We start from the raw sequence: 57,671 nt of genomic DNA on the forward strand, positions 1-57,671 counted from the left end.
ACTGCACATATATTTGGTGATTACACGGATGGTGATTTCAAAATCCCAGTAATTCAAGTGAATACTTATAAAAATTAGGAGGTACAATAATGAAAATTTCAGTTTATTTAGATGATGATAGAAATATTGTCGGAGTCAATAACACGAGCAATTATGCAGCAGAAAATCAAGCAAAGGAAAAAGGCTGGACACTAATTAAGAATAGTGATCCAGCCTTTTCAATCGATGAAATGTTTAAGTGGACAGTCAGACAATCTGATAATAAATTAGTTCACATTTCAACAGGCATGACACCAGATGAAGAAACTAAAAAGTCACTAACCAATTTAACTAAAGAACAATTAAATGACAGTTTAACCAAAGATCAACTTCAAATGGCCTTGACAACTTTAACCAAAAAATATATCGAAGATAAAGCTAATTCAAACTTGGTTACCACTGAATTAACTAGGCAGATAGCAGATCTAACCATCAAGTTAGATAAAGTAATGGGAATTGATCCAACTCCAACTACACCGTCAGAAGTTAAGTCTGTAGCAACAGTAGACGGAGCAGTAATTTCAGCACAATAAAAATAAAAAAAGGAAGTATTTAATTATGGCAGAAGTAGATCGTTCAAAGGATATTGAAGTTATTTATGATAAGGCAGGAAATAAAGTTGGCGAAAGTGAAATCGGTGTAGCTAGTGTTGCTGTTACAGGACTAGCAGCAGGTACAGTAGTTGCTGATGGCGATTATAAAATCACTTTTAAGGATTCAGTTACAGGTCTCGAATCAGAAAAAGTTGATGTAAAAGGCTGGACAGTTCTAACACCAGCACCTGAAGCACCAACAGATGTAACATCCACAGCTACAACTAATGGAGCAACCATTACAGCTAAGTAGCCAATAAAAGCATGCTCCCTTACTGGTAGTGGTGGAGGTTGGAATAATTTTAAGGAGTAATTAAAAATGACGGAATTACTAAAGATGGAATTCGGATGGGGAACACTCAAGGCTGCTGACATCGTGGATTATGTTCCTATGATTATATCTAAAGATGATTATAAATACATCACTGGACAAGAATATCAAGAAAACAAAGAAGGCTAGCCGTTTGGCTAGTCTTTTTTTAGGGAGATGAATATATGCCACCACACGTAATAATGGGATATTCACTAACTGAATGGTTGGCACTTTTTTCACTATTTTCAATTTTTATTGGAGTTTTAACCTGGTTTGTAAATATTACAATTATTAAACCATTAAGATACGACATCAAAGATTTATCTAGTGAATTTAAATCATTTAAGGAAGAAACAAAGAGTGATAATCATACGCTTTCCGAAATGGTTACAGACCATGAGAAAAGACTAATAAGAGTGGAAGATAAGGTAGGTAGATGAATAAATGAAAAATAAATTAACTTTGGATACACATTCAAAGACATGGTGGGTATCACTAATTTCTTTGATTCTAGTATTTGGTCAACAGGTAGGACATTTGCTAGGTTGGGAAATAACTTCAGATCAAATTAATCAGATTATGGCAATCGTTAATACAGTACTACTAATTGCAGGATCACTCGGGCTAGTATATGACACGTCAGGCAGGGTTGACGGAGGCGAAGTAGATGATAAGAATAGCTAAAATTAGCCTCGATGTTCGTAAAGATGCTGTGATCAATAATGAACCAATTATCTTGAGACAAGGTGAAAATGATGTGACTATTGAAGCAACTATCTTAAATGGAGGAGATGAAACCTTACAGATTAATTTTGCTACCTTTGTAGCCAAAAAGCCCGATGGGACAATTGTTTCTAATGACCCAGCAAATGTTAATGGTAGCGTGATCAGTTATTCTGTAAGTAAGCATTTAACAGAATCTGTCGGTAAAATTCAAGATGCTTATTTTGTGATCAATAATGAAGTGACCACAAATGGATTTGATATCTCAATCATTCCAAGCACGCAGCTTGATGATACTTCAGTCAGCTACATTCCGGGCATCGAAAATATCAATAAGTTCTTAACTGATACCGAAAATGACTGGCTCGGTAGAATCCAGCAAATGAAGTCCCAAATTGCTGGTCTTGATATTCCAGCGGAATTCAAATTACTCATGAATAAATCTTTGGATGAAGCTAAAGCACAGTATCAACCAACCATAGATGCTGCCGAAGCAAACGTTGAGAACATTGTTGCTGATTTAGCTGCCAAAAAGTTGGATTTGGAAACTAATAGTGATGAATTGAATGCTACAATTGTGGCTATCAAGGCACAAATTGCTTCCGTTAATTCATTTTTAGATGGTGTTCAAAAACAAATTATTGAGGCCAATGCTAGTTTCACAGCTGGGCAGCAAGCTCAAGTTTCTCAATCAATTTCGGATGGCCAGAAAAAATTGACCGATTCAATTGCTTCTATGCAAACCAAATTTGAGTCCGATAGTAAAGATTTGAAGTCTCAAAGTGACCAAGTAATTGCCGATCTAAAGAGTAGTTCGGATACGGCCATCAAAGACATGCAAGAAAATCAGAGCACAGCTATGGCTAAAGTTAATCAGGATATTAGCAACGCAAATATCAGTATCAAGCAATTGCAGGAAAGTGCAGTATCGAAAGCAAGCCCGCTAAGCTCTGTCGATAAGCCTCAATTAACCAAAGATGCCAATTGGGATGATTATGCAAATTCTGGAGTATATCTAGTTCAGGGTGCAAGCGGTGGTAATAATATACCTATTGGGGCGGGAACTACATGGGGATACTTGATGGTTCTAAATGGTTCACCATCTGGAGGAGCAGTTCAAATATATTACGATTGTGTTGATACGCCAGTTGCATTATATATGCGTGGAACTCGTGGGACTCCTTTAGTTTGGAGTTCGTGGATTAAACTAACAACACTAGATTCTTTGAACGGTAAAACAATTACAGGAAAAGATTCGGCTGGTAAAGATATTTCAATAAAAATTACAGGAATTAGCTAAAACTGGTTCCTTTTTTAGTACAAAAAAATTAGGAGATGAAATATATATGTATGCACCAACACCAGCACCGCACATCGGGTTTATGGAATGGTGGGTTGCTGCTGAAAAGTTGACTGAGAATCCTTGGTTCACAACATTCATTATTATTATTTTAGTTGATCTAGCTACTGGATTTTTAAAAGGATTCTTTAAGAGCTCTAATGAGCGAGTAAACTCAACTACGGGGAGACAAGGGCTTATTAAACATACTGTTATAGCCGGTATAGCAGTTATTTTTTATCCTTTAGTAGATTGTTGGGGATTAGCCAACTATGCAAACCTGTTCTTAATGTTTTTTATCGGTCAATATGGTATTTCAATTGTAGAAAATTTAGGAATTATGGGTATTCCACTTCCAAATTGGATTACAGATAATTTGGAGAAACTAAGAAATAGGAGTGATAAAAATTGAAAAATAAATTAACTTTAGATACACATTCAGCAGTTTGGTGGGTTTCCACATTGTCACTTGTAGGAGTATTGGTACAACAAGTTGGGCATCTATTTGGCTGGGAGATTACAGGAGAAGAATTAAATCAAGCTATGGGAATTGTCAATACGGTGTTAACTATAGCGGGTTCACTCGGACTAGTATATGACACGTCGAAAGATAAAACTAACGATCTTAATACCGTTCAATCTGATTTGACCGAAGTTAAAACACCAACATATTCAAAATCTACTAATCTAAGGAGAAACTAATATGACTAAATATTTTGCAGATGTGTCTAGCTTTCAACCTGATAATTTAGGCTTCTTTCAGGGGTTAGTTAATGCTGGCGTATCTGGTATTATGATCAAGACTACCCAAGGTAGTCCTGATGGAGATAACTATTTAAATCCTAAATCTACCAATCAAGCACGGAATGCTTTAGCAGCTGGAATGAATGTTGGTTTCTATCATTATTTTCTAGCTTCAAGTGTTGCCGATTCGATCAATGAAGCTAAATTCTTTGAACAATCGGTTGTTAATTTAGGCTTTGGAAAAGATACACCACTTTGTGTTGATGTTGAGGATTCCACATTAAATACTTCAAACGTAGCGAGCTATGTTGATACTTTCATTAATTACCTTGAAACACAAGGCTATACAAATGTATTTCAATATAGCATGGCTAGTTGGTTCAATCAAGGCATCTTAAATGCTAATAAGCACCCGACTTGGGTAGCAAGTTATGGATCAAGTGATTGTGGAGCAAGAGGTAACATTGTAGCTTGGCAGTACACTTCGAATTGGGGCGGTGGCTCTCAAGACATGAGTTACGACTGGGGAATCTTTGATAAACAACCAGCTAAAATTGAAGCAACCACGCAACCTACAGTTGAACCTAAACACCCAAAAGTAGAAAACGTTATCAAATTGACTGAACAAACTCATCCAGTAGATAGATTAGGAATTGAACGACCTGAAATTTACGAAGCTGGCTCAACTTGGAAGAGTTCAAATATTGTTATGATTAATGATGAACCAAATTACCAAATTGCTACCGATATTTTTGTTCCCGTTTCAAAGACGACTTTTAAGGATTTTATCATCGTTAAATATATGGGCGATTCACCGGCACCTGTCTTTGATTCAAAAGGAAACAGGGTACAGAATGCGTCTGTCAGCACTGGTAAATCCTTTAAAACCGCTGGATTCAAAGTTATCAATGATATTCCAATGGCTAAGATTGCAACTAATGAATTTATTCCACTCGAGTACACATCGGGATCAAAATTTGAATAGTAAAGACTAGACAAATTAAATAATATGCGTTAATTTAAAGGTGTTCATTGACGTGGACAATACTGTAAATTACCTTGGTTTTGGATTAACTTTGATAGTGTTAGAAGAGCCCATCATCTATTAATTTAGGTGGTGGGCTTTTTTGTGCTATTTAAAAAACTTAATTTTAAAGATATAGCTGTGATATAATTTGAGCTGTTGAAAGACTATCAATTCTAAATGTTTTCACCATATAATAGGTAGGAAAACATAACAAAAGATAAGGCTTTGCGCACATTTTGCGCATATGTCAAATAGGGTCTGATATATAGGCTTTTTAAAATCCTGTACTCTCCTTATTGGAATTAAATAATTATTTGAAGTACATATTGTACGGATGAGTGTGTAAAAGATGGGATGCCTTTAAAAAGGGTGTCTCTTTTTTTATTAATTGAATTCAAAATGATATTAATTCTTGAACTTTTTAGTAAACCATCATAGAATGTAATCACTTACATAGGAGGGCTGAAATATGAAAATGAAAAAAGAAATCGTCCTTTTTCTCTCTTTAAGTCTCTTTATGCTATTTGGTATTAAGTCACAATCTGTACAAGCAGCCGAAACCGATACATATCAAACTAGTGAGAGTGACTATAAAACAGTAATCAACACTAGAGATAGCATGGTTAAGCTTTATGCCAAAGGTAGTGATGGAGTCTTTAGAGTAATTAGCAATAGGGTTTTAGGGTCATCATCTTCATGGGCAACAGATAAACAAATTTACAATGGTGTAAAAGATGATGGAACTCACACAACTTTCTATAGAGTTGCTACAAACGAATGGATGGCAAATAATTCCGATGGAACAGCCTTCGGATTTGAAGTAAGACTTCAAAAGTTGCCAGGACAAGTAGATAATTATCCACCATCAGATGCTAAAGTGATCACTGTAAAGAATGGTGTTAATGCACCTATCTATGATTCTTATGGACATAAAACGGATAAGACTTTACCTGCTAACAGTTCATGGTTAACAGACAGATATTATTCTTATGGTTCAGGTATACCATTGAGTTTTGTAGCTTATAGAATTGGTAATAATCAATGGTTAAATCTTGATGATATTAATGTAACAGCAAGTTATTAGATGTGTTCAAAAAGTCGTATTCCTTAAATACAAGGGAATACGGCTTTTTAAATGTTACTTATAATTACCGTTGAAAAAGTAATCATTGAACTTATAATTCAAACGGTTATGCCAATAGACCGGGGATTGCATCATCAATTCATCGCTTTGTGAAACAAAGCCTGGGTACGGAACTTTGTGTTTTAAGGTCTCGTATTCATAGAGAAAATCAGGATCCTGGACACGATTCATATTGGATTGGTGGTTAGCAATCAACATAAACATTACTAATGCGTAGGAAGAACAATGCCAATCATGATAATTTGAAAAATTTTATGAGCCAAAGTGGTTAAATCGACAATTGCGATAACCTTGTTGACATAAATAATTCCTAGAATATACAAAAAACAAATGAACTAAAGTATTCACGAATGAATATTGGTGACAAGATGAATAGAAAGGGAGTAAACAAAGCTAAAGCCATAATCAAAGAAATTTTAGTGCGGCCAGTTAAGTACTATAAACACCAGATAAAAGTTGTAATGATACTGGCATAAAAATAGCTGCAAAAATAGAACTATGCATGATTAAAATTTCTAAAAGGTTACCTAGATGGCGACCATCAGAACTATCTCCAAAGGAAGAATCCAATCCGTAGAAAAGATGTGTTAATAGATATTGTCCCGGTTTGCCCCACCAAAAGAAATCGTCACCAGCTGGAATAATTAGGGATACGTAATGAAGAAATATAAGTATAAAATTGAAAAAATGATTTTGTTATTTAGCTGAAATTTGAAAGGTTTATTCATAAATAAACGCTCACCCCAATTTAAAACTCATAGTTTACGTATATATTATGATGTAGATGGTGTATTTTCAATGAATTATAAATAAATTTGTTTAAATAAATATATAAAAAGACATCAATATTTGCTTATTGATGTCTTTTTTCGGATTAAAATGGGTATAATTTTTAATTATTCAAAATTAATTATTCGACATTTCACAGTTAATTTAACATGGCTACGCCAATTGTCAGGTAGGTAGCAAATAATATCCAGATCAGATAAGGAACTAATAAGTTACTGGCAAGCCGATTGATCCGTCTGAAAAATACGATACACAGGAAAACGACGATATCTAATATTAAGATTATTATTAATCCCCAAATGTAATGTTCATTGAAGAAGACAATTGACCAAATGAAATTAAGAAACAATTGTAGCCAAAAAAGAATTGATGAGGCTGTTTTCACGCGATTAGGAGCCCGATTTGAGAAAATAATTAGATAACCTGCGATTGCAATCAAAAAGTAAAGTATCGGCCAAACAATACCGAAAATGTAGTCTGGTGGCGACAGTGGTGGTAAATTCAATATATTATATTTAAGTTTTATGTTACCAGCAAAAGCCGAAGATAAGCTTCCTAGTAATTCCACGATGACTATAAAGATTATTAAGGAGAATATTCCTTTTTTGATTCCTAGCCTCTGCATGATCTGCCTCCTTTAAGTTTTTATTAATTGTATTAAATTGAGGAGAAAGTCTACAAGGAAAAACTAGATTGAAATTTGCAAGTAAAAAGATACTAGAAATACAAAAATTTTTCATAATCGGTGAAGTAATAAATAATTGACTCTAAATTAAGTAAGCGCTACCATAAATACGAATTGGATAGTAAATGAGTGATTGGGGATCACGATGAAATATGTAGGAACTACGTAAACCTACTTAGTCCGTTTAGTTTAACGAGGGCTGAGTAGGTTTTTTTGCGTAAAAATTTAAAAATATTGATGGAATTGTATTATGCGTATTACTTGAAGAAATAACGTTTAAAAGATTATTGTTACCGTGAAAATATCACTATAAACCCGGGAGTGAAGATCATGGAATATGAACAGATGGATAAGCAAATTATTCAGGGTGTTGGTGGCAAGAAGAATATTAAATCTGTTATTCATTGTGCCACACGATTGAGATTTGTTTTGTACGACGAATCAAAGGCAGATGATAAAAAGATCGAAAATATTCCAGGAATATTACAACTGGTAAAACGTGCTGGACAGTATCAGATTGTTATTGGAGGCCGAGTTGAAGACGTTTATAACAAATTAATTGATATGTTAGATTTTGACAATGTGTCTAATAGTTCGTGTGATTCTCAGAAAACGTTGAAGAAACAAAACCTAGTGGATAGGGTAATCGAAACGGTTACAGGAATACTTTCGCCAGCTATTCCTTTATTGGCGGGAGCAGGGATGGGAAAGGTTCTGCTTTTAGTTCTGAATATGATGGGTGTATTATCATCCAAAGGCCAAACCTATATTATGCTGAATCTGATATTTGACACTGGGTATTATTTCATGCCAGCCTTTATTGGATTCTCCGCCGCTAAGGCTTTTAAAACTAATCAAATTTTAGGAGCCTTTATCGGATTGGTAACAGTTAATCCCGATTGGGTGGCGATGGCAGCTGCTGGTAAACCAGTACAGTTCTTAGGTTTACCAGTTGATCTTGTATCATATTCCTCAACTTTTATTCCTGCTATTTTGTCAGTATGGGCGATGTCCTATATTGAAAAAGTAGTTAAGAAATTCACGCCTGATGTCGTTAAGGTGTTTGCGGAGCCAATGTTAGTAATTCTATTTACAGCACCATTAACATTCTTAATTATTGGACCAGTAGCTAATTTGATTTCTAAAGGCATAGCTAATGGCAGTATGTTTTTGTACAACAATGTGGGTATGATTGCTATTCCGTTGTTAGCTGGACTCTATCCTTGGCTAGTTTCGATGGGAGTTCACAAAGCCCTAAGTCCGATTAGTATTCAATTGTTAGTTTCCCAAGGTTATGATCCGATTATTCGAGTAGCAGCTCTGTGTTCGAACATGTCTCAAGCGGCTGCAAATTTGGCAGTGGGATTGAAGACTAAGAATAAAAAGTTAAGAAGTTTGGCCTTGTCATCCAGCGCTACCGCTTATTTGGGTGGTATCACTGAGCCGGCAATGTTTGGTGTTAATTTAAAATTAAAGAAACCAATGTATGGAGCCATGATTGGTGGCGCCGTTGCCGGAATATTTGCCGGATTTATGAAAATGAAGGCATTTGTTTATGTCACACCCGGTCTGTTAAGTTTACCTATGTGGGTTTTAAAGACTGAAAATTTCATATTGCCTGCCATTATGACAATTGTGGTTTCCAGTTTAGTAACTTTTGTGGCTACTTGGCTGATTGGGTTTGAGGATCCGGTAGATGACCCGGATCTTAAATTTGAAAAAAATAACGCTAATAAAAAAACTAATGCGAAACAAACACTCAAGAGTCCGGTTGAAGGTAAAGTAATTGCCTTGAGTGAAGTTAATGATAAAACTTTTTCCAGTGGCATTATGGGCAAAGGAATTGCAGTTATCCCTAGTTCTGGAAAAGTGATTGCACCAACTGATGGTAAAGTAGCAGCTTCGTTTGCAACTGGACATGCCATCGGGATTCACCTAGATAATAATGCTGATTTGTTGATTCATGTGGGAATTGACACAGTAGAATTAAAAGGAAAGTATTTCCAAACATTAGTCCAAAAAGGTGAACGATTTTCTGCTGGTCAAGAATTATTAAAATTCGATGTTGAAGGTATTAAGAAATCAGGTTATGATCCCACAGTTATGGTTATTGTACTCAACAGTAATGATTTCTTAGAGGTATCGCCGATTCCAAAAGCAGAGAATGAAGTCACTATAAATAATAATTTATTGATGTTAGCGTAGTAGGAGGCTCTTATGAAAAGTTATCAGATTGATCCTAATTTTCTATGGGGAGTTGCTACATCTGCCAACCAAGTGGAAGGTGGCTGGAATGAAGACGGTAAAGGAATGTCAATTGCTGATTGTTTAAGATATCGTCCTCAATTAGATGTCACTAATTATAAAGCTGCTAATTCAATTAGTAGTAAGCAAGTTAAAGAGGCTATGTCTGATCTTTCAACGAAGAATTGGGCTAAACGTCACGGAGTAGATTTTTATCATAATTATCATGAAGATATTAAGCAATTGGCCGCTATGGGTATTTCAGCGTTCAGATTTTCAATCAGTTGGGCGAGAATTTTTCCCAATGGCGATGACCAAGAACCTAACCAAGCTGGGCTAGATTATTATCTGGATCTAGTTAAAGAAATGAATAAGTACAATATTGAACCAATTATGACGTTGTCTCATTACGAAATTCCTTTGAATTTAGTTTTGAATTACGATGCCTGGTACGATCGTCGGGTGATTGATTTCTTTGATAAATTTGCCAAGACGGTCATTGATTATTTACATGATTATGTGAAATATTGGATTCCTATTAATGAAATTGACAGCATCATTCGTCATCCATTTTCATCAGCGGGATTAATTGAAGATCGGTTTCCTAATAAGAATTTCAAAAATGTTATTTATCAAGCGATGCACAATCAATTTGTGGCTTCAGCCAGAATCATTAAGTATTGCCACGAGACGTATCCTGATTTAAAGATTGGTTGCATGATCACTAGTACAATGGTTTATCCATATAATAGTGATCCAAGAAATGTTTTAAGAGCCACTGAAATCATGAGAAACGTTTATGCTTTCAGTGATATTCAAATTAGAGGTAAATATCCTAAGTATCTTCTGAAGAAATTAAAGGAAGAAGATATTAAAATTGAAGAAGAAGCGGACGATACAGATCTTATTAAAGAGAATACAGCTGATTTTATTGCATTCAGTTACTACTCATCGGTCTGCACAGCCTATGACACAACCGGTTTACAAGTAACTAAGGCTAATCGAATTAATGGGGTCTATAATAAGTACCTACCCGAAAGTGAATGGGGTTGGCAAATTGATCCAATTGGTTTGAGGCTCTCGTTGATCAAGCTTTATGACAGGTATCAGAAACCATTATTTATCGTTGAAAATGGTCTAGGTGCTTCCGATGTTTTGACAAGCGACAAAAAAATTCACGACGACTATCGTATTTGCTACTTGCGGGACCATATTCAACAAATGTTGATTTCTTTGGTTGAAGATGGAATTGACCTAATTGGTTACTGTGTTTGGGGCACTACCGATATGATCTCAGCATCATCCAATCAGATTTCTAAGCGTTACGGTTTAATTTACGTGGATCTAGACGATGAAGGTAATGGAACTTACAAGCGTTATAGAAAAGATAGCTATTATTGGTATAAGAAATTATTGTCCTTTGGAAATAAGATTCCAATGTCATTTTTTGATGAACCGTTAACGCATGTGAATGAGTCAGCTGTTAGTTAAATAAACTGATAAAAAGGTGGTGTTGATCATGAAAACAGTAGAAGAGACTTGGCTTGAAGAAGGTAATCGGGCAATGCAAGGTTGGAACTTTGAGCATTTGGATGGTCGATGGCAAAATGAATCACTGCCTTGGGATTATTCCAAAATTGTCCAGAAATACTTGCAACCGACCGACATTTGGTTAGACATGGATACTGGTGGCGGTGAACTGATGACCAGTTTTCAACATGATGCTCAAAGGACATATGTAACTGAAGGTTGGGATTCGAATATTGAATTTCTCAAGCAAAAGGTTGTTCCCAGTGGTGTGACACTTTATGAAGATCCTGCTGAGAATCTTAATTTGGTCCCAGATGAAAGGTTTGATATTGTGACTAATTGTCATGGTGCCATGCCAGTACCAGAGATCAGTCGTATTTTGAAAAAGTCAGGGATGTTTATAACTGAACAAATTGGAGCCACCAATAATTTTTCTTTATCTCGTTTCTTTAGGGATGATTATCAGCCGGCTTATCCTGACAATACCTTGGTTAATAATGCGATCGCCTGTCAAAAGGCAGGTTTAAAAGTATTGAAATCAGATGTTAGTTTTTCTAAAATGTCGTTTTTTGATGTTGGGGCCGTCGTTTACTATGCGACAGTTGTTCCATGGGAGTTTCCTAATTTTGATGTAAAGGATAACTTGTCGAAACTCTATGAATTACAAAATATCATTGAGCAAACTGGACAGATTGACACTTATGAAGATCGGTTTCTGATTGTTGCGAAGAAACAATAATATAAAGAAGAGGAATGAATTTTTGATAAGAAAATTCATTCCTCTATTTTTTTTGTTTCTTTAGTTCATCAATTTCATGATGTAATTCATGATTTTCCTTTTCTATCTTGTCTAATTTAACTAAAATTTGATCCAGTTTATCATCACTTTTTTCGGAAGTCTCCTGAGTAAAGTAATTAGTGATTGTACTAGTGAGGGTTCCAATGAAGCCAATACCGATAATCATCAAGGAGACGGCCGAAATTCTACCGACGAGTGTAGTAGGAGCGACGTCACCATAACCGACTGTAGAAGCAGTTACAATGGCCCACCAAAATGAATTACTTAAGGAAACATTTTCAGCTAAAGAATAGGAAATAGCTGCTGTGACTAAGACGATTCCACAGATGATAATCAGGTAAATAAAACCATTGATCCGTAAGAATTTTTTTGCGTTCTTTTGCATCTTACCGGCCGTTCCGATAAAGCGAATCAATGTAAACACTTTAGCAAAACGAAGTACATTGACTACACGGAAGACTCGAAAGGCGTTGAATATAGTATTGAAAGGCAGAATTGCTAAGAGGTCGAGAATATTATGTCGAAAGAAATCTCCTTTGTCTTTAGCTAAATAGAGACGTCCAAAGTAATCGAAACAGAAGATCAAAAGTGTTGCGATGTCGATTTCAATATAGGGTGAGCGTGAGATATTAAAATGAGGGATATAGCTCAATACTAAAATAACAAGTGAAAATAGTCCTGCTAGAACAATGACAAAATAATATCCATTTGAATGTAAAAATTTATGAAACTTTTTCATGATCTCGGTTCATCTCCGTTTAGTCTTACTAATTTGTAATATAGCACTAACGGTTGTGTTAGGTGTATTTACAGGGAAAATAAATTTTTGGATAATGAAAATTATCAATTCAAGGAGATTATATATGCGACAATTCACACCCAGTATTACACACAAGGCGCTGAATCGAGATACATTCAAGTTTTTACTAATGGGGTTAATGGTTTTAGACCATATTAGTTATTTTATTTCACCCTACTTAGCAGATATTTTTCATATTATCACTAGAGTAGTGGCGGTTGGTTTTGCATATTTAGTGGTTGAGGGACTACATTATACGCATAGCCGCAGAGATTATCTGTTTCGCTTAGGTATTTGGGGTATTCTGATGGTCTTAGGAAACTACCTTATGAATCTATTTGTTTTACGAAAAGATTATGCAATGTCCATTACGGGAGACAACATTTTTCTAACACTCTTAGTCGGTGCAATTATTGTTTGTCTTTGGGATAACCATCAGGAACAAAAAAGGAAGCGACTATTGAGAGTCGTTTCTGTTATTTTGGTTGTGATAGGGATTATTCCTATTTTGGAAGGTAGCTTTATTATTTTCCCATTTATGCTGATAACGCAAATAACACATCAGAATATTAAACAAAGAAATTTAAGTTATTTAGCTTTGATGTTGGTTATGGCAGTTATTGAATTACCAATGGCACTGTCGATAGGAACGTCTGATCCATTGATGTTGTTTGACAGTGTTGCCATGAATGCTAGCGATACCTTCTTTATTCTGATTGTGCCACTATTAAGTTTTTACAGTGGAAAATTAGGTAAGTACGATAAACAACTAAAATATGTATTTTATTTGTTCTATCCATTGCATCTGTGGTTTATACACTTATTAGCTAGTCTGTTGTGTCGTTAATCGTTCCATTTAAAATCCTTATTATCTAAAAAGAGTGATCGTCCGAACTGATTTCCACCACAGAAAACAGTAACTGCGAGACCTTCTGAATACTTAGAAGGAGTTACGGCTTTAAAATCATCCAAATATGAGAGTGCCAATTGTTGAACTGATTCAATGATTTGGGCTCTTTTTTTATGTGAAAGAGTTTTGAATTCATCAGTAACATAGACTTCGATTTGATCATTTTTTAAGTAATTAATACGTTTAATGAAAGTTGACCAATAGATTTTTAGATTTCCAGATTTTTTAATAGTGGATTTGGAATCAGCTTTGAATTTGTGAATCGCCAATTTGGTTTTATCAGTTAGACATTTATTGAGTTTTTCATTAAATTTTTTTGATTTTATTGAAAAATTTTTCTGCGCGAAGTTCGTCATAGTGGTCAGTACCATTTGAAGCTGCCATTACTGGTGTAGCTAGATTTGTGAACGTTGAGATTGATAGAGCTATTAAAATGAGTAATAATCGTTTTTTCATATAATCTCCCGAAATATTTTGCTAAATTATAACCGATTCGTATACATCATGCTATTCAAAGATAATAATACTTGAATATTAAATTGATTTTAATTATTTTTAACTTAAAAGGATGCAATTTATAAATTGAATCATAATTTAATGTTAGTTTCGTTAGTGATACAATTATTAGAAATATTTTTATTTGAAGGGGAAAAATCTAATGAAAAAGTATGTTAATCGTTCATATTTTTGTTTAGCCATTATATTTAGTTTGTTAGCGGGGTTAGAAATACCATTCAATACAATCACTTATTCTTATATTTTCTACTTGATTAGCAAAAAATCGGTGAGTCTGATCATACCATCAGTGGCCTTGATTATTTTTGGTTATGCTGTTTTTGCAATCTTGGGATATACCAAGAGCGTAGTTGTGAATAAAAATATTTATTTGATAAATCGTAAACTGAAGAAAAATTTCCTGACAAGTAAGATGGCTAATGTCACAGAGGAACAGGAAGATTTTGAATCGGGGAACTTATCTTTCTTTTTAAATGATTTAAAGCTGTTAGAAGATAATTATTGGCGACAGATTTTTGCCTTACTGGGTTCAATTGCGATGACCATAGGAACCCTGGTATATGCACTCTACAGTAATGTTTATATCACCATTATCTTTTTATTATTTATGATCATACCGACCTTGGCTCCAAAATTGTTTACTAAGTCGATTCAAACAAGAACTGATACTTGGTCCCAAAATAATCAGATTTTGTCGGCGACAGTTAAAGATTTGCTACATGGAGCTTTACTATTACGCCGTTATAATGCAACTAGTGGTTTTTCAAAACGAATGAATCGTTCTATTTCTGAAATGGAATCTTCTAATGCCAGTTTGAAAAATCAGATTGCTTTATCTAATAATGTTATTGGGATGCTTTTCTCCACCTTTTCATATTTGCCTATTGGCTTGGGAATTTACTTTACTATTACTGGGAAAATAACCTTAGCTCAATTCGTGGCAATTCAATATTCATCATCGTGGATTCTAAATGGATTTAACCAGATTATCACTAGTTGGAATACTATCAGTAGTACAAAGAATATCCGTACAAAAATTGAACAGTTGAAGTTGGCTAAAGTTATTACACCAACTGATAAAACAATCGCAATGAATGAATTGTCAGTAAACGACGTCAGCTTTAATTATGATCAAAAACAAATTTTTCATGATGTATCATTTTCAGTAACCCATGATGAAAAAATTTTGATAGGTGGTAAATCAGGTATTGGTAAGTCAACTTTAATTCGAATGATTCTTCAAGAACTGCAACCAACCACTGGAAAATTTTTATTCAATAATCATTCTTACTCGCAAATCGATTCTTACAATAATTTCGGAATTGTAGGGCAGACGCCAATTATATTTGAAGATAGTCTCAAGGATAATATTACTTTGGGAGATAGTACTGCGGATGATCAAAAGGTTATTGCTGCTTTAAAGCAATCGGGATTGGAAGAATTTGCCAATGAAAAGTCGTTACAAATGAAGATTAATGAAAATGGACATAATTTTTCGGGAGGGCAACTAAAGAGAATCGAAATTGCTCGCGCACTGTACTTTAATCGTCAATTATTGTTGATTGATGAAGGAACGGCATCACTAGATCCTGAAACAGCAACTTCAATTCATGAGTCAATTCTGAATAATAAATCTTTAACCGTAATTGAGGTAGATCATCATATTCCGGCTGAAGTTAAAAAGCTCTATGATAAAGTTTATGAATTAAGTAGCACTGGTTTGGTACTACAAAATTAAAAGAACAGCCTCTATTAAGTATTCAAGATATGTCATCCTTTACTTGAATCTCTTAATAGAGGCTGTTTTTGCCTTACTAGAAAAAATTATTTTACAAGATTATGTATTACTAAATTCTTGTTCTTCATCCGAATGAACATTATTATGCTTATGTTTAATTTTCATCTGATTGGATGCGGACACTTGATGCACAGCAAAGCTACTATCATTCGTATGCTGGTTAACGATAAAAAAATCACAGATAATCATTGCTGAAGTGAAAAAGATGTTTAACCTAATTATCTTTTTTAGATGTTTTTTCAATTATTACTCCTAATCTTTTTTTATAGTGTATCCAAAAAAAGAAAGACAAGCTATTTTAGAGCTCAAAAAAAGGCACCGCCGAGGAGCAGTGCCGTTAAGTTAGAAGAATTATTCTATAGAAGGATTGTACTATTGAGAATATAATATTATTGCATATTTTGGGTTTCTTCCAACAAACTTATTATATTACAACTTATAGATAAAAGTACGTTTATATAAAAAATAAATAAAATAATAGATATTATACTTATAATCAGTAAAATTTTTGCGATGAATACTCTTCGCCAGCCTTATTTAGCATTTCTTGCCATGAGGAGAAGGTTGTTGTCATTTGAACTTGTTGTTCCCAAGATTCTTGGGATACTGTATATAGAGAAATACGGTTGGTTATGCCTAATTCCTTAAAGAAATCTTCAATACAAAAGAACTGTGTGTACTTTTCCATGAACTGATTAGAAAAGTAATGAGTGAATTGAATACTTTTCAAATCTTGTCGCAGTCTACATTCTTGTTTGATAATCTCCAGTCGTTGGTTAGTTTTCATAACAATAATCCCCTAAATTTACCATTATTTGTTTTGATTATAACAAATATCCAATATGTAAATAGGTCAAAAATGTCAATTATTCCTGAACTTGGTAAAATCTAGCTAAAGATATCAAGATATCTTGCTAGGAGGTGCTAAAATCATGTTTAATCGAATTCTTGTAGCTATTGATGGAAGTAAAAATTCGTACGATGCCTTGAGTGCTGCAATTGCCTTAACTAAACAATTTAATTCGAAATTATTTTTAGTTTCGGTCGTTAACACAGCTAATTTGCCAGTGAATGTAGGTGTTTCATACGCTCCTGGATTAACTCATGATCTAGAAGAAGGCGCTAAGTTCGATCTACAAAAGGCTGAAGATCTTGTGAAGAAAGCAGGTTTAGTCTGTCAGGTAGAACTTTTAAATGGCGAACCTCGTTCGGAACTAGCTCATTTTCCTAAGGATAAAACAATTGACTTAATCGTTATGGGTAAAACTGGCTTGAATGCATTGGAGCGTGCTTTTGTCGGATCAGTAACACGTTATGTTTCAGAACATTCTAAAACCAATGTCTTAATGGTTGATTAGGGTATTAAGACTGTACTTATTTTAGGTAATTAAAACAGCACTCATTCGGGAAATATTTGTTGCATTGAGATTCAAAATCATGCGCGTTATATTCCTAAATAAGTGCTGTATTTTTGTATTAAATGAGAATCGTTTACTGATTTAACATCTCTTGAACAGCCGATTCATTGTGTGCTAACCAGCCACAGGCACCAGCAGCGATAGCACCGACTAAATCATCCAAAAAGACATTAATTTTTCCAGTAGATTTGTCGTTCAACTTAGCTAAAATTCCGTGTTTTAATTTATCAACGTAACCATAATTAGTAACGGAAACAGAGCCATACAAACTAGCCAAAGTGATAGCCATATTTTCATCGATACCGTAAGTTGATTCGTCGGTACGCATGATACGTTGCATAGGTCCGGATAGAAGACCCTTTTCAGCTAGTACATCTAATTCGATTCCAGTCATGATAGCGTTTTGTGCTTCACGTTTATGTAGAACTTTTTTAATAGCATGAATAGCTATTTCAGTGTTTAAACCAGGAATATAATCCTTTTCCAAGAAAATAACGATTTCCGCAATATCATCCAATTGGACACCACGGTCGCTTAAGTTTCTGATGATATGATCAAAATATTCTTTGTCTTGTTCTTCAAATGATACCAAAATTAGAATCTCCTTATTATTTATTTGCGTCCCACTCGGCTTTGAATTCGTCTAGAAAATCGAGCATATATTGATGACGTCCCTGGGCAATTTTTTTAGCAGTAGGTGTGTTCATCATAGCAGTTAATTTCAACAGTTTCTCATAAAAGTGATTGATAATAGTTTCATCGTTTAAATTACGATATTCGGCTTTTGTCATTTTTTCACGTGGTTTGATAGCCGGATCATAGATGGTTTCGGAATTATTTCCTCCATAATAGACAGCTCTCACGATACCAATGGCACCGATAGCATCTAGTCGGTCCGAATCCTGCACAATTTGCCCTGCTAATGAGAGCTTAGGCGGATTGTCCAGTGACTTGCTGAATGACAGGTTGTGGGTAATATAGAGAATTTCGTTAATTTGTTCATCGGTCATTTCCAAACTCTTTAAGAAATTATGGATCTCTTTCTCCAATTTGTCTGGATCAGAGACCAGTTTATCGTCAGCTACGTCATGCAGGTAGGCCGCAGCCAATGTAATCAAATGATCAGCCGGTTCTTCCTTTAGAATTCGTTTAGCAGTCTTGATAACTCTTTGAATATGATCAAAATTATGCCCAGTCGTGTCCTGTTTCATCTTATTAAATGAATACTCACGAATGGCGTTTAGTTTTTCTTCGTCTGTCATTAAATCAATCCTTCTTCAAATGAATAACTATATTGTCACACAAAAGGGTTTGTATTTAAAATAATAGTCAATATTTGTTATTATATACATGTTTAAACATGTTCTTTGGCTAGGAGGATTTTATCGTGAATTATATTAATAAGGAATTACCTGAATTCAATGTTAATGCATATCAGGCTGGTGAATTAAAAACTGTTACTAAAAACGATTTGTTAGGAAAATGGTCAATCATCTTTTTCTATCCTGCCGATTTTTCGTTTGTTTGTCCCACAGAGTTAAGTGAGTTACAGGATTTATATGAAGAGTTTAAAGCTGCAGGAGCAGAAATCTATTCAGTTTCTGTTGATAGTCAGTACTCGCATATGTCTTGGGCTGAAACGACAAAGACTATTGGTAAGATTCGATATCCAATGTTGTCAGATCAAAAGCACGAATTAACAGATTTCTTCAATATGATCGATGAGACCAGTGGTCAAGATTATCGTGGTGTCTTTATCGCTGATCCAAAAGGAATTATCAAGTCGTACACTGTTAACGCTATGGGTGTAGGTAGAAATCCTAAAGAAATTTTACGAACTCTACAGGCGGCACAATTTGTTGAAGAACATGGTGATGATGTTTGTCCGGCAAATTGGCATCCTGGGGAAGGTACAATTAAACCAAGTGGAGATTTAGTTGGTAAAATTTAAATTTGTTATTTTAGGAAGACATTCAATATTTTGGATGTCTTTTTTATTTTATTACTCCGTTATAACTATATATAGTGATATGAAATTAGAAAAATCTATATCTTGTATCAAATGATAAATTCCTAATTTAGCAAGTGAGTTAAGCGCTTTACACCGATATGTCGTCAATATGCTCAAGAAACCATTTGCCAAATTTAGTCCAATTGGTGGTATGATTTTAGCTGTCGGTTAAATTGATATTTTTTAGAAATACGGTTTAAGGGATAAATAAAAATTGATCATTTCAAAATATAAATGCCACAATCATATATTTTGGCAATGGTCCAAGAGGAGAAGGATAAATGAGTATATTTAATCCAAAATGGTATGTTGAACAAATGAAACACTGGAGTTTCAAGAGTTACATGCTATTAATGTTTGGCTTGGGGGCCATCACTGCATCAACACTTTCACATTCTATTAATGCAATTGCTGTTTGGACATGGTTTGCGGCCGTTTTAGGTTTCACATGTACAGTTGCCATTACTAATGCAAAACCTTTAAATGGTGTTTTAGGATTAGTTTCAGCACTTATTTATATCTTTGTAGCTATTAATGCTAAGAACTTCTCTGATGTTGTTCTTCAATTAAGTTACATTATTTTGCTAGATATTCCTGTTCTAGTTAGTCCACAATGGGCTAAAGATGCTGAAAAGCATATCCATGGTCTAACCGCTATCAAGTGGCTTTGGACAGCACTATTCTTCTTTGCTTCATGGGGATTACTTTATTTGATGGATACACATCTATTCATTAGTCCACGTCCTGTAATTGATTCTGTAGCTGCTGCCATTGGATTCACAGGTGCACTTCTATGTACATTACGATTCCGTGAACAATATTACTTCTGGACAGTTCAAGGTATTATGTCAATCGTACTTTGGGGTGTTACTGCTACACAAGGTGACGCTAGTCCCGTTCTATTCTTGACATACATCATGTACTTCATGAATGATATGATTGCTTTCTTTGACTCACATATTCATTGGTTCCATAAAGATGCTACTGAAAACAGAGCTAAGAGTGAAGAAGTAGCTAACAATTAATCTGTTTTTTGTTGCATTCAAATTACCAATTAGATTATTATTGTTGAACATAGTAATCTAGAAGGGTAAATGAAACTGTGAAAAAATTTGTTAAAATTACTTTATCAGTCGTTATAGGCGTTACATTACTTACTGATGTAGCGGCTGGTGGATATATGTTTAATTATGCATTCAGTAAGAGTGGTTATAGTAGTCAGATAAAAGGTCACTTGAGTAAGAATAGCCAATGGTTTTTGAGACAGAAACCACAGATTTGGGAACAGACAACCAAGGACCATCTAAAATTGAAGGCTCGTTATTTACCAGCTGAGAAGGAAACCGCCAAAACAGTGGTTGTTGTCCATGGATTTGGTAGTGCTAGTAAATATATGGGATCGTATGTCAGAATGTTTCACAACGCTGGATATAACGTTTTGGCACCGGATAATCGTTCCTTTGGTATGAGTCAGGGTAACTATGCAGGATATGGTTGGAAGGATCGAACCGATGTGATGAATTGGATCAAACGACTTAATCAGAAGTTTGGCTCTGATTCACAGATTGGATTGTACGGTATCAGTATGGGTGCTGCTACAGTCATGTATACTTTGGGAGAACATCCCAAGAATGTTCGATTTGCCATAGCTGATTGCGGTTATTCTACTATTTCTGGTGAATTATCTTATCAATTAAAAGATATGTTTCATTTACCAAGCTTCCCAATTGTGCCCACAGCTAGTCTCTTTGCAGATTTCTTAGCAGGGTATAACTTCTATCAAGCTAGTACCAAAAATAGCTTGAAGAAGAATAAGGTGCCGTTATTCGTTATTCATGGTTCAAAGGATGACTTTGTACCGACGAAAAATGCTTATTTAAATTATGATTACACTAAGGGTCCCAAAAAACTTTGGATTGTTAAAGGTGCGAGTCATGCTAATTCATTAAGCAAGGCTGGACAACTTTACATCGATAAAACAACGGACTTTGCTAATAAATATTTCAACTAAAAATAGTCAGTAACTCGAAATGGGTTACTGGCTATTTGTGTTTTTATTCACATTTTTGGTATATGATGACATTATTAAATGAGGGTAGGTGATTGAATGCAAGAACAAGGTGATTTACGTTATTTTTTGAATCAAAAACAAAAATTTGATGTTCGAGCGGTATTAATCTTATTACATAAAGGTAAAGTCTTTGTTAGACGAGAAAATACGAAGCAGGACTTGTATATCCTACCTGGTGGAGCCGTTAAATTCAATGAAGAAAGTCAATCTGCTGCCGAGCGTGAAGCGTATGAAGAGCTGGGGTTAACTGATTTGAAACTGGAATTTGCAGGAATCTTGGAAAACTTCTGGAAATTGAAGAAAATCGATTATCAACAATTGAATTTGATCTATCGTCAAGAAGTCAACGATGAAATATATCATCAGTTACAACATTTGAATTACCGGAATTTTGATTTGCCACCTAATTCTGATTTGCAATGGGCAAGAGTTGACCAAATAGAAGATACTTTGCATCCAAAAGGGATTGTCAAAACTTGTTATCCTAAGGTTGAAATACAGCATTTGATCAATCATCAGAAATTTGGTTTCTAAAAAATGATTCGTTATTGATCTTGTTATCGGTAACGATTTTTTTTTGCAAAATTGAATTGACTATGAAAGGTTAGATGACTAATATTGAAAGTACGCTACTACAGTAAACGCTTACTATATTTAAAAGGGGGGATTTAGATGTCGATGATTGAAGTATCTAATTTAACAAAGGATTTTCGAAAAACTATTAAGTCACCAGGACTAGTAGGAGCCTTTAAATCATTGATTAAGCCAAAATACGAAACTTTTGAAGCCGTCAAAGATTTGAGCTTCGAGGTACCTAAGGGAGAAATTTTGGGCTTTATTGGTGCTAACGGTGCAGGTAAATCAACAACCATTAAGATGTTAACAGGAATCTTAACGCCGACTAGTGGATATTGCCGGATCAACGACAAAATCCCTCAAGAAGATCGTCAAAATTACGTTAAGGATATCGGAGTTGTCTTTGGTCAAAGAACTCAATTGTGGTGGGACTTGCCATTACGTGAAACATATTCAGTTTTAAAGGAAATCTATAATGTGCCTGATAAAGATTTTTATAAACGAATGGATTTTTTGAATGAAGTTTTGGATTTGAATGACTTCATCACTAGTCCAGTAAGAACTTTATCATTAGGACAACGTATGCGAGCTGATATTGCGGCCTCGTTATTACATAATCCTAAAGTTTTGTTCTTGGATGAACCAACAATTGGTTTGGATGTATCAGTTAAGGATAAGATCAGACATGCTATTGAACAAATCAATCAAGAAGAACAAACCACAATCATTTTGACGACACATGATTTAGGCGACATCGAATTATTATGCAATCGTGTCTTCATGATTGATCATGGACAAGAAGTTTTTGATGGAACAATCAAGCAATTGAAGAATCGTTTTGGACACATTAGAGAAATTGAGTTTGAATTGGTCAATGCGGAGGATGCGAACCGTCTAAACTTTTCTCAATTTGGTTCAGCTATTGAGTATTCGCAGAATGAAAAGAATGTTCGAGTTAAATTTGATAGTAGTAAAGTATCAGTTCCTGATGTTATCAGATTGACCTTGTCACAAGTTGACGTTCAAGATATCAGTGTTAAAGATGCAGATATAGAAGACATCGTTAGGAGGATTTTCCGAAAGGAGGCGGCCGAACATGACTAACTTCTTGAGAAAATATCGTCCCTTTGTATCAGCAGGTATCGAAGAGGCAATCGTTTATCGTGCTAACTTTATTTTGTTTGCATTAGGTAATACTTTAGGAGCATTTGTAACTTACTTTCTATGGAAGGCTGTCTTCCAATCGAGCACGAATTCAAGTTTAAATGGATTCACTTTTCCAGAGATGGTTTTATATATCTTTTTGAGCTTCTTTACCGGAATTCTCACCTCAAGTGATGGTTCTAGCAGTGTTGGAGACGAGGTTAAGGACGGTTCCATTGCAATGCGTATCCTCAAGCCAATCAGTTTTACGGCTAATTACTTTTATGAAGAAATTGGTAGCAAACTTATCGATGTTGGTGTATTAGCAGTGCCACTGTTTGGTGGAATTTTAATTTATCAAATCGTTGGTGAAGGGACACCAGTTCTTAATTTGGTTAATCTTTTATTGTACTTTTTCAGTGCAACAATTGCTTATCTAATTAATTTTTATTTTAATATTTGTTTCAGTTTCACCGTGTTCTTCTTTCGGAATCTGTGGGGTTCAAATGTTTTGAAAAATGCCTTGGTAATCTTTATGTCAGGATCACTGGTACCTTTGGCATTTTTCCCACCAGTACTACAAAATGTTCTGAAGCTATTGCCATTTTCATCGCTGTTGTACACGCCAGTAATGCTGTATCTTGGAAAGTATAGTGCACAGCAAACTGTTTCTGTATTGCTCTTACAAATCTTTTGGTTGATATTCTTTATTTTTTTAGCAAAAATTGTTTGGCATTTTGCTATCAAACACTTGAGTATCCAGGGAGGTTAATATGAGAAGAGTCCTACATTTAGAAAAAATCTTTATTTCACAATATTTAAAGCAAACGATGGAATATAAAGCTGACTTCATCGTTGGTGTATTAGGAGTTTTACTCAATCAAATTTTGAATTTGATCTTTTTACAAGTTATTTTCAGTCAGGTACCAAAGTTGGCTGGTTGGAGTTTACAACAGATTGTTTTTATCTACGGATTCGCCTTGATTCCTAAAGGATTAGATCATCTTTTCTTTGATAATCTCTGGATTGTTGGTCAAAAATTAGTTAGAAAAGGTGAATTTGATAAGTATTTAACACGTCCTATCAATCCGTTATTTCACGTTTTGGTTGAAACTTTTCAAGTTGATGCTTTTGGAGAATTATTAGTTGGCGTTATTTTACTAGTCATGTCATCGGCCACAGTTCATTGGACCTTGTTAAAAGTAATCCTATTTGTCGTTTCAATTCCATTTGCTACGGCTATTTATACAGCTCTAAAGATTGGTACATCGGCTGCGGCTTTTTGGATGAAGAAGAGTAATACTATCACTTACTTGTTTTACATGTTTAATGATTTTGCTAAGTATCCTGTCAGTATCTTCAACCATTTGATTCGTTGGATCATTTCATTTGTTATTCCATTTGCTTTCACAGCTTTTTATCCGGCTAGTTACTTCTTAACTGGAAAGAATGTGCTGTTCAATTTAGGTGGATTAGTGGTTATCTCAGTTGTCTTCTTGTTCATCTCTATTAAGATTTGGGACAAAGGAATTTCATCTTATGAAAGTGCGGGATCATAAAAAAGAACTTCCTTTCGCTATTAAACGATTGGAAGTTCTTTTCTTTATGCGTTTTGTGTTTGACCACTGATACTTTTAACTGACAAAGTATCATCACTGACTTTTTCTTCAGTTTCCATAGCTTCAACATGTTCTTGTTTATAAGCTGCTCTATCAAGAACTTTAAAGAATGGAAGGTAAACCGCAATAGCAATAACTAACTCAATTAATTGCCATACTGGAGCACGCCAGTCACCACCAGTAATTAAGTAACCGTTGATAAAAATTGGTGTTGTCCATGGAACTTGGGCGATAACCATACCAATAATATGAGCTTTCATTAAGAAGTATGTGATACCTTGCAAAACCATTGGAATCAAAATAAATGGAATTGATAATGTTGGGTTTAAAACAACGGGAAAACCAAACATAATAGGTTCACTAATTTCAAAGACTGAAGGGATAGCACCTAGTCTAGCAAGTTGTTTGTAACGTTTACTTTTAGCAAACAATAAACAACAGATAACTAAGGCAAGGATGGCACCAGTACCACCAATGTTCATACCAAAATCAAGGAATCCGTCTGCAGTAATGTGTGTGGGAGCAATGCCTTTAGAAACGTCCTTAATATTTGCCATTAGGAAGTAAGTATAGATAGGTGAGGCTACAGCACCTAAGACGTTGTTTCCATGAATACCGACAGTCCAAAGAATTAAGGTTAAGAATAACGCAAATTCAACACCCCAGAAACTATTTAAACCTCCAACTAGTGGGGAGAAGATTGCTTGAATAACGGCATTGATTTTAATATTGAAGAGAACTCTGATAATCCAGAAAAATCCTAAAGAAGCACATGCCGGAATTAAAGCCACAAATGAACTGGCAACTGCTGGTGGAACAGAATCTGGCAAAGTAATGACAATGTGTTTTCTAATGAAGAAAGCTACAATTTCACTAGAGATAATTGAAACAATAATTGCAGTAAACATACCATCTGATCCTAAGGTTGAAGGATCAATTTGAAATTTATCATTCAACATACAAAGTAGAAATGCTGAAACACCAATAGCTGTACCAGATAATGTATCAACTTTATTTAACTTAGCCATCTCATGACTCATACCAATAGCCACAATGACGGCTAAGATACCAAAAGTAATGCTAACGGCTGATTGTAATTTTGCTTGATAGGGCGCAACTAATTGTGTCCATCCTGGAATTGGTAAATTTGCTAAAATCATAAAAATACTACCAAAAATCGTAAATGGAACAGTGATAATCATCCCATCACGTAATGCCAACATATATTTCATATTACTGAATTTTGCTAATGCTGGACTAAAACTATTTCGAAACCAATTTGTAATCGCTTTCATAAGTAAAATCTCATTTCCTTTCCGTTTGATTACCTTTAATCTAGCATATGGAAATGATATTGTAATTAAAGATAATGCCAGCTAAATATAACATATTGAAGATGGACTAAGTGAGATACAGTTTCAAAGCAAAGGACAGATCATTGCCATTATATGTAGATAGTATTGGTTATAAATGGCGACAAGAGAATGTGTCTAGACCGAAAGGATATAATTATGTTCATTGGTTACAAACATATTCGGGTACAGGAATAGTAAATATTGAAGGTAGAACAATAGAATTGAAAGAAAATCAGGGTATTTTGATAAATCAAGATATTCCTCATTCGTATCATTCTAAAAGCGGTCTCTGGATTACAGATTATTTCTCATTTGGTGGTTTATTAATTTCAGAAATAACCAAAGTGTTAGGATTCCAAGACTATCTCTATATTGAATCTCCAGAAGATAAATTAAGAGATTTTATTGAAGTCCATCACAAAGAATTTAAAGAAAATAATCGTTTGGATATTTATGAATCATCGACATTGGTCTATGAATTCATGCTTTTGATAAAAAAATATTGTGTTGTTAATCCTCATAACTATCAGTTGAATAAGAAAATCATAGATCCGATTTTACAATTGATTCGTAATTCATATCAACAGGATTTAAATAATGATGATTTTGTTAAACTAACTAATTATAGCTTGCAATATATTTTGGAAGCTTTCAGAACTAATTATGGCAGTTCGCCACATCAAATTTTAATTGATTATCGTATCAAAAAGGCTAAAGAATTGTTATTGAATGAACCAGAACTTTCAATTGACGAGATTGGACAGAAAGTTGGTTTTAATACTAATAGCTATTTTATCTCAATGTTTAAACGTGGTGAGAAGGTTACTCCGGGAAAGTTTCGTGGATTATATAAGTAGTTTCAATATCTGATACTTTTGTACTATTCTCCTTAATTACTAAGCACAATATCTGTGGTAAATTGATTCATAATTAAACAAAAGGAGAAATGACTATGAAATTTCCTGAACATTTCTTGTGGGGTGCGGCTTCGGCAGCTTATCAAGTCGAAGGTGCCTATAATACTGATGGCAAAGGTCCATCAATTTGGGATGAATTCTCGAAAATTCCGGGTAAAACTAAGCATAATACTAATGGTCAAATTGCAGTTGATTTTTATCATCATTATAAAGAAGATATTGTTCTGATGGCAGAAATGGGACTTAAGGCCTATCGTTTTAGTGTTTCTTGGAGTCGTATTTTACCCAATGGTGAAGGTGAAGTTAATCAAGAAGGATTAGATTTTTACGAAAAGGTGATTGATGAACTTCAAAAACATCAGATTGAACCTATCTTAACGTTGTATCATTGGGATCTTCCAGAAGTCCTCCAAACTAAATACGGTGGTTGGGAAAGCCGTCATACAATCGATGCTTTTGTGGAATATTGTCGAATACTTTTTGATAAATTTGGAACCAAAGTTAAATATTGGATTACTTTTAATGAACAGAATGTATTCACGTCATTAGGCTATCGTTGGGCTTCTCATCCACCCAATGTTTCAGACTCTAAAAGAATGTTCCAGGCTAATCATATTGTCAATTTAGCAAATGCTAAAGCTATTCAACTATTCCATCAGGTGGTCCCTCAAGGTAAGATTGGCCCTAGTTTTGGCTATGGGGAAGTTTATCCATTGACCAGTTCCCCTGCAGATGTCTTGGCTGCCGTTGATGCTAATCAATTTAACAATGATTGGTGGTTAGATGTTTATTGTCGGGGCGAATATCTAGAAAGAATTATGCGCTTGTTAAAGCAGATGCATATAGCACCAGACGTGACTATTGAGGATAAAAAAGTTTTGCAAACAGGTAAACCTGATTTTCTTGGAATTAATTATTATCACGGAGGGACGGTCAAGGCACCTGATACTGAAAAGGTTATTACAGGAAAGAATTTTGATAAAATTGATCCTTATTTGATGGCCGGAGATGCACAAAGTAATACTCCTGAATCACAGTTATTTCAATCGGTTGAAAATCCCTATCTAGATAAAACCAATTGGGGCTGGGAAATTGATCCAATTGGTTTTAGAATTGCTTTGAGACAGGTTTATGAGAAATACCGTTTACCACTCATTATTACTGAGAACGGTTTAGGGGCTTTCGATAAATTAGAAGGTGGTCAAGTAGATGATCAATATCGAATTGACTATTTAAATGATCACTTGGTACAAGTTGGAAAAGCTATTTCTGACGGAGTACCAGTGTTTGGTTTCTGTGCTTGGTCATTTACTGATTTGTTGAGTTGGATAAATGGTTACGATAAGCGTTATGGATTCGTCTATATCGATCGAGATGACTATTCTCCTAAATCATTGTTGAGAATTAAGAAAAAGAGCTTTAACTGGTATCAAAGAATAATCGAAACCAATGGTGGAAAGTTAGAGGTAAGATGATGTCAATTTTGTACGGTGGTGACTATAATCCTGAGCAATGGCCTGAAAATACTTGGCAAGACGACTGGGACAAATTGAAACAAGCACGTGTTAATTCAGCGACAATTAATGTTTTCTCGTGGTCTTTGTTAGAACCAGAGGAAGACGTCTTTAACTTTGATAAATTAGATAAAATTGTTGCACTATTAGAAAAGAACAATATAAAAATTGTTATGGCAACTTCTACAGCGGCATTACCATTTTGGATGACTAAAAAGTATCCGGAAATCAATCGTGTAGATGATTATGGAAGACGTCAAGTTGGTGGAAAACGTGAGAACGCTTGTCCTAATAGTCCTGAATTTCAACGTTTGGCCAGTCAATTGGTTGAAAAAGTAGCGCAACGTTATGCTTCAGTTAAGAATATTACGCACTGGCATATTTCGAATGAATACAATGGTTATTGTTACTGTGAGAATTGTACGAAGGCTTTTAGAGAATGGTTGAAATATGAGTATGATAATGATTTGGATAAAATCAATCAAGCTTGGGGAACGAATGTCTGGAGTCATACTTATCATAAGTGGGATGAAATTGTACCTCCAATGAGGATTGGTGATACATACGATAATGGGAAACCAGTAATGTCAGGATTAGATATGGCTTATCGTAGATTTCAATCCGACAGTCTTTTGAATAATTTTAAGATGGAACGAGACATCATTAGAAAATATGACCGACGTCCGGTAACAACCAACCTAATGGGTTCACAAAAAGATTTGGACTACTTCAAATGGGCTAAAGAAATGGATGTTGCTTCTTGGGATAACTATCCTAGTTTTGATACGCCAGCTGGTTATACTGCTATGCAACACGACTTAATGCGTGGGGTCAAAGATCAACCATTTATGTTAATGGAACAGACACCTAGTCAACAGAATTGGCAGCCATTTAATTCTCTGAAAGCACCCAATCAGATGCGGATGCTCAGTTATCAAGCAATGGCTCATGGAGCCAAAACCGTTCAATTTTTCCAATTGAAACAGGCTCGTAATGGTTCAGAAAAATTGCATAGTGCTATGATTTCACACGCTGAATCAACCCATACACGTGTTTTTGGTGAATTAAAGAAGCTAGGTAACGAATTGAGTCAATTACCTGAAGATTTGGAAAATTCACGTAATCAATCGAAGGTTGGAATAATTTTTGATTGGAATAGTTACTGGGGGCTAGAAGATTGCATGGGGCCAACGACTAATTTAGATTATGTTCAAGAAGTTTATGACTACTATAGAGCCTTTTACGATCGTAAGATTGGCGTTGATATAATTTCCAAAGAAACAGATTTGGAAAAGTATCAAGTCGTTGTTGCGCCAAGTATGTATATCAATTCGCCAAAAATGACTACTAAGATTGAAAAGTTTGTTCAAGATGGTGGTATTTTTGTCACTGATTACATGTCTGGTTTAGCTGATAAAGACGATAATGTTTATCTCGGTGGTTATCCTGGACTTTTAAAGAATGTTTTAGGATTAAAGTATGAAGAAACTGATGCTTTACCATTTGATCAGACGCATGATTTGGTATTCGACGGCAAAGTTATTGGAAAAGGTAGCTTAGTTTGTGATTTGGTTCAACCACAAACAGCAGAGTCACTAGCTCATTATAGTGATGAAGTCTTCTATCAAAAAAATTCTGTTTTAACGAAGAATCATTTTGGAAAAGGTTTTGCTTACTATGCGGGCAGTAGATTGAATGATCAGGCTATGGACTTTTTTATGAAGGACATTTTGCAACAGGCTCAGATCAAAGCAGATGAGACAAAAACTGGCGTTGAGATTATCACTAGAACGGGTAAGACAGCCCGCTATACTTTTGTTATTAATACTGATGGTAAGGCTAAACAAATTAGAAATCCTTATCCCAATAGTAAAGATTTGTTAACACAAACGATGACAACTAAGGAAATTGATTTGAAGCCTTATGATGTATTGATTTTGGAAAATAAATAAAATGAAAATTCCACAACTTGAAAAATAGCTGTGGAATTTTTTATATTTCCATAATGTGAAAAAGATTAAAACAATTAGTTTTATTTTAATTAAGATGTTGTTTTACTGAATTTTAATCATATAATTAGACCATAAGTAGAGATGTGACGATATACAAAGGCGTTATGTCAATTAGGAGGATATATGTATGTCAATGATTGCGGTGAAGAGTAAATTATATTCAAAGAATGTATTTGGTGATAAAGAATAATAAGAGTCACCCATACATTTGAAAAAATAGTAAACGGGTGATATAAGTGTCTTCAGTTCTCTCAGTAAAAAAATTACGTAAAGTTTTTGAATCAAATGGAAAAGAATTTGACGCGGTAGATGATATTAGTTTTGATGTTCATGCTGGTGAAATCGTTTCTTTATTGGGCCCCAATGGTGCTGGTAAAACGACTACTGTTTCTATGATTGGTGGTTATCTATTACCTACTAGCGGTGAAGTTGTAATTAATGGAAAAAACAGATATAAAAATAAAATTAAGCCCAAAGTAGGTGTCGTCTTAGGCGGAGAATTAGGTTTTTACGGAAGAGCTACGGCATTGGATAATTTATTATTCTTTGCTGATTTGGCTAGAGTTCCACGTCGGCAACAACGACAAGAAGCATTAAGAGTATTAGATTTAGTTGAATTAACTGATGTGGCAAATAAAAAGGTACAATTTTTTTCAAAAGGGATGAAGCAAAGGTTGCATATAGCTAGAGCCTTACTTGGAAATCCGCCACTATTGCTTTTAGATGAACCTACTAGTGGATTAGATGTAGAAATTTCAACTGAGATTCGTAAGATAATCAAACAATTGGCAGATCAGGGTGCTGCAATTTTGTTAACTAGTCATACTATGAGTGAAATTGAATCGTTAGCTGACAGAATATTATTAATTGGTGCTGGTAAAATATTTACTTCGGGGACTGTGGCAGAGATTATTAAACAATCTGATGTGCACCATATTGATCGTCCTGCGACTTTGGAGGAATCATATTTGGCAATTGCTCCGCAACTTAGGAGGTCTGAACAATGAGATTTCTTAGATTATTTTGTTTTCATTTGAAAATCTATGCATCAAATCAATATTTTCTTTGGTTGACAATTTCAAGTACGATATCGCTTTTCTTATTACAGTTCATAGTAGCTTATGCGACTAAGCAATTGAATGATACTAGTCTGTGGATAAGAAGTGGCATATTCGGATTGTGGTCATCTGCTACGACGTCTGCCGGATGTATAGGGTTTCAAAGGTTCCAGGGGACCTTGCCATATTTAACTAATACAAGGATAGATGATCGGATCTCTTTAATGGCATTATTATTACCGGCATCAAGTTTTGGACTGCTGTCTTTTCCGGTTTCGTATCTCCTTGCAGTCTTATTAGGTGTGTCGCATTCGAATGTGTCTATGCGATTAGTCCTATTAGTAGGTACGTTGTGGTTGGCCGCTTCGTTAATGGATTTCTTGATTGCAGGACTTTTTCTTCTAACTACTAATGCCATTGTGTACGAAGAATTGATTACAATTCCGTTGTTACTTTTGTCAGGATTATTTTCTTCAGCTCCAATATTGAAACCAATTCTAATACCATTTCAATGGATAATTCCAATTGCTTCGCCCATACATGCCTTGCTTAATTCGACATCAGAATTTAATTTTCTTGGATTTATTTTAAGCTGTGTGTTATGGGGCGTAGTAACCTGGATTTTAACAAAATATTTGTTAATACTGTCTAAGCGAACCGGAAATGTGAGGTTGATGTAAAATGAAAATTCAATTTTCGTCACTCTCTTATTTGCAAAATTGGAAAACAAGATTTGTCCATTTTATTTTGATACCTTTAATTAATCTGTGTTTATTAGTATTAATTGATGCACAATATACTAATAGTTTTAGCTGGTCTGTAGCAGTTGCTACAGTGGTACTCTCGGGTGGAACTTTATCAATGTCAAGCATGGCACAATTATTTGTAATGGATCGAAATTTAAAAATTGATAAAGAAATGGTAGTTAATCGACCGTATTCTATTAATTATTGGGGCACTAAGATATTAACATCTGTTTTGGCTGGATTAGTATTGGTCATAATTAACCTAATAATTTTATTCTTCTTTAAAGTACCATTTGAATTACTAGTTAGAGCCATGTTTATGACGCCCCTAATAGTTATTTCTGGAGTGGTAGTTGGTTTTGTAGCAGCAATAGGTGCTTGGCAAAAGGGGAATCCATATTTTTATGTAAATATTGTAAGTTCTTTGGCGACGATTGTAGCAGGAACTTTAGTCTTAGTTGATCGTTATCCGCAATGGCTGCGGGTAATCAGTTATGTTTTTCCTTTTTCACAGACAATTCGTTATGTTGTTATAGGGAGAGGCGACGTTTATTTGGATATTTTAGTAGATTTTCTTTGGTTAGTATTGGGAATTATTTGCTATAAAATTCAAATAAAAAAGATATTACGACATCCGATTCAACTGTGGTAAAAAATAGAATATATCAAAAAAGTGCATCTCGAAATGTAGACGAATTAGTTCTACGCTTTGAGATGCACTTTTTAAATTTACTTTAGTATTTGTTCAACTGTCTTACGAGGGACCTCTTTCTTCTGTACCTTTTCCCAAGAAAGAACTTTGTCGTATTTACGGTTATAAACGACTTTTAAATAGTTATCAGCTTTGATAGGACGACCGATGGTGCTATTGAACTTTAATAACTTTTCGTTGCCATCCTTGTCGTAAGCTTTTTGCTTATAGTAATATTCCTTATAGTCGGCACCAGAATCATCTTTTTCGATAATTTCTTTGTATGAATCACCAACGTAAGTATAATAATCATCTCCAGTGAAGTTAGGAACGTACCAGAATTGATAAACCATAAATGGTATTAAAACGATTAATGCAATTACTAAACTAATGCCAACTTTTTTATTCATCATCTATCCCTCCGAATTCACTAGGAATAATATCATAGATACTAAAACAATAGTCCTAACGGTTTTGTAAGGTCTGTAAGATGAATAATAGGAAAGTTTTCATAACAATGATTTGTCCATACTGAAAATGTTAGATTCAGACAGTAAATTTTTCCTCAAAATGATTGATTTGGTCGTGATACTTCACAAAAATACTTGCATCCTGATTTTCAGCAATTGGATAATTAAAGAATTGACCGGAAAAAATATCTTTTTGATTAAGGTATGAAAAGTCGACTGTATCACTTTCAATTTCGTCGATTCTAGCAGGACTGTTACCGACATTACGGATTTCAATAGTTTGTTTTCTGATACGACGACAAATCACGTAAGGGCGACTCCTTTGGAGTAGTAATTTGTTTTTAGTCCTGATCAATCCCTTGATTTGGAAGAGACTGGTTGAAATTAAAATTAAACCAACCAGAACGGATAGGGCCAGAATGAAACTGGCAATAACTAATAAAACTTGCGTTGCTGAATTCATGATTTCACCTCAAATTTATTATTTCATAATCATGTTTATCTTACAATTCCGTCACATCAAACTAACAGTTTAGTTATAGAGCTATTTGTTAGTTTACATTTGGGTAAATAGATTAGATAATTACTTTCGATAGATACATACATTGCGTATCTATCAATCAAAAATAATTCAAAAAGGTACATACACCAGTACGTTTACTCCGTAACCAGAAAGTCGTCTATAAGGCGACTTTTTTGCTATATAAAAATGATGATGAGATAATTATAGCTAATAAGAGGTGAGGATTATGAAATTTAATATATTTGTAAATCAAATCCCTAAAGATTTATATTTTCCTAATTTTTTAATAAATCCTTTTATTGGAGCAATAGTTGTAAGTTTGATTATTTTCATTGTAATAGAAATTACATATAAAATTAAAAAATAAATAAAAAATCAGCTAATTCGATTTTGAATTAGCTGATTTTTAATTGCGTTGAGTTTTATCCCAGCCAGTATGTCCAACTAGTAAGTGATAACAAGAAATAATCAAACTGAAAAAAAGAATAACGTAGATATAAGAAATTAGACCAATTGATAGAATTATTTTTCTGAAATGCAATTTTTCATTGATCATATCTTCTTTTTGAATAACCAAATGTGATTTGTCATGTAACTTTAGTTCCTTGTGGTAGATAATTGTAAAGACCGTTCCAAAAAACAAGCTAATGAAGGTCATGATAATGAAAGCTATGAAGATGAATTCAGGATTCTGCACATATCGTGTAACAAAATTGATGGTTAGATAAATGATACTGAAATCGGCCAGAATATTTAAAATGGGTTGAATAAAGAAGAAATAAGTATCAAATTTCTGTCCAACTGAAATGACTTTAGAGGTAGTAATTTTTTTTGCGTATTTCCAACAATTAAATCCACCTTGAGCCCATCTAGCACGTTGTCTAACTAATTTTTTAACTTTTGTTAGAGCTTCTTGCTCGACATAAGCTTCATCGACATATTTAATCACTAGTCCGTGTAATTCCATTCGTAGAGTTAATTCATAATCCTCAAGTAAAGCATTGCCCCAAGGTTTTTCGCCTAGACTGTCAAGAACTGTTGAGACTCTGAAGAATTGCCCATTGCCGCATAGAGCCACGGCTTTAAGATGGGTTCTAGTTAACTGGATCAGATGATTAACAACAAAAAATTCGATATCTTGAAAGGTTTGTAATATTTTTTTAGGACTTTTCATTTTGATTCTTATTTGAACAGCATCAGTATGTAAATCCTCAAACGATTCATTCAATTTATAAATACTGTTGGCGCTAAGTACGCTGTCGGCATCAAGGACACCAATAATACATTTTTGTGGATCAAGTTTTTTGTCTTTAATAATTTTTTGTACTGTAGGAATAGCACTGTTTAAGGCATCGCCTTTACCAGTTTGTGCGTTAGGTAATTTTCTTTGTACAATACTAATGGGGCCGGTTGTACCTTTGGCTTGGGCCACAGTGTCGTCAGTTGAAGCATCATCAATAACAATAATTTGTTTACGACCTTTTAGATTATTTAGATAGGTCAAAGAATTTTTGATGACCTTTCCCTCATTTAAGCAGGGCAGTAACATAAAATAGAAAAATTGGTTTAAATCTTGTTCTGATCCGTAAGGGTTCTTCATTTCCTTTTTAAATCTTTTGTGTTGGGTAATGTAGATGTAAAACATAATGAAACACTGAATCATGAAAACGGTGATGGCTATTAAATAAATAATCATTTTTATCATCTTCTCAATTAATATTCGATTAGATTTTTGCTCAATTATAGAAGATGTTCAAACATGTTGCTCATTTAAATAGTTTTAAATACAATTAGTCAAATATTAATGGTTAAAAATACTATTTATTTAATTTTATAAAAAAGCTCCTGAAAGGGCTTTTAAAGTGTTATATAATTAACTTGTGATGTATGGAGGGGAATTCATGACCACTTTATTAGATGTAGCAAAGAAAGCCAATGTTTCAAAAATGACGGTTTCACGAGTAATCAATCATCCAGATAAGGTTACTGATGAATTAAAGCAATTGGTCTATGAAGCGATGCGGGAGTTAGATTATCATCCTAATGTAATTGCCAAAGCTTTGGCCAATAATAGTACACGAATTATTAAGCTATGTATTTTAGAAGATATTGATACAACGGAACCTTATTATATGAATCTGATGATTGGTATCGCTAAGACTTTAGACCTGCATCAATATTCCTTGCAATTAGTTACACGTCGGAACTTTGATATTGGTAATTGTGATGGATACATCATTACGGGGATGCGTATTAGTGATGTTGACTGGATCAAAGATCTAAAAAAACCAGTGGTTCTATTTGGCGAGAATCGTTATGGATTTGACTTTATTGATACAAATAATAAAGCAGGTACTTACTTGTTATCACAATTAGCCTTAAAAAAGGGATATGAAAAGCTGATTTACGTCGGTATCGATAGTAAAGAATCCTTCGAGTATTCACGTGAAGCGGGTTATTTACAACAAGTTCAAGAAAAAAGAATGGTTCCTGAATTACATCGATTTGGTAATCACAGTCATCTGTCTGAAGATTTTATAAGACAAAATTGGGATAAGATTCCTAAAAATACAGCGTTTATCTGTGCTTCTGATCGTCTAGCACTTGGAGTAGAGCGCGCTATTGTTCGTTGTGGAGGGAAAGTTCCTGATGATTTTGGTGTAACCGGTTTTGATGGCGTCTTTTTGAATCAGGTTGCTTCACCAAAGATAACAACAATTAAGCAATCAATTATTCAAATGGGTAGTGCTTGTGGTGAGACACTTTTGGATAAAATTCAAAGTGGCGAATCACAAGGCTCTCTAGTCTTTGAACCCAAACTCAGTTTAGGTGGTACTTTGAGAGACTAAACTGTTACCGATAACATCAAACAAAGCCTTGCGGTTGTGGGGCTTACTTTTTTATACTGGTATGTAAGGGTTTACAAAAGGGGGGCCATGTATTTTGAACTGGTATGATAAAGCAATTGTATATCAAATTTACCCCAAAAGTTTTCAGGACACCAACGATGATGGTATCGGAGATATTCAAGGAGTAATTTCGCATTTAGACTATATTAAGAATTTAGGCTTTAATACTATTTGGCTAAATCCAATCTTTGTGTCACCACAAATTGATAACGGTTATGATGTCTCAAATTATTTTGCAATTGATCCAATTCTCGGGGATATGGATGATTTTACAGAAATGATGAAAAAGGCACATCATCTAGGATTACATATAATTCTAGACTTACCAATCAACCATACTTCGGATCAACATCCGTGGTTTAAGGATGCCATTAACAATCCTAATAGTATTTTCAAGGATTACTATATTTGGCACAAACAAGTAGATAGACATGAACCTAACAACTGGGGCTCATTTTTTGGCGGTAGTGTCTGGGAAAAGAATCCTAATGATCCAGATGAATACTATTTCCACTTATTTGATAAAAAAATGCCTGATTTAAATTGGAAGAATCCAGAAGTACGTAAGTCAATTGCGGATATTGCTAAGTTTTGGATTGAAAAGGGTGTTGATGGTTTCAGATTAGACGCCTTTATCCATATAGCTAAAGCAAATTTGGAACAAAATTCTTTAATCCAAGGTGAACAATTCCCAGCAGATGACACTTTCTACGCTAAATTGCCAAAGGTTAAAGATTACTTAGCTACATTTGTCAGAGAGATCAAAGACTTCAAATCGGATACTTTCTTGTTTGGCGAAGCATCTTCAGCTAATGCTTTAAATGCAGCCGAATATACTAGACCAGATGAAGATGGTTGTGATGTAGTGGTCAATTCAGGCAATTATGGTGAAGTTTATGATGACAGTAATCCAGATGTCCCAGGTTTTTTCCAAACAAGACGTTTGTCGCTTGACCGTTTGAAAAAAACTTATGTGACATGGGAAAGTGTGTTAGCAGATATTAGTCTGCCAACGTTAACTTGGGGTAATCATGATATTAGTCGTTTACGTGATCGCTTGAATTTACCAGTTGATAATGAAGACGTCAGCAAGTTATTAGCAACTTTGATGTACTTGCAACGCGGTATGCCAATTATTTACTATGGTGAAGAAATTGGAATGCACGGATTGAAGTATCAACAAGTATCTGATTTTGACGATCAGAGAGCTGTAGATTTAATTAAAACGCTGCGTGAGAAGTCATTTGCAGACGAAGAGATTCTAAAGCTGTTAAATAATCAGGATGAAATGACGGCTCGTGGTCCTATGCAATGGGACGATTCCCAATATCGTGGTTTCTCAACTAAAGAGCCATGGAATTGGGGTCAGACGGATGCAACTAATGTGTCAGCTGAGTTAGAAGATTCCAAGAGTTTAGCGGCATTTTACAAGAGTTTATTAAGTGTTAAGAAGCACAATTGTTTTACTAACGGTGATTACCAATTATTGATCACTGATCCAGAGATTTATGCATACTTGCGTCAAACAAGAGATAACAAGGGCATTGTTGTAACCAACTTTTCTAATAAAGTGAAGAAATTTACTTTACCAGAGGCAAAATGGAAAAAAGTGTTAACTAATGAAGTTAAGTTGACTAATAACGAACTAACACTTGATCCGTGGGGAAGTTGTGCTTTGGAATCAAAATAATAGTAGGGGTGTAAATTATGGCAGATAATACTGATGTTAAACTAAGAAGAGCTCAAATTTATAGTGTCTTCGTAAGAAATCATACTAAAAAAGGAACCCTCAAAGCATTAGAGGATGACTTACAACGTATTAAAGAATTGGGAACTGATTACATTTGGCTTTTACCAATCTATCCAATTGGTAAGAAGGATCGTAAGGGTAAATTAGGTTCACCTTATTCAATCAAAGATTATCGTTCAATTGACCCTAAGACTGGTTCATGGGATGATTTTGTTCATTTTTCTAAGAAAGTTCATGACATGGGTATGAAGTTAATGATTGATATTGTTTACAATCATACTTCACGTGATTCTGTACTTTTGAAAGAACATCCAGGCTGGTTCTTACGTGATAGCATGGGCAATTTGATGAATAAGAACCCTGATTGGACTGATGTTGCGGAATTAGATTACTCTCATAAAGATCTATGGAAGTATCAAATTGAAACTTTGAAGAAGTATGCTGACTTAGTTGATGGCTTCAGATGTGATGTAGCACCACAAGTTCCACTTGATTTCTGGAAAGAAGCTCGTAAGGAAGTTGCAAAGGTCAATCCAGATATGGTTTGGTTAGCTGAAACTTCTGGTGGTGGGTACATTAAATACTTGAGAGATAGAGGCTTCTGCGCTGAATCAGATAGTGAAATGTATCAAGCCTTTGATATGACTTATGATTATGATGTTGATGAGATTTGGCGTAAGTATGTCAATGACAAGGTTCCATTGGAATGTTATATTGAAGCCTTGGATCAACAAGAATATATTTATCCAAAGAATTACATTAAGATGCGTTGCTTGGAGAATCATGATCAAGTTAGAGCTCATAAGATGTTCATTAATGAAAATGATATGTTCAACTGGACTGCTTTCTCCGAATTCCAAAAAGGTTCAACTTTGATCTATGCTGGTCAAGAGGCTGGTATGAAGCATACTCCAAGTCTATTCGATAAAGATAAGATTGATTGGAAAGATCAAAAGATGGATCTTAGTGCTCTGATGGTTAGAATGCATGAATTGAGTCAAGATGAGATTCAATATGCTGGTAACTATGAAATCGAGGCTTTGGATAATGATGTTGTCAAAGTAACTTATACTAAGGGCAACAAGATTAGAGTCGGTTTGTTCACATTGAAAGGCCAACCAGGACGTGCCAAGGTTAATGTAAGAAGTGATCAATATACTAATTTGATCGATAATTCACTAGTAAATGTCCAAAATGGTATTTTAACGATTGACTATGATCCAATTATCATTGAAGGAAAAGCTATATAATTAACAATTTTTAGCAAAAGAGCTACTCATAAACGTTGAGTAGCTCTTTTTTTAGCCATTTTTTAAGATGATTGTCTTTATTTTAGTAAACATTATAACTGAAATTGTTTCTGTTAGCGGTAACATTGTGAAAGCGATTGCAACCTGTGAAAAAATGGGTAATATAGAAGTTGTTAAGTGATTAGATATTTTTTAGGAGGAGAAAAGCATGAAGAAGAATTGGAAAAAGATTCTTTTAGGTGGAGTTGTTCTAAGTATGTCAATGCTAGTTTTAGCTGGTTGCGGCAGCAAGAGCAGCAGTTCATCTAGCGATAGTAGTAGTACTCAAAATATTAAGGTTTGGATCGATACCGAACATGTTTCCGCTATCAAGGGACAAGTTAAGAAGTTCGAAAAGGCCAACCCTAAGATTCACGTTACCGTTAAGGCTGGATCATCAGCTGATGCTCTAAAGGATGTTTCAAAGGATCCTGAAAAAGCTGCTGATGTCTTCATGATGCCTCATGATCAAATTGGTCAAATGGCAGATGCCGGATTGCTTTACCCAGTATCAAAGAAGTATACAAAGACTGTTAAAGCTAACAACGTTCAATCAGCTGTTGACGGTGTTACATGGAAGAACAAAGTATATGGATTCCCATATGGTGTTGAATCACAAGTTCTTTACTACAACAAGTCAAAACTTTCAGCAGAAGATGTTAAGAGTTGGGATACATTAACATCTAAAGGTAAATTAGGTACAAACTTCGCTGAAGCCGGTGCTAACTATATCTTCACACCACTATTCATGAGTAATGGCGATAACCTTTACGGTAAGAATGGTGAAACAGTTAAGGGAACAAACTTCAATAATGAAAAGGGTATTCAAGTTCTAGACTGGATTGCAAAACAAAAGAGTAACTCAGGTGTTGTACAAACAAACGCTGCTGCTCTATCAAATCTACAATCAGGTAAGACAGATGCATTCCTTTCAGGCCCATGGTCAAAGAACGATGTTAAGAAGGCTCTAGGTAAGAACATGGCCGTTGCTCCATATCCAACAGTAAACTTCGGTAGTGGCGACGTTCAAATGAAGGCATTCTTGGGTGTTAAAGTTTACGGTGTTAACCAACAAACTAAATCACCAGTTGCTGCTATGAAACTTGCTAACTACTTAAGTAATGAAGCTACACAAAAGGTTGAATTCAACAAGAATGGTGTTGTTCCTTCAAATACTAAGGCTCAACAAACACAAGCAGTTAAAGATGATGAAACAGCTAAGTCAGTTATGACAATGTCAGCTTCAGATCATTCAGTTGTTATGCCTAAGGTTCCAGAAATCACAAACTTCTGGCCACAAATGGACTCAATCATCAACGATACATACAAGGGCAAGATTAAGTCATCAGATTATCAAAAGAAATTAGATAAAGTTGTTTCAGTTTCCGCAAAGAAGTCAAATTAAAAGAACAATTTTCTCTAAAAAAAAAGTAAGGGTGCGATTATATGTTTAAGAAACATTCCACGGAACAACATATAACATTTAGAGAATTGTTTATGAAGGGCGGATTGCCAGAAAAGCTTTCATTTATCATTATGGGCTTTTCAAACTTTGCAAATAAACAAATTCTTAAAGGGTTAATATTTTTAGTTGCTGAAGTTGGATTTTTATTCTGGCTAATTCGCAATGGTATTCATGCTTTAGCAATGTTGCAGACATTAGGTACAAAAAAACAAGGCTTGGTATATAACTCCAAGTTAGGTATGGATGTGTTACAAAAAGGTGATAACTCCATGCTTATCCTCTTGTTTGGTATTGCAGCAATTTTGATTTGTATAGTTCTAGTAATTCTTTATATCGTTAACTTGAAGAGTGCAAGAAATATTTATGAACTTAAAGCAGCTGGTAAACCACTTCCATCTACTAAAGATGATTTAAAGAGTCTTTTGAATGAAAGATTCCATCAGACTCTTATGACAATTCCTCTAATGGGTGTATTGTTCTTCACAGTTTTGCCACTGTTATATATGATTTCAATTGCTTTTACAAATTACGATCATAATAATTTACCACCAAAGAATTTATTTACTTGGGTAGGCTTTCATAACTTTTCTAATGTTATTACTGGTGATATAGCCTCAACATTCTTCCCAGTATTGGGATGGACTCTAGTTTGGGCTGTAATAGCCACAGTATCATGTTTCTTCTTTGGAGTTATTCTAGCTCTATTGATCAATACAAAAGGAATTAAACTCAAGAAAATGTGGCGTACAATCTTTATTTTGACAATGGCTGTTCCACAGTTCATTTCACTATTGATTATGCGTAATCTTTTAAACGATGCTGGTCCTATTAATTCTATCTTGAAGAGTTGGGGTTGGATTAGTAAATCTATTCCATTCCTAACAGATCCAACAATGGCTAAGTTCTCTATCATCGTAGTTAACCTCTGGATTGGTATTCCAGCCACTATGTTAATTACAACTGGTATTATTCAAAACCTTGATCAAGAACAGATTGAAGCTGCCGTTATGGATGGTGCTAATAAGTTCCAAATCTTTAGATCTATTACATTCCCACAAATTCTTTTCGTTATGATGCCATCTTTGATCCAACAATTAATTGGTAATATCAATAACTTCAATGTTATTTACCTATTAACTGGTGGTGGACCTACAAACTCAAATTACTATGGTGCCGGATCAACCGATTTGCTTGTAACTTGGCTATATAATTTGACTGTAAATACAATGGATTATAATTTAGCTTCTGTTATTGGTATTTTGATCTTCATTCTATCTGCCGTATTTAGTTTATGGGCATACACACATACTAATTCATATAAGGAGGGATAATAGAAATGGCAAAAAGAGAAATTAATTATAAAGCTCAAAAGAAACGTACTAAAATACTAGTCTATGCTATCCTGACAATTATGTCTGTTGTGTGGTTATTCCCAATCGTGTGGATTGTATTGAACAGTTTCAGACAAGAAGGTGGAGCTTTCGTTCCATATATTATTCCAAAGCATTTCACATTATCAAATTATACAAAGCTGATTACTGATGCTTCAGGCAACTATCCATTTGTCCGTTGGTTTGTTAATACATTAATCGTTTCCGTATGTACATGTGTTTTGTCAACCTTCATCACAATTTCAATGTCATACGCCTTGTCTCGTTTAAGATTCAAGTTACGTAGACCATTTCTAAAGGTTGCTTTAGTTCTAAACATGTTCCCAGCTTTCATGAGTATGATTGCTATTTACTACATTCTTAAGGCTCTAAACCTAGCTGGTAGTTTACTAGCTTTGATCCTAGTTTATTCAGCCGGAGCTGCTCTAGCATTCTATGTTGCCAAGGGATTCTTCGATACAATTCCAATGGCCTTGGATGAATCAGCTATGATCGATGGTGCCAACAAATGGCAAATCTTTACTAAAATTACATTACCATTATCTAAGCCCATCATTGTTTATACAGCATTGACAGCATTCATGGGTCCATGGATGGACTTCATCTTTGCTAAGATTATCATGGGTGATGATGTTAAGAATTACACTGTTGCCATCGGGTTATATTCAATGATGACTCAGACAACTGCTAATTCACTATTTATGACATTCACCGCAGGATGTGTTCTGATTGCGATTCCTATTACATTACTCTTCATCTATATGCAGAAGTACTATGTCGAAGGTGTCACATCAGGTGCTGTTAAGTAATTTAGCTTTAGAACTTTGATTCTGGAAACTTGAATTACTAAATTCGTATAGTTTATCTGGCTCTGCATTTAATTAACTCAATACGTGAATGTCTTGAATTTATTTAATGCAGAGCTTTTTTTATTCAAATTTTTTAAAAATGAGAGGTTATTTCAATGAATACACCAGCAATTTATCATCGCCCAGACAGCGAATTTGCATATCTATACAAAGATAATTTAATGCATATTAGATTAAGGACCGCTCGCGGAGACGTCAAAGAGGTAGGGTTACTTCATGGTGATCCGTATACGCTAGATACAGATCATTGGCAAGATCAACCAACGCCAATGAAACGCTATTTGACGACGGACTTGTATGACTTTTGGACTATTGAGGTTACAGAGCCATTCAAACGTATTTCCTATGCATTTAAGGTTACTGGTAACGATGGTATAACCATATTCTATGGCGATCATGGTGTGTTCTCATTTGAAAAGAGCGTCTACGATAGTCCTGATAATTACTTTAGATTGCCATATTTCCACGAAGTGGATCGTTTCAAGGCACCAGAGTGGGTCAAAAAGACCGTCTGGTATCAGATTTTCCCAGAAAGATTTGCTAACGGCGATAAGTCTAATGATCCTGAAAATACTTTGCCATGGGGTTCTAAAACTCCAAGTGCTACAGATTTCTTTGGTGGAGATCTACAAGGTGTTATCGACCACCTAGATCATTTAACCGATTTGGGCGTCAATGGAATCTATTTCTGTCCTATCTTCAAAGCTAAGTCTAATCACAAATATGACACAATTGATTATATGGAAATAGATCCAGCCTTTGGCGACAAAGCTACTTTTAAAAAATTAGTTCAAGAATGCCATAAACGTGGTATTAAAGTTATGTTGGATGCAGTTTTCAATCATATGGGGGACAATTCATCACAATGGTTGGATGTTGTTAAGAATGGTAAAGATTCTAAATATGCTAACTGGTTCCATATCAACAAATTCCCAGTATCATATAAGGACGTTGGTTTCGAACAGGCCAAGAATATTTCTTACGATACCTTTGCCTTCACACCACATATGCCAAAATTGAATACTGCCAATCCAGAAGTTAAAGAGCATTTGCTGAAGATTGCTAAGTATTGGATTGAAGAGTTCGATATTGATGCTTGGAGATTAGATGTAGCAAATGAAGTTGACCATGAATTCTGGCGTGACTTTAGAAGAACTTGCGACAGTGTTAAGAAAGACTTCTATATTTTAGGGGAAGTTTGGCACTCCTCACAAGGTTGGCTCCAGGGAGATCAATTCAGTGCTGTAATGAATTATGCTTATACTGATTCGATTTCTAAATACTTAATTAAGAAACAAATTCCAATTGAAAAAATGGTTTCAGATATCAATGACCAATTGATGCTCTATCGTGATCAAACAGATCAGATTCAATTCAATGTTTTAGATTCACATGATACAGCTCGATTATTGACTGAAACGAATGATGATAAAGATTTAATGAAACAAGTACTAGCTTTCACATATTTACAACCAGGTGTGCCATGTATCTATTATGGTGATGAAGTTGGTATGGATGGCGGCAATGATCCTGAATGTCGTAAGTGTATGGTTTGGGATAAATCTCAACAAGACTTGAATCTATATGATTTCTTTAAACATTTGATTGCTTTTAGAAAAGATAATCAAAAGGTTCTTTCTGAAGGAGAAATGGTTTGGGAGAAGATTTGTGATGATGGATTATTGATCTTGAGTCGTAAATTAAATGGTACTGAAGTTAAAGTTATTTTGAATGCAGGCGATGCTCCTAAACAAGTAACAACTAGTCAGAGTGTAGTTTTGAGTAACTTAGTTACAGAAAATAATCATGAATTAACGGTTGATCCTAAAGGATTTGCATTAGTTAAATAGAGAGGTGCTTAATTTGCAAAAACATTGGTGGCAAGAGACAACAGTATATCAAGTTTATCCCCGCAGTTTTAAGGATTCAAATGGTGATGGAGTTGGTGATCTTAAGGGAATCATCAGTAAATTAGATTATTTAAAAGATTTGGGCATCGGTGCAATTTGGCTTTCACCAGTTTACCGTTCACCTAATGATGATAACGGTTACGATATTTCTGATTATCAAAATATCATGCAAGAATTCGGTACGATGGCAGATATGGATGAATTGATCAATCAGGCTAAAAAGAGAAACATCCGTATTGTTATGGACTTAGTCGTTAATCATACTTCTGATGAGCATAAATGGTTCATCGAATCAAAGAAGAGTAAAGATAATCCTTATCGTGATTACTACATTTGGCGTGATCCTAAAGATGGGGACGTACCAAATGATCTTCAATCAACCTTCAGTGGTCCAGCTTGGCAATTCGATGAGAAAACCGGTCAATATTATCTTCATCTCTTCAGTAAGAAACAACCTGATTTGAATTGGGAAAATGAAAAAGTTCGTCAAGCCGTATATAAAATGATGAACTTCTGGATTGATAAAGGTATTGGCGGTTTCAGAATGGATGTTATCGATTTAATCGGTAAGCAACCAGATAAGATGATCACTGGTAATGGTCCTAAGCTTCATGATTATTTACAAGAAATGAATAAAGCAACTTTCGGCGGTAAAGATATGCTGACAGTTGGTGAAACATGGGGTGCTACTCCGGAGATTGCTAAACTTTATTCTGATCCTAAACGTCATGAATTATCAATGGTTTTCCAATTTGAACAAGTTGGATTGGATCAACAACCTGGCAAAGATAAATGGGACCTTCGTCCATTACAAGTCGGTGAACTAAAACAAGTTTTAGCTAGATGGCAAACAGAATTGGATGATCAAGGTTGGAATTCTTTATTCTGGAATAATCATGATTTACCAAGAATTATTTCTCGTTGGGGTAATGATAAGGAATATCGTGTTGAGAGCGGTAAGATGTTCGCCATCCTCTTACACATGCTGAAAGGAACTCCTTACATCTACCAAGGCGAAGAAATTGGTATGACGAATAAGCCAATCAAAGACTTTTCTGAAATTTCTGATATTGAGAGTCGCAACATGTATCTTCAAAGAATTGATGAAGGTTATAAGAAAGAAGACATTATCAAGTCTATCAATACTAAGGGACGCGATAATGCTAGAACTCCAATTCAATGGGATGAAACAGAACATGCCGGCTTTACAACAGGAACTCCATGGTTAGGAGTAAATCCTAATTACAAGTCAATCAATGTTAAAGCTGCTTTAGCTGATAAGAATTCACTCTTCTATACTTACAAGAAATTGATTCAGTTGAGAAAAGACAATCCAATCATGATATGGGGTGATTTCAAATTACTCGATACACAAGATGAAATTTTTGCCTTTGAAAGAGAGTATCAAGGTGAAACATGGTTGATTGTCAACAACTTCTCTAATAACAGACATAAGCTACAGTTAGCAGATGTTAATGTTGGTGAAACAATTATTCAAAATTACGATCATAAGATTACCGATGTTTCTGACTTAGAATTAAAGCCTTGGGAATCATTTGCAGTGAAAGTAGTGGTCTAAAATGGCAGATCAAACATGGTGGAAAAATGCCGTAGGCTACCAGGTCTATCCTCGTAGTTTTAAGGATTCCAACAATGACGGTATCGGTGATATCCGCGGAATCATTGAAAAACTTCCTTATTTAAAGGACTTGGGTGTTAATTTTATTTGGGTCAATCCAATTTATAAGTCACCTAATGTCGATAATGGTTATGATATTTCTGATTATGAAAGTATCGAACCTGAATTTGGAACGATGGATGATTTTAAAGAATTATTAACTAAGGCTCATGAAATGGGCATTAAGGTTATTCTCGACTTAGTTGTTAATCACACCTCGGATCAGCATCCATGGTTTATTGAATCGCAAAAGAGCAAGGATAATCCATATCGTGACTATTACTTGTGGGCCGATGCAACGCCGGGTAAAATGCCAAATGATTGGAAGAGTTTCTCTGGTCATTCAGCTTGGACCTATGATCCTAAGACTGAACAAGCATATTTCCATGTTTTTGCAGCTCAACAACCAGATTTGAATTGGAAGAATCCGAAAGTACGTGAAGATATTTATAAGATGATTCGTTGGTGGCTTGACTTAGGTATTGATGGTTTTAGAATGGATGCCATTAGTCATATACAAAAAGAACCATGGGATTTCAAGATCAAAGATAATCCATGGGCACCATTTATGAATGTCAAAGGCATTGATAAATACATGACCGAATTACGTGACATTTTCAATGAATACAACGTTATGACGGTTGGTGAAGCCAGTGGGGTTACAAGTCGTAAAGCGATTAATTGGACTGATCCTAACCGTTCAGGCTATATCAATATGATTTTTGAACTTGAGCAGAATGTTCAAGAAGGAAAACCTGGTGAACAACGTATTAATCCTTTAGGCTTCAAGAAAGTTCTAGCCAGATGGCAACGTGACTTAGCTGATGGTGGTTGGAATGCTCTATATGTTGAAAATCACGATAATCCAAGATTCAATACCGTTTTGGGAAATGAAACTAAACATTCAGCTAAGGCCATCGCTGCAACCTACATGTTGTTGAGAGGAACACCATTTATTTATCAGGGTCAGGAATTGGGGATGACAAATTTCCCATTTACCAAACCTGAACAAATGGATGACGATGATACAAAGGATCGTGTTGATCAAAAGATTGCCGAGGGACATACACCAAAAGAAGCGATGAAGATCATTTCTCATTGGTCACGTGACAATGCTCGGACACCAATGCAATGGGTTAATAAAGCCAATGCTGGTTTCTCAGATAGCAAGCCTTGGTTAGCAATCAATGAGAACTATCATACGATCAATCAGGCCGATGAAGCTAACGATGCAGATTCAGTTTTGAACTTCTACAAACAATTGATTGCTTTAAGGAAGAGTCAACCAGTGTTTGTCGATGGAACATTTGAATTGATTCTTGATAATGATCCAGACATCTTTTCCTACATAAGACAGGATGATAAACAAGAATATCTTGTCATCAGTAATCTCAGTCAAAACGAACATGAAGTTACGATGCCAAATAAGATCGTCAAAAATAAATGGCAAGTTAAGTTAACTAATACTAATAATGAAGAAATTGAATTGAACAAGAATATGACCTTACAGCCATACGATGTTGTAGTAATGGAAAAAATTAATTAAAAGATAAATTTATATATGGTGGGTTTGATTATGAAAAGAATATTTGAAGTGGCTCCTTGGAATGTAGTCACACACAAATTGGATAAGGAAAATAAACGATTACAAGAAAGTTTAACTAGTTTAGGTAATGGTTACATGGGAATGCGTGGTAATTTTGAAGAAGATTACTCAGGCGACAGTCTTCCTGGTAGCTATCTAGCTGGTGTATGGTATCCTGATAAGACTCGTGTTGGCTGGTGGAAGAATGGCTACCCAGAATACTTTGGTAAAGTTATCAATGCCGTTAATTTCATTAAGATGAACTTTTTAATCAACGGTTCTAAATTGGATTTATACACTGATAAAATCAGTGACTTTACACTTGATCTTGATATGAAAAATGCCGTTTTGAAGCGTTCATTTATCGTTGAAAAAGATGGCGTTAAAGTCAAATTCAATTTTGAAAGATTTTTAAGTGTTGCTCAAAAAGAACTATCTGTTCAAAAGGTCAGCTTTGAAAACTTGTCAGATGATTCTGTTGAAGTTAAAGTTATTTCTTCATTGGATGCTAACGTAAAGAATGAAGATGCTAACTATGATGAACACTTCTGGGAAGTTTTGGAAATTACTGATAACAGTATCATTGCTAAAACAAAGCCAAATGATTTTGGTACACCAAGATTCACATCAGGTATGCAAGTTGGTTATGTAACTGGACTTAAAGAAGTCGATCAAACAGTCGATAAATTGGAAACTAGTAAGACTTTCGTAGCTGATTTGAAGGCTCATGAAGTTGGTACAATTGAGAAACGTGTTGCTGTAGTTACATCACGTGATTACGAAACAATTGATGACTTAAGAGATGCTATGGAGGGTATTGCTGCTAAAGTTAGTGGTGTTTCCTATGAAGACTTGTTAAGTGCACATGAAAATGTTTGGAATAATCGTTGGAATCAATCTGATATTAAGATTGATGGGGACACTGATGCCCAACAAGGTATGCGTTTCAATCTCTTTGGACTATTCACAACATATTCTGGTGAAGATTCACGTTTGAACATTGGACCAAAAGGTTTCACTGGTGAAAAATATGGTGGGGCTACATATTGGGATACCGAAGCATTCTGTATTCCAGTTTATCTAGGAGTTTCTCAACCAGAAGTATCACGTAATCTATTAATGTATCGTTATAACCAATTAAAGGGTGCCTATATCAATGCCCAGAGACAAGGACTAAAAGGTGCGTTATATCCAATGGTTACTTTCAACGGTATTGAATGTCACAACGAGTGGGAAATCACTTTTGAAGAAATCCACCGTAACGGCGATATTGCTTTTGCTATTTATAACTACACTCGTTATACAGGTGATAAGTCATTTGTTCTTCATGAAGGTAGCAAGATGTTGACTGAAATGTCACGTTTCTGGGCTGACCGTGTTCATTACAGCAAACGTAACGAACAATATATGATTCATGGTGTTACTGGACCAGATGAATATGAAAATAACGTTGACAACAACTGGTACACAAATTTCTTGGCTCGCTGGACTCTGAAGTATACACTTCAAATCCTTGGTGAAGTAAGTAAAGATCAATTTGAAAAGTTGAATGTTTCTAAAGAAGAAATGGATCAATGGCAAGATATTGTAGACAAAATGTATTTGCCATATGATGAAGATCTTGGAATTTTTGTTCAACATGATGGTTTCTTGGACAAAGATATTGAACCAGTCAGCTCAATTCCAAGTGATCAATTACCAATCAACCAACATTGGTCATGGGACAAAATCCTACGTTCACCATATATCAAGCAAGGTGATGTTCTTCAAGGTATTTGGGACTTTATTGATGATTTCTCAGAACGCGAGAAGAAACGTAACTTTGATTTCTATGAACCATTAACAGTTCATGAATCAAGTCTTTCACCAGCAATTCACTCTGTTTTGGCCGCAGATTTACATTATGACCAGAAAGCGGTTGCATTATATGAGAGAACAGCTAGACTAGACTTAGACAATTATAATAATGATACTGCAGATGGTTTGCATATTACTTCAATGACAGGTGGCTGGTTAGCCATGGTTCAAGGATTTGCGGGCATGCGTGTTCACGATGATGGTACTTTGAGTTATAAGCCATTTTTACCTAAGAAATGGAATAGTTACTCATTCAGACAAGTATTCAGAGGTCGTGTCATCGAAGTAGCCGTCAAGGAAAATGGATCAGAATTCAAGTTGGTATCTGGTGATCCACTTCAAATTCAAGTCAACGATAAACCACTAATGCTAAAATAATTGTAAACTTAAGATGCCTGGAAGTTATTTCAGACATCTTTTTATCAAAGGAGTTAATAACGCGATATGGTAAAATTTGAACAAATTAAAGGTTTCATCTTCGATTTAGATGGTGTAATCGCTAATACATCAGTCTATCATGCAAAAGCATGGCATCAATTAGCAGATAAATTGGGCGTTACATGGACTGAGGATTTAGCTAACCAACTAAAGGGTGTTGGTAGAATGGATTCACTTAACTTGATTTTAAAGTCTGGTGGTAAAGAAAACGATTACACTGAAGATGAAAAAGTTAAGTATGCTACTGAAAAAAATGATAATTATTTGAATCTTTTAAAGGGATTGACTGATAAGGATATTCTCCCTGGTATGAAAGAATTTATTGAAGATTTAAGTGCTAATAATTACTTAATTTCATTAGCCTCGTCTTCTAAGAATTCGCCTAAGGTATTGCAAGCTTTGGATTTGGAAAAATACTTTGATGCCAGAGTTGATCCAAGTACTTTGAAGAATGGAAAGCCAGATCCAGAAATTTATGTTCGTGGTGCCGAAGTATTGAACTTGAAGCCTGAAGAATGTATCGGACTTGAAGATGCTGTTTCAGGTATTAAATCGGTTAATGGTGCTCATGAAACATCTGTTGGTATTGGTGATCCGGGAATCTTAAATGAAGCCGATATTAACTTCACTGATACGTCACAAGTAACATTAGCAAATATTAAGAAGGCAATGAACTAAAAAGAGGGGTAATAAAATGGGCGTTTCAAAAACAATTTTTGGGGAAATTGATTCTGAACCGGTTTACCTCTATAAAATTACTAATAAAAATCAAACAAGTATTAGTATTATGAGCTATGCTGCGACTTGGCAAAATTTTGAAGTCGTTGAGGATGGTAAAAAACATTCATTGATTGAGCATTTTGATAATTTGGAGGACTACATTAAAACACCTTATCAAGTTGGTAAAACAATTGGACGTGTAGCCGGAAGAATTAAAGATGCCACCTTTAAGATTAATGATGCGAGTTATCAAATGGAACAAAACGAAGGTGAAAACTTTTTACATGGCGGTAGTCATGGACTTCAGTATCAAAACTTCTCCAGCCGACAAATTTCTAATAAGGCCGTGATGTTTAGTCATACTGTAAGAGGCGAGGATGGCTTTCCCGGAAAACTTGAGGTCAATGTTATTTATATGTTGACTGATGATGATGAAGTTTACGTTACTTATGGAGCAAATACGGATCACGATACTTTGTTCAATCCAACTTGTCACGTCTATTTCGATGTTGATGACGAAAATATCAGTCAGCAACAGTTACAAATAAATTCTGATAAATTCCTAGAAGTTGATGATGGTAAGATTCCTACAGGACAATATTTGCCAACTGAAGGACCTTATGATTTCAAGCAATTTAAGACTATTGGTAAAGGATTGGATCAATTGTCCTTATTAGATAAGCATGAATACGACGATACCTTTGTCGTTGATGGACATGCTGCTACAATCAAATCTGATAAACGTGCCGTTGATTTGTATACGGATCGTAATGGTATGGTTATTTTTACCGCTAATCCTGAAGATGCTCAAAAGGCAGCAAAATATGATTATAGTTGTTTGGCAATGGAATTACAGACGTTGCCAGATGCTATTCATCATCCAGGCTTTGGAGATATTGTTTTAAGTAAGGATAAAAAAGTAGCCTATACTAATAAGTATAAATACCGAAAATTAGATTAGAGACTGTATTCATTAATATTGCCGTGTCATTTAGTTCAAATGAATATGTTAACGAATTTAACATTTTAAATTTTAGTGAAAAATAATCGATATGAAAATTCTGAAATTAGAATTTTTGTACCGATTTTTTTTATATTTATGGATACGTGTTATACGAACTATATACATAAAATCTATTGACCGTGTTCGCTATTGGACGTTATATTAAAAAAGTTAAATGAATAAGGAGGAAAATAATAGTAATACCACGATTTAAAAATAAAAGGATAACAGAGTAGAGAATAAAGCGTTAAGTGTCAAAAAGACGGAATGTGCTTTTGAACGAAGAAGTAAATTCGCGGTTTTATTCTCGCATTCGCTGCATAAAAGATATGTAGCAGCTCTAAGAGGAGATGCTCAAAATGAACAAGAAAAACAGTATTTATGCAATTTCAACAATGGGTCTTTTAGTGGCAATGATGATTGTCTTAACTAATTTTTTAAGTATTCAAACACAATTTCTACGTATTTCATTTGAATTTATACCACAAGCCATTTTAGGAATGTTTTTTGGTCCACTCTGGGCCGGAATTTCATCAGTAGTAGCTGACGTTGTCGGAACAACGCTTTTTGGTAAAGCCGGCTTCTTCATTGGTTTTACATTAAATGCGCTTATTTCAGGTGTGTTATACGGACTTTTCTTCTACAAAAAAGAAATTACTTTAAAAAATACTTTCATCTGCGTTTTACTAAATACTATTATTATTAGTTTATTCTTAACACCACTATGGTTATCGATCATGTATCATGTACCATTCTTTAATATGGGACTTTGGATTCCTAGAATTATCAAAGCAGTTGCTATGCTCTTTATTCAAACAGGCTCAATCATGTTCTTTGGCAAGGCACTGCCACTAAAAATGCTTGCTAGTCGTTACATGGCAAAGGGGTAAAAATGTTTACAACAGGTTCAGAAGTTATTGAATGGATTATTTCACGAGGTTATTTTGGCAGTTGTCCAGGATTAGAACGTATTACTGAATTATTACGTCTACTCGGTAATCCTGAACGAACCTATCCAACGATTCATGTTGCAGGTACTAATGGAAAAGGATCGACAACACGCTATTTGGCTAATTTATTACGTGCTGATGGCCTAAGGGTGGGTACTTTTAATTCGCCATTCATAAAGGATTTTGCTGAACAAGTGGAGATCAACGGACAAGAAATTGGCAATTCTGATTTAGTTAAACTGGGTAATCAGATTAAACCGTTAGTTGAACAAATGGATAATCAAAAGAAATTTTATGGTATAACTGAATTTGAAATTCTTACTGGGTTAGCATTTTACTATTTTAAAGGACGAGTGGATTTAGCGATTATTGAAGTGGGTATGGGTGGCCTGCTAGATAGTACAAATGTTATTGAACCAGAATTGATCGCCATTACGACGATTGGATTAGATCATACTGCTTTTTTAGGGGATACAATTGAGAAAATTGCTTATCAGAAGGCCGGTATCATCAAAGAAAATACGCCATTGGTCGTTGGAAATGTTTCTGAAGCTGCTCTGAAAGTCATTAAGACTCAAGCACTTAAGAAGAATTCAACGGTGTATGTTTGGGAACGGGATTATCAAACGGATTATCGGGGATTTGTTGAACAGCAGTTTGAAAAATTTGATTTTCGTAATCATGATATAAAATTGAAAAACTTAGAAACGCCACTTATAGGTCATCAACAAGTTGAAAATGCAGCTGTGGCATTAGAGATGTATTATCTCTATATGCAGAAGCATGATTTATCATTTGATAAAGAACAAATTATGCACAGTTTATTGCAAACCAGATGGCCGGCTCGAATGGAGATTATTAGTTCAAAACCATTAGTAATTATGGATGGGGCCCATAATCCTCACGCTATTAAACGGTTAAAAGAGAATCTTTTGAGTGACTATCAGGATTATCATGTAAGAATACTATTTTCGGCCATTGTTACCAAGGATATTGGAACAATGCTGGAAGAGTTATTACAGATACCTAATGTTGAAATTACTTTGACCACTTTTGATGATAAAAGAGCCTTGAGATTAGAAGATTTCAAAGCTTGGCAACCACGGATAAAGTTAAGTGCAGATTGGCGTAAAGCTTATCGAGAGTTAAAAGATAATTTGAAATCTAATGAGTTACTTTTAATCGCAGGTTCGCTATATTTTTCATCAGAAGTACGTTCACAAATCAAATAAGAGATTGAGATGTAATTATTCAAATTATGTCTCAATCTTTTTTGTTATTCAAAAAATGAATTTGTCTAAATACAAGATAAGTATTAGACGAATACCCGTCCTACCCTTATCCTAAGGATAAAGAGGTAAGAAAATGGATGCGTTAGATAAAGCTTTAAAGGGTGGAGTTCTGGATTATAACGAGGCTGATTTTAAATTGGTTGATCAAACGGTAGAGAAGAATACACAGATAATTAATGAGATTAATTATCAAAATCATACAATTGATGAACGTCGGGAACTGTTCAGTCGCTTGTTTGGTTATCAAGTTCCTAGTACTAGTGATATTAAAGCACCGTTCAATGCTGATTTAGGCTGTCATACTTTTGTTAAAGGGAATGTCTTTATCAATAAAGATTGTTTCTTCATGGATTTAGGTGGTATCTGGATTGATGAGGGTGCTAAGTTGGGTCCGAGAGTGAGTCTAATTACAGTGAATCATGGTGAGGCTCCTGCAGAAAGAAGAACTTTGATTACCAAGTCAATTCATATTGAAAGGAACGTTTGGTTGGGAACTGGTGTCACAGTACTTCCTGGAGTGACGATTGGAGAGAACTCAATTGTTGGAGCAGCTTCAGTAGTGACTAAGGATGTGGCTCCAAATAGTGTTGTAGTTGGGTCACCAGCTAAAAAAATAAGAGATGTTAGGGGATAACTTATGATGACAGAACATGAAAAATTATTAGCAGGACAAGAGTATGATTATCGAGATTCCGAATTACAGCAGATGATTGTACGTGGTAAAAAAATGATTCAAGAGATCAATACTCAAACTGATGTCAAAGAAAGAAATGAGACAATGAAATCATTGTTCAAACACGTTGGAACTAATTTAACAATTAATGGTCAATTCGGTGCTATCTATGGTTCACATATCATTTTTGGCGACGATAATTTTATCAATGGTAACTGTTACTTTCAAGATTCCAATTTAATTACTTTGGGTGATCGTGTCATTGTGGCTCCGGATACTAAATTTTACTGTGGTGAACATTCAATTGATGCCAATCATCGTTTTGGTGTTCATGAGGATGGTAGCCATTATTTGATTACCCACACAGAACCCATTTCAGTTGGTAATGATGTTTGGATCGGCGGTAATGTGACGATTATCGGTGGCGTTCATATTGGCAATAACGTGATTGTTGGTGCTGGAGCTGTAGTTGTAAGTGATATACCTGATAATTGTGTTGTGGGTGGCGTTCCTGCTAAAGTAATCAAGAAATTACCCAGCTTAAAAAAATAGTGAGGTAGATAATTGTGAAATTACTAAAGAAACCAATTTTCAGTTTGTACAAATTAACCATTGATCCTAAGAACAGACAGGATTTTCTAGCAGAAGGGATGAATAATCTAATAACTTCTCACAGAAATGAAGCAGGTACTTTGATGATGTGTGCTACACACGAAGATGAGGCTGGTAGTGTTAATTATATTTTTGAAATGTATCAAGATGAAGCAAGTTATCAAATTCATGCCGCTTCACCACAATTTCAACGTTATGCCAAATTTGCTCAAAAGGTGGTTCAATCTAAGAAGATTCACAAATTGAACTTAGAGACACTTCATGCGAATGATCAAGTGTTAGAGATTAAAGATGAAAATCCGTATTTTGCTCGGTTACTTGAGATAACTACAGATTATAGCAAGTTAGAAGTTTTAAAGAGCATCTCTCAAAATACCATAGCCAGCTTTGTAAGTAATATTGATTCTGATCATTGGGTGATAATTGATATTTTTCAGAATAAATCAACTATGGAGAAGGTAAATATTAGTCAACAGTTATCAAAAATTTCGGCTGAATATTCAATTCATGAATTGAATATTGATACAATGGTTAGTCAAGACGATTTAAAATTAGAATAATCAGCAAAATCAGGTAAACGTTTTCAATAGTCTGCTACAATAGAATATGTAATTATTTATAAAGCAGACGAGGACTTTAAAATGTCAAAATATTTAGTATTTATGGATTTAGATGGAACGCTCTTATCAAGTGACCATAAACATATTTCAGTTCGTACCAAAGCCACAATTGAGCGTTTGCAAAAGCATGATGTTAAATTTTATATTGCTACGGGAAGAATGTATGAATTAGCTAAGATCACTCAGAATTTGTTGAATCCTGAAGTTGGCTTGATTACTTCCAATGGGGCTGTTTTCGATGGTATTAATGGTCGTGAAGTGACTTTGCTAGGCAGTAAAACGGTTGAATTGGCTTATCAAATAACGCAAGTCAATAAGTTGCCAATGATGTTGTTTACACCTGAGACAGCTTACTTCACTGAAAAAATTCCGCACTTCATTGCACAGAATGCTGGTAACTTTGATGAGGCCTTTGGTTATAAGGAAATCGAAAATCTAGAGGAATTACGCCAGGTGGCCGATAAAATCACTAATGGAGTTGTTTTAAGTCGTGGGGATATGGATGAATTGAATCAAGCTAAAGCTAAATTAGCTGACAGCAAGA

Annotated in this window: 58 protein-coding genes and 1 riboswitch (1 of these 59 running past the window's edge); of the genes, 47 read left to right on the top strand and 11 right to left on the bottom strand. The window is 34.8% G+C overall.

What is annotated here, in order from left to right:
• Window positions 1–89 precede the first annotated feature (89 nt).
• The 10 genes from LKACC16343_RS00005 (at window position 90) to LKACC16343_RS00050 (ending at window position 5,862) form a co-directional block, all read left to right on the top strand.
• Window positions 90–572: a hypothetical protein gene (locus tag LKACC16343_RS00005; protein WP_056952961.1), complete on the top strand. Its 483-nt coding sequence runs from the start codon at window positions 90–92 to the stop codon at window positions 570–572.
• Between the two features lie 25 nt (window positions 573–597).
• Window positions 598–885, top strand: a complete 288-nt coding sequence (locus LKACC16343_RS00010) for a flagellar hook assembly protein FlgD (protein ID WP_056952959.1) — start codon at window positions 598–600, stop codon at window positions 883–885.
• A gap of 66 nt (window positions 886–951) precedes the next feature.
• Window positions 952–1,092: an XkdX family protein gene (locus LKACC16343_RS00015; RefSeq protein WP_082604543.1), complete on the top strand. Its 141-nt coding sequence runs from the start codon at window positions 952–954 to the stop codon at window positions 1,090–1,092.
• 35 nt (window positions 1,093–1,127) lie between these two features.
• Window positions 1,128–1,385, top strand: a complete 258-nt coding sequence (locus tag LKACC16343_RS00020) for a hypothetical protein (protein WP_056952957.1) — start codon at window positions 1,128–1,130, stop codon at window positions 1,383–1,385.
• A gap of 4 nt (window positions 1,386–1,389) precedes the next feature.
• A complete protein-coding gene (locus LKACC16343_RS00025) occupies window positions 1,390–1,629 on the top strand; it encodes a phage holin (RefSeq protein ID WP_056952955.1) in 240 nt (79 codons plus the stop codon).
• On the top strand, window positions 1,613–2,968 hold the full coding sequence (locus tag LKACC16343_RS00030; RefSeq protein ID WP_087721238.1) for a pyocin knob domain-containing protein: 1,356 nt from the start codon (window positions 1,613–1,615) through the stop codon (window positions 2,966–2,968). The genes LKACC16343_RS00025 and LKACC16343_RS00030 overlap by 17 nt, the downstream gene beginning before the upstream one ends.
• 46 nt (window positions 2,969–3,014) lie before the next feature.
• A complete protein-coding gene (locus LKACC16343_RS00035) occupies window positions 3,015–3,419 on the top strand; it encodes a phage holin family protein (protein ID WP_056952953.1) in 405 nt (134 codons plus the stop codon).
• Window positions 3,416–3,709 carry a phage holin gene (locus LKACC16343_RS00040; protein WP_056952951.1) on the top strand — a complete coding sequence of 98 codons (294 nt, stop codon included), beginning with the start codon at window positions 3,416–3,418 and terminating at the stop codon, window positions 3,707–3,709. The genes LKACC16343_RS00035 and LKACC16343_RS00040 overlap by 4 nt, the downstream gene beginning before the upstream one ends.
• Window position 3,710: 1 nt before the next feature.
• Entirely contained in the window at window positions 3,711–4,736 is a 1,026-nt protein-coding gene (locus LKACC16343_RS00045; RefSeq protein ID WP_056952949.1) for a GH25 family lysozyme, read from the top strand.
• A 511-nt stretch (window positions 4,737–5,247) separates the two neighbouring features.
• Entirely contained in the window at window positions 5,248–5,862 is a 615-nt protein-coding gene (locus LKACC16343_RS00050) for a hypothetical protein (protein ID WP_056952947.1), read from the top strand.
• A gap of 988 nt (window positions 5,863–6,850) precedes the next feature.
• On the opposite strand, the gene LKACC16343_RS00055 is transcribed toward LKACC16343_RS00050, so the two are convergent.
• The gene (locus LKACC16343_RS00055; RefSeq protein WP_056952942.1) at window positions 6,851–7,336 is read right to left on the bottom strand and encodes a TspO/MBR family protein; all 486 of its coding nucleotides are present in this window, start codon (window positions 7,334–7,336) and stop codon (window positions 6,851–6,853) included.
• A 390-nt stretch (window positions 7,337–7,726) separates the two neighbouring features.
• On the opposite strand from LKACC16343_RS00055, the gene LKACC16343_RS00060 reads away from it, so the two are divergent.
• From LKACC16343_RS00060 to LKACC16343_RS00070, 3 genes are read left to right on the top strand one after another with little or no spacing between them, the layout of a single operon-like run.
• A complete protein-coding gene (locus LKACC16343_RS00060) occupies window positions 7,727–9,601 on the top strand; it encodes a PTS beta-glucoside transporter subunit IIBCA (protein ID WP_056952941.1) in 1,875 nt (624 codons plus the stop codon).
• 12 nt (window positions 9,602–9,613) lie between these two features.
• The gene (locus LKACC16343_RS00065; RefSeq protein WP_056952939.1) at window positions 9,614–11,131 is read left to right on the top strand and encodes a glycoside hydrolase family 1 protein; all 1,518 of its coding nucleotides are present in this window, start codon (window positions 9,614–9,616) and stop codon (window positions 11,129–11,131) included.
• Window positions 11,132–11,159: 28 nt separating this feature from the next.
• Window positions 11,160–11,909 (top strand): methyltransferase domain-containing protein, encoded by a 750-nt coding sequence (locus LKACC16343_RS00070; RefSeq protein ID WP_056952937.1) that lies wholly within the window; start codon window positions 11,160–11,162, stop codon window positions 11,907–11,909.
• Between the two features lie 43 nt (window positions 11,910–11,952).
• Here LKACC16343_RS00070 and LKACC16343_RS00075 read toward each other — a convergent pair whose 3' ends face one another.
• Complete coding sequence (locus LKACC16343_RS00075) at window positions 11,953–12,708, bottom strand: potassium channel family protein (RefSeq protein ID WP_056952935.1); 756 nt, start codon at window positions 12,706–12,708, stop codon at window positions 11,953–11,955.
• A gap of 124 nt (window positions 12,709–12,832) precedes the next feature.
• Here LKACC16343_RS00075 and LKACC16343_RS00080 point away from each other — a divergent pair, with 124 nt between their 5' ends.
• On the top strand, window positions 12,833–13,615 hold the full coding sequence (locus LKACC16343_RS00080) for a TraX family protein (RefSeq protein ID WP_056952933.1): 783 nt from the start codon (window positions 12,833–12,835) through the stop codon (window positions 13,613–13,615).
• On the opposite strand, the gene LKACC16343_RS00085 is transcribed toward LKACC16343_RS00080, so the two are convergent.
• Entirely contained in the window at window positions 13,612–13,947 is a 336-nt protein-coding gene (locus LKACC16343_RS00085; RefSeq protein WP_143444150.1) for a hypothetical protein, read from the bottom strand. The two genes, LKACC16343_RS00080 and LKACC16343_RS00085, sit on opposite strands and share 4 nt — an antisense overlap.
• A 37-nt stretch (window positions 13,948–13,984) precedes the next feature.
• Window positions 13,985–14,134 (bottom strand): hypothetical protein, encoded by a 150-nt coding sequence (locus tag LKACC16343_RS14215; protein WP_156638759.1) that lies wholly within the window; start codon window positions 14,132–14,134, stop codon window positions 13,985–13,987.
• Window positions 14,135–14,336: 202 nt separating this feature from the next.
• On the opposite strand from LKACC16343_RS14215, the gene LKACC16343_RS00090 reads away from it, so the two are divergent.
• Complete coding sequence (locus LKACC16343_RS00090) at window positions 14,337–15,932, top strand: ATP-binding cassette domain-containing protein (protein WP_056952930.1); 1,596 nt, start codon at window positions 14,337–14,339, stop codon at window positions 15,930–15,932.
• A gap of 556 nt (window positions 15,933–16,488) precedes the next feature.
• Here LKACC16343_RS00090 and LKACC16343_RS00100 read toward each other — a convergent pair.
• On the bottom strand, window positions 16,489–16,779 hold the full coding sequence (locus LKACC16343_RS00100) for a hypothetical protein (RefSeq protein WP_056952926.1): 291 nt from the start codon (window positions 16,777–16,779) through the stop codon (window positions 16,489–16,491).
• Between the two features lie 145 nt (window positions 16,780–16,924).
• On the opposite strand from LKACC16343_RS00100, the gene LKACC16343_RS00105 reads away from it, so the two are divergent.
• Window positions 16,925–17,350, top strand: a complete 426-nt coding sequence (locus LKACC16343_RS00105; protein WP_056952924.1) for a universal stress protein — start codon at window positions 16,925–16,927, stop codon at window positions 17,348–17,350.
• A gap of 133 nt (window positions 17,351–17,483) precedes the next feature.
• Here LKACC16343_RS00105 and LKACC16343_RS00110 read toward each other — a convergent pair whose 3' ends face one another.
• Both LKACC16343_RS00110 and LKACC16343_RS00115 read right to left on the bottom strand, forming a co-directional pair.
• Window positions 17,484–18,002, bottom strand: coding sequence for a phosphatidylglycerophosphatase A family protein (locus tag LKACC16343_RS00110; protein WP_056952922.1), 519 nt, complete (start codon window positions 18,000–18,002; stop codon window positions 17,484–17,486).
• A gap of 16 nt (window positions 18,003–18,018) precedes the next feature.
• Complete coding sequence (locus LKACC16343_RS00115) at window positions 18,019–18,672, bottom strand: HD domain-containing protein (RefSeq protein WP_056952920.1); 654 nt, start codon at window positions 18,670–18,672, stop codon at window positions 18,019–18,021.
• A gap of 125 nt (window positions 18,673–18,797) precedes the next feature.
• Between LKACC16343_RS00115 and LKACC16343_RS00120 the strand changes: the two genes are divergently transcribed.
• The 7 genes from LKACC16343_RS00120 to LKACC16343_RS00150 all read left to right on the top strand — a co-directional run bounded on the left by LKACC16343_RS00120 (window position 18,798) and on the right by LKACC16343_RS00150 (window position 24,770).
• Window positions 18,798–19,361: a peroxiredoxin gene (locus LKACC16343_RS00120; protein WP_056952918.1), complete on the top strand. Its 564-nt coding sequence runs from the start codon at window positions 18,798–18,800 to the stop codon at window positions 19,359–19,361.
• A 341-nt stretch (window positions 19,362–19,702) separates the two neighbouring features.
• The gene (gene pnuC, locus LKACC16343_RS00125) at window positions 19,703–20,446 is read left to right on the top strand and encodes a nicotinamide riboside transporter PnuC (protein ID WP_056952915.1); all 744 of its coding nucleotides are present in this window, start codon (window positions 19,703–19,705) and stop codon (window positions 20,444–20,446) included.
• 77 nt (window positions 20,447–20,523) lie between these two features.
• Window positions 20,524–21,432, top strand: a complete 909-nt coding sequence (locus tag LKACC16343_RS00130; protein WP_056952914.1) for an alpha/beta hydrolase — start codon at window positions 20,524–20,526, stop codon at window positions 21,430–21,432.
• Window positions 21,433–21,528: 96 nt separating this feature from the next.
• Window positions 21,529–22,026 carry an NUDIX domain-containing protein gene (locus tag LKACC16343_RS00135; RefSeq protein WP_056952912.1) on the top strand — a complete coding sequence of 166 codons (498 nt, stop codon included), beginning with the start codon at window positions 21,529–21,531 and terminating at the stop codon, window positions 22,024–22,026.
• Window positions 22,027–22,164: 138 nt separating this feature from the next.
• The gene (locus LKACC16343_RS00140; protein WP_056952910.1) at window positions 22,165–23,172 is read left to right on the top strand and encodes an ABC transporter ATP-binding protein; all 1,008 of its coding nucleotides are present in this window, start codon (window positions 22,165–22,167) and stop codon (window positions 23,170–23,172) included.
• Window positions 23,165–23,983 (top strand): ABC transporter permease, encoded by an 819-nt coding sequence (locus LKACC16343_RS00145; RefSeq protein WP_056952908.1) that lies wholly within the window; start codon window positions 23,165–23,167, stop codon window positions 23,981–23,983. The genes LKACC16343_RS00140 and LKACC16343_RS00145 overlap by 8 nt, the downstream gene beginning before the upstream one ends.
• Window position 23,984: 1 nt before the next feature.
• Entirely contained in the window at window positions 23,985–24,770 is a 786-nt protein-coding gene (locus tag LKACC16343_RS00150; RefSeq protein WP_056952906.1) for an ABC transporter permease, read from the top strand.
• A 44-nt stretch (window positions 24,771–24,814) separates the two neighbouring features.
• Here the strand turns inward: LKACC16343_RS00150 and LKACC16343_RS00155 are convergent, their stop codons facing one another.
• The gene (locus tag LKACC16343_RS00155) at window positions 24,815–26,125 is read right to left on the bottom strand and encodes a PTS sugar transporter subunit IIC (RefSeq protein WP_056952904.1); all 1,311 of its coding nucleotides are present in this window, start codon (window positions 26,123–26,125) and stop codon (window positions 24,815–24,817) included.
• 110 nt (window positions 26,126–26,235) lie between these two features.
• Between LKACC16343_RS00155 and LKACC16343_RS00160 the strand changes: the two genes are divergently transcribed.
• The 5 genes from LKACC16343_RS00160 (at window position 26,236) to LKACC16343_RS00185 (ending at window position 33,084) form a co-directional block, all read left to right on the top strand.
• A complete protein-coding gene (locus tag LKACC16343_RS00160; RefSeq protein ID WP_056952902.1) occupies window positions 26,236–27,042 on the top strand; it encodes an AraC family transcriptional regulator in 807 nt (268 codons plus the stop codon).
• A 95-nt stretch (window positions 27,043–27,137) separates the two neighbouring features.
• Window positions 27,138–28,577 carry a glycoside hydrolase family 1 protein gene (locus LKACC16343_RS00165; protein ID WP_256970537.1) on the top strand — a complete coding sequence of 480 codons (1,440 nt, stop codon included), beginning with the start codon at window positions 27,138–27,140 and terminating at the stop codon, window positions 28,575–28,577.
• Window positions 28,574–30,568 (top strand): beta-galactosidase, encoded by a 1,995-nt coding sequence (locus tag LKACC16343_RS00170; protein WP_056952897.1) that lies wholly within the window; start codon window positions 28,574–28,576, stop codon window positions 30,566–30,568. Before LKACC16343_RS00165 ends, LKACC16343_RS00170 begins: the two co-directional genes overlap by 4 nt.
• A 296-nt stretch (window positions 30,569–30,864) precedes the next feature.
• Window positions 30,865–31,635, top strand: a complete 771-nt coding sequence (locus LKACC16343_RS00175; protein ID WP_056952895.1) for an ABC transporter ATP-binding protein — start codon at window positions 30,865–30,867, stop codon at window positions 31,633–31,635.
• Between the two features lie 732 nt (window positions 31,636–32,367).
• Window positions 32,368–33,084, top strand: a complete 717-nt coding sequence (locus tag LKACC16343_RS00185) for an ABC transporter permease (RefSeq protein ID WP_056952891.1) — start codon at window positions 32,368–32,370, stop codon at window positions 33,082–33,084.
• Between the two features lie 77 nt (window positions 33,085–33,161).
• Here the strand turns inward: LKACC16343_RS00185 and LKACC16343_RS00190 are convergent, their stop codons facing one another.
• Together LKACC16343_RS00190 and LKACC16343_RS00195 are read right to left on the bottom strand one after the other, a co-directional pair.
• Complete coding sequence (locus tag LKACC16343_RS00190; RefSeq protein ID WP_082604541.1) at window positions 33,162–33,536, bottom strand: YxeA family protein; 375 nt, start codon at window positions 33,534–33,536, stop codon at window positions 33,162–33,164.
• 133 nt (window positions 33,537–33,669) lie between these two features.
• Window positions 33,670–34,056, bottom strand: coding sequence for a hypothetical protein (locus tag LKACC16343_RS00195; RefSeq protein ID WP_056952887.1), 387 nt, complete (start codon window positions 34,054–34,056; stop codon window positions 33,670–33,672).
• 286 nt (window positions 34,057–34,342) lie between these two features.
• Here LKACC16343_RS00195 and LKACC16343_RS14220 point away from each other — a divergent pair, with 286 nt between their 5' ends.
• Complete coding sequence (locus tag LKACC16343_RS14220) at window positions 34,343–34,483, top strand: hypothetical protein (protein ID WP_156638758.1); 141 nt, start codon at window positions 34,343–34,345, stop codon at window positions 34,481–34,483.
• Between the two features lie 39 nt (window positions 34,484–34,522).
• On the opposite strand, the gene LKACC16343_RS00200 is transcribed toward LKACC16343_RS14220, so the two are convergent.
• Window positions 34,523–35,812 carry a glycosyltransferase gene (locus LKACC16343_RS00200; protein WP_056952884.1) on the bottom strand — a complete coding sequence of 430 codons (1,290 nt, stop codon included), beginning with the start codon at window positions 35,810–35,812 and terminating at the stop codon, window positions 34,523–34,525.
• 205 nt (window positions 35,813–36,017) lie between these two features.
• Between LKACC16343_RS00200 and LKACC16343_RS00205 the strand changes: the two genes are divergently transcribed.
• The 18 genes from LKACC16343_RS00205 to LKACC16343_RS00290 form a co-directional block, all read left to right on the top strand.
• Window positions 36,018–36,965 carry a LacI family DNA-binding transcriptional regulator gene (locus tag LKACC16343_RS00205; protein ID WP_054641892.1) on the top strand — a complete coding sequence of 316 codons (948 nt, stop codon included), beginning with the start codon at window positions 36,018–36,020 and terminating at the stop codon, window positions 36,963–36,965.
• 94 nt (window positions 36,966–37,059) lie between these two features.
• Window positions 37,060–38,715: a glycoside hydrolase family 13 protein gene (locus LKACC16343_RS00210; protein WP_234032581.1), complete on the top strand. Its 1,656-nt coding sequence runs from the start codon at window positions 37,060–37,062 to the stop codon at window positions 38,713–38,715.
• Between the two features lie 17 nt (window positions 38,716–38,732).
• Window positions 38,733–40,025 (top strand): alpha-amylase family glycosyl hydrolase, encoded by a 1,293-nt coding sequence (locus LKACC16343_RS00215; RefSeq protein ID WP_056952880.1) that lies wholly within the window; start codon window positions 38,733–38,735, stop codon window positions 40,023–40,025.
• A 208-nt stretch (window positions 40,026–40,233) separates the two neighbouring features.
• Complete coding sequence (locus LKACC16343_RS00220) at window positions 40,234–41,469, top strand: extracellular solute-binding protein (protein ID WP_056952878.1); 1,236 nt, start codon at window positions 40,234–40,236, stop codon at window positions 41,467–41,469.
• A 41-nt stretch (window positions 41,470–41,510) separates the two neighbouring features.
• Window positions 41,511–42,860 carry a carbohydrate ABC transporter permease gene (locus tag LKACC16343_RS00225; protein ID WP_056952876.1) on the top strand — a complete coding sequence of 450 codons (1,350 nt, stop codon included), beginning with the start codon at window positions 41,511–41,513 and terminating at the stop codon, window positions 42,858–42,860.
• 5 nt (window positions 42,861–42,865) lie between these two features.
• A complete protein-coding gene (locus LKACC16343_RS00230) occupies window positions 42,866–43,729 on the top strand; it encodes a sugar ABC transporter permease (RefSeq protein ID WP_056952874.1) in 864 nt (287 codons plus the stop codon).
• A 155-nt stretch (window positions 43,730–43,884) separates the two neighbouring features.
• Entirely contained in the window at window positions 43,885–45,639 is a 1,755-nt protein-coding gene (locus tag LKACC16343_RS00235; protein WP_056952872.1) for a glycoside hydrolase family 13 protein, read from the top strand.
• A 13-nt stretch (window positions 45,640–45,652) separates the two neighbouring features.
• Window positions 45,653–47,278, top strand: a complete 1,626-nt coding sequence (locus LKACC16343_RS00240) for a glycoside hydrolase family 13 protein (protein ID WP_056952870.1) — start codon at window positions 45,653–45,655, stop codon at window positions 47,276–47,278.
• A 1-nt stretch (window position 47,279) separates the two neighbouring features.
• Window positions 47,280–48,923: a glycoside hydrolase family 13 protein gene (locus tag LKACC16343_RS00245; protein WP_056952868.1), complete on the top strand. Its 1,644-nt coding sequence runs from the start codon at window positions 47,280–47,282 to the stop codon at window positions 48,921–48,923.
• A 30-nt stretch (window positions 48,924–48,953) separates the two neighbouring features.
• Window positions 48,954–51,197, top strand: coding sequence for a glycoside hydrolase family 65 protein (locus LKACC16343_RS00250; protein WP_056952866.1), 2,244 nt, complete (start codon window positions 48,954–48,956; stop codon window positions 51,195–51,197).
• A gap of 66 nt (window positions 51,198–51,263) precedes the next feature.
• Window positions 51,264–51,935, top strand: coding sequence for a beta-phosphoglucomutase (gene pgmB / locus LKACC16343_RS00255; protein WP_056952864.1), 672 nt, complete (start codon window positions 51,264–51,266; stop codon window positions 51,933–51,935).
• 16 nt (window positions 51,936–51,951) lie between these two features.
• Window positions 51,952–52,938, top strand: a complete 987-nt coding sequence (locus LKACC16343_RS00260; protein WP_056952862.1) for an aldose epimerase family protein — start codon at window positions 51,952–51,954, stop codon at window positions 52,936–52,938.
• A gap of 268 nt (window positions 52,939–53,206) precedes the next feature.
• Window positions 53,207–53,301: riboswitch (THF riboswitch) on the top strand.
• A gap of 29 nt (window positions 53,302–53,330) precedes the next feature.
• A complete protein-coding gene (locus tag LKACC16343_RS00265) occupies window positions 53,331–53,870 on the top strand; it encodes a folate family ECF transporter S component (protein WP_179207676.1) in 540 nt (179 codons plus the stop codon).
• 2 nt (window positions 53,871–53,872) lie between these two features.
• Window positions 53,873–55,162, top strand: a complete 1,290-nt coding sequence (locus LKACC16343_RS00270) for a bifunctional folylpolyglutamate synthase/dihydrofolate synthase (RefSeq protein ID WP_056952858.1) — start codon at window positions 53,873–53,875, stop codon at window positions 55,160–55,162.
• A gap of 133 nt (window positions 55,163–55,295) precedes the next feature.
• On the top strand, window positions 55,296–55,856 hold the full coding sequence (locus tag LKACC16343_RS00275) for an LbetaH domain-containing protein (RefSeq protein ID WP_256970538.1): 561 nt from the start codon (window positions 55,296–55,298) through the stop codon (window positions 55,854–55,856).
• A 3-nt stretch (window positions 55,857–55,859) separates the two neighbouring features.
• Window positions 55,860–56,447, top strand: a complete 588-nt coding sequence (locus tag LKACC16343_RS00280) for a maltose acetyltransferase domain-containing protein (RefSeq protein WP_056952856.1) — start codon at window positions 55,860–55,862, stop codon at window positions 56,445–56,447.
• Window positions 56,448–56,461: 14 nt separating this feature from the next.
• A complete protein-coding gene (locus tag LKACC16343_RS00285) occupies window positions 56,462–57,067 on the top strand; it encodes a putative quinol monooxygenase (protein WP_056952854.1) in 606 nt (201 codons plus the stop codon).
• A gap of 81 nt (window positions 57,068–57,148) precedes the next feature.
• Window positions 57,149–57,671: the 5' portion of a Cof-type HAD-IIB family hydrolase gene (locus LKACC16343_RS00290; RefSeq protein ID WP_056952853.1), read on the top strand. 290 nt of this gene lie beyond the right edge of the window; the window shows 523 of its 813 coding nt (coding positions 1–523); the start codon lies at window positions 57,149–57,151; its stop codon lies off the right edge, out of view.

This window comes from Companilactobacillus bobalius (assembly GCF_002179915.1).
GTDB classification, from domain to species: Bacteria; Bacillota; Bacilli; order Lactobacillales; family Lactobacillaceae; genus Companilactobacillus; species Companilactobacillus bobalius.

What these genes read in the sequence shown, in the direction of transcription:
- LKACC16343_RS00005 (WP_056952961.1), top strand. Translation starts at nt 90, where the DNA reads ATGAAAATTTCAGTTTATTTAGATGATGATAGAAATATTGTCGGAGTC.
- LKACC16343_RS00010 (WP_056952959.1), top strand. Translation starts at nt 598, where the DNA reads ATGGCAGAAGTAGATCGTTCAAAGGATATTGAAGTTATTTATGATAAG.
- LKACC16343_RS00015 (WP_082604543.1), top strand. Translation starts at nt 952, where the DNA reads ATGACGGAATTACTAAAGATGGAATTCGGATGGGGAACACTCAAGGCT.
- LKACC16343_RS00020 (WP_056952957.1), top strand. Translation starts at nt 1,128, where the DNA reads ATGCCACCACACGTAATAATGGGATATTCACTAACTGAATGGTTGGCA.
- LKACC16343_RS00025 (WP_056952955.1), top strand. Translation starts at nt 1,390, where the DNA reads ATGAAAAATAAATTAACTTTGGATACACATTCAAAGACATGGTGGGTA.
- LKACC16343_RS00030 (WP_087721238.1), top strand. Translation starts at nt 1,613, where the DNA reads ATGATAAGAATAGCTAAAATTAGCCTCGATGTTCGTAAAGATGCTGTG.
- LKACC16343_RS00035 (WP_056952953.1), top strand. Translation starts at nt 3,015, where the DNA reads ATGTATGCACCAACACCAGCACCGCACATCGGGTTTATGGAATGGTGG.
- LKACC16343_RS00045 (WP_056952949.1), top strand. Translation starts at nt 3,711, where the DNA reads ATGACTAAATATTTTGCAGATGTGTCTAGCTTTCAACCTGATAATTTA.
- LKACC16343_RS00050 (WP_056952947.1), top strand. Translation starts at nt 5,248, where the DNA reads ATGAAAATGAAAAAAGAAATCGTCCTTTTTCTCTCTTTAAGTCTCTTT.
- LKACC16343_RS00055 (WP_056952942.1), bottom strand. Translation starts at nt 7,336, where the DNA reads ATGCAGAGGCTAGGAATCAAAAAAGGAATATTCTCCTTAATAATCTTT.
- LKACC16343_RS00060 (WP_056952941.1), top strand. Translation starts at nt 7,727, where the DNA reads ATGGAATATGAACAGATGGATAAGCAAATTATTCAGGGTGTTGGTGGC.
- LKACC16343_RS00065 (WP_056952939.1), top strand. Translation starts at nt 9,614, where the DNA reads ATGAAAAGTTATCAGATTGATCCTAATTTTCTATGGGGAGTTGCTACA.
- LKACC16343_RS00070 (WP_056952937.1), top strand. Translation starts at nt 11,160, where the DNA reads ATGAAAACAGTAGAAGAGACTTGGCTTGAAGAAGGTAATCGGGCAATG.
- LKACC16343_RS00075 (WP_056952935.1), bottom strand. Translation starts at nt 12,708, where the DNA reads ATGAAAAAGTTTCATAAATTTTTACATTCAAATGGATATTATTTTGTC.
- LKACC16343_RS00080 (WP_056952933.1), top strand. Translation starts at nt 12,833, where the DNA reads ATGCGACAATTCACACCCAGTATTACACACAAGGCGCTGAATCGAGAT.
- LKACC16343_RS14215 (WP_156638759.1), bottom strand. Translation starts at nt 14,134, where the DNA reads ATGAAAAAACGATTATTACTCATTTTAATAGCTCTATCAATCTCAACG.
- LKACC16343_RS00090 (WP_056952930.1), top strand. Translation starts at nt 14,337, where the DNA reads ATGAAAAAGTATGTTAATCGTTCATATTTTTGTTTAGCCATTATATTT.
- LKACC16343_RS00100 (WP_056952926.1), bottom strand. Translation starts at nt 16,779, where the DNA reads ATGAAAACTAACCAACGACTGGAGATTATCAAACAAGAATGTAGACTG.
- LKACC16343_RS00105 (WP_056952924.1), top strand. Translation starts at nt 16,925, where the DNA reads ATGTTTAATCGAATTCTTGTAGCTATTGATGGAAGTAAAAATTCGTAC.
- LKACC16343_RS00115 (WP_056952920.1), bottom strand. Translation starts at nt 18,672, where the DNA reads ATGACAGACGAAGAAAAACTAAACGCCATTCGTGAGTATTCATTTAAT.
- pnuC (WP_056952915.1), top strand. Translation starts at nt 19,703, where the DNA reads ATGAGTATATTTAATCCAAAATGGTATGTTGAACAAATGAAACACTGG.
- LKACC16343_RS00135 (WP_056952912.1), top strand. Translation starts at nt 21,529, where the DNA reads ATGCAAGAACAAGGTGATTTACGTTATTTTTTGAATCAAAAACAAAAA.
- LKACC16343_RS00140 (WP_056952910.1), top strand. Translation starts at nt 22,165, where the DNA reads ATGTCGATGATTGAAGTATCTAATTTAACAAAGGATTTTCGAAAAACT.
- LKACC16343_RS00145 (WP_056952908.1), top strand. Translation starts at nt 23,165, where the DNA reads ATGACTAACTTCTTGAGAAAATATCGTCCCTTTGTATCAGCAGGTATC.
- LKACC16343_RS00150 (WP_056952906.1), top strand. Translation starts at nt 23,985, where the DNA reads ATGAGAAGAGTCCTACATTTAGAAAAAATCTTTATTTCACAATATTTA.
- LKACC16343_RS00155 (WP_056952904.1), bottom strand. Translation starts at nt 26,125, where the DNA reads ATGAAAGCGATTACAAATTGGTTTCGAAATAGTTTTAGTCCAGCATTA.
- LKACC16343_RS00165 (WP_256970537.1), top strand. Translation starts at nt 27,138, where the DNA reads ATGAAATTTCCTGAACATTTCTTGTGGGGTGCGGCTTCGGCAGCTTAT.
- LKACC16343_RS00170 (WP_056952897.1), top strand. Translation starts at nt 28,574, where the DNA reads ATGATGTCAATTTTGTACGGTGGTGACTATAATCCTGAGCAATGGCCT.
- LKACC16343_RS00185 (WP_056952891.1), top strand. Translation starts at nt 32,368, where the DNA reads ATGAAAATTCAATTTTCGTCACTCTCTTATTTGCAAAATTGGAAAACA.
- LKACC16343_RS00190 (WP_082604541.1), bottom strand. Translation starts at nt 33,536, where the DNA reads ATGATGAATAAAAAAGTTGGCATTAGTTTAGTAATTGCATTAATCGTT.
- LKACC16343_RS00195 (WP_056952887.1), bottom strand. Translation starts at nt 34,056, where the DNA reads ATGAATTCAGCAACGCAAGTTTTATTAGTTATTGCCAGTTTCATTCTG.
- LKACC16343_RS14220 (WP_156638758.1), top strand. Translation starts at nt 34,343, where the DNA reads ATGAAATTTAATATATTTGTAAATCAAATCCCTAAAGATTTATATTTT.
- LKACC16343_RS00200 (WP_056952884.1), bottom strand. Translation starts at nt 35,812, where the DNA reads ATGATTATTTATTTAATAGCCATCACCGTTTTCATGATTCAGTGTTTC.
- LKACC16343_RS00205 (WP_054641892.1), top strand. Translation starts at nt 36,018, where the DNA reads ATGACCACTTTATTAGATGTAGCAAAGAAAGCCAATGTTTCAAAAATG.
- LKACC16343_RS00215 (WP_056952880.1), top strand. Translation starts at nt 38,733, where the DNA reads ATGGCAGATAATACTGATGTTAAACTAAGAAGAGCTCAAATTTATAGT.
- LKACC16343_RS00220 (WP_056952878.1), top strand. Translation starts at nt 40,234, where the DNA reads ATGAAGAAGAATTGGAAAAAGATTCTTTTAGGTGGAGTTGTTCTAAGT.
- LKACC16343_RS00225 (WP_056952876.1), top strand. Translation starts at nt 41,511, where the DNA reads ATGTTTAAGAAACATTCCACGGAACAACATATAACATTTAGAGAATTG.
- LKACC16343_RS00230 (WP_056952874.1), top strand. Translation starts at nt 42,866, where the DNA reads ATGGCAAAAAGAGAAATTAATTATAAAGCTCAAAAGAAACGTACTAAA.
- LKACC16343_RS00235 (WP_056952872.1), top strand. Translation starts at nt 43,885, where the DNA reads ATGAATACACCAGCAATTTATCATCGCCCAGACAGCGAATTTGCATAT.
- LKACC16343_RS00245 (WP_056952868.1), top strand. Translation starts at nt 47,280, where the DNA reads ATGGCAGATCAAACATGGTGGAAAAATGCCGTAGGCTACCAGGTCTAT.
- LKACC16343_RS00250 (WP_056952866.1), top strand. Translation starts at nt 48,954, where the DNA reads ATGAAAAGAATATTTGAAGTGGCTCCTTGGAATGTAGTCACACACAAA.
- pgmB (WP_056952864.1), top strand. Translation starts at nt 51,264, where the DNA reads ATGGTAAAATTTGAACAAATTAAAGGTTTCATCTTCGATTTAGATGGT.
- LKACC16343_RS00260 (WP_056952862.1), top strand. Translation starts at nt 51,952, where the DNA reads ATGGGCGTTTCAAAAACAATTTTTGGGGAAATTGATTCTGAACCGGTT.
- LKACC16343_RS00265 (WP_179207676.1), top strand. Translation starts at nt 53,331, where the DNA reads ATGCTCAAAATGAACAAGAAAAACAGTATTTATGCAATTTCAACAATG.
- LKACC16343_RS00270 (WP_056952858.1), top strand. Translation starts at nt 53,873, where the DNA reads ATGTTTACAACAGGTTCAGAAGTTATTGAATGGATTATTTCACGAGGT.
- LKACC16343_RS00275 (WP_256970538.1), top strand. Translation starts at nt 55,296, where the DNA reads ATGGATGCGTTAGATAAAGCTTTAAAGGGTGGAGTTCTGGATTATAAC.
- LKACC16343_RS00280 (WP_056952856.1), top strand. Translation starts at nt 55,860, where the DNA reads ATGATGACAGAACATGAAAAATTATTAGCAGGACAAGAGTATGATTAT.